This window comes from Capnocytophaga sp. CM59, assembly GCF_000293175.1.
Lineage (GTDB): Bacteria > Bacteroidota > Bacteroidia > Flavobacteriales > Flavobacteriaceae > Capnocytophaga > Capnocytophaga granulosa.
On record NZ_ALNN01000038.1, the window covers coordinates 1 to 56309 of the forward strand.

Below are 56309 nucleotides of genomic sequence, written 5' to 3' on the forward strand. Positions count from 1 at the left end.
TTTTACTTCATCATACTTTTTAAATCACCTCCCGAATTTTAAATTTTAGTCATTTTATGAAAGCAAAAAATATTCTTTTAGCTCTGAGTCTCTCCGTAGGGGTAAGTGCGCTAGCGCAAGAGGCTGACATCAAGTACATTACCCAGAAAAAGGGCGCTACCTTAGGGTATAGTACTACCTCAGGGGTGAAGATCCTCACCGTAGGGGGAAAGCAGTTCAAAGACCTAAACAAAAACGGCAAGTTGGACAAGTACGAAGACTGGCGCCTACCAGTAGATGAGCGTGCCAAAGACTTGGCTAAACAGATGAGCATAGAGGAAATTGCAGGGCTTATGCTCTACAGTAACCACCAAGCCTTGCCTGGCCCTCCTGATGGCTATCGCAAGAGTAGCTATGGAGGTAAGCCCTTTGCCGAGAGTGGTGCCAAACCTTCCGACCTCACCGACCAGCAAAAAGTCTTCTTAGACCGCGACCATGTACGCCATGTGCTCATTACTACTGTTTCCTCTCCTAAGGATGCAGCTATATGGAGCAACAACCTACAGCGTACCACCGAGAGCCTACCGCTGGGTATTCCAGTGAATATCTCTTCCGACCCACGCCATACCACCTTGGTAACGGCCGAATACAATGCAGGAGCAGGAGGAAGTATCTCTCTTTGGCCTGATGGATTGGCTATGTCCGCTACCTTTGACCCTGCTGTGGTACAGAAGTTTGGTGAAATAGCTGCCAAGGAATACCGCGCTATGGGGATCACCACTGCCCTTTCTCCTCAGATAGACTTGGGTACGGAACCTCGCTGGAATCGTATGGTCTTCACCTTTGGTGAGTCTCCTGAGCTGACTACCGATATGGCACGTGCCTATGTAGATGGTTTCCAAACCTCCACAGGTAAGGCCGAAATCAAAGATGGTTGGGGCTACGAGAGTGTCAATGCCATGAGCAAGCACTTCCCAGGAGGAGGCGCTGGCGAAGGTGGTCGTGATGCCCACTTTGCCTATGGTAAATATGCTGTATACCCAGGTAAAAACTTTGAAATGCACCAAAAACCTTTCGTAGAAGGTGCCTTTAAGCTCCATGGCAAGACCAAATCCGCCTCTGCGGTGATGCCTTACTACACTATTTCCTATAACCAAGACACTAAAAACCATGAGAATGTAGGTAATGGCTTTAGCAAATACATAGTAACCGACCTATTGCGCAACAAATACGGCTTTGACGGGGTGGTATGTACCGACTGGCTCATCATTGCCAAGGAACCAAGCACACCAGGGGGCTTTGCTGGTAAGCCTTGGGGGGTAGAAGACTTAGACTTGCCACAGCTTCACTACAAGGCTTTGGAGGCAGGAGTAGACCAATTTGGTGGTAACAACATGGTAGCCCCTGTGGTAGAAGCCTATAAGATAGGGGTGAAAGAACATGGTGAAGCCTATATGAGAGAACGTTTTGAGAAATCGGCTGTACGCCTATTGCGCAACATCTTCCGCTTGGGTCTGTTTGAAAATCCATACCTCAACCCAGAGGAAAGTGCTAAGATTGTAGGAAATCCTGAGTTCATGAAAGCAGGTTACGATGCTCAGCTCAAATCCATCATCATGCTCAAGAACAAAGGACAGGTATTGCCTATTGACAAGAAGAAAACCGTCTATATTCCTAAAGTGTATAACGAACCTCAACGCAACTGGTGGGGTGTATATACCGAAGGCAACATAGCTTACCCTGTGAATATAGAGAATGTGAAGAAGTACTTCAATGTAACCGATGATCCCAATAAGGCTGATCTTGCTATTGTTTTTGTTAAGAGCCCTACCCAAAATCACCCAGGTTACAACGACGAACTCTTCAAGGCAGGAGAGAATGGTTATATCCCTATCTCCCTACAGTACAACACCTATACTGCTGAGTATGCCCGCGAACATAGTATAGCCGCAGGGGATAAAGTGATTGCTCCACAAGTAACCGACCGTTCTTACAAAGGCAAGATGGCCAATGCTTCCAACATCACCGACCTATACAACATCTTGGAAACCAAAGAAAAGATGAAAGGCAAACCAGTGGTAGTTTCTATCACCGCCTCTCGTCCTATGGTATTCCATGAGTTTGAAAAACAGGTAGATGGTATCTTGCTTAACTTCGGTACTTCCGAACAAGCCCTTTTGGAAATTCTCTCTGGAAAGGTAGAGCCTTCTGCCTTGCTCCCCACTCAGATGCCTGCCAATATGAAGACAGTAGAGCAACAGTTTGAGGATGTACCTTTTGACATGGAGTGCCACAAGGACAGCGAAGGCAATGTATATGATTTTGGTTTTGGACTCAACTGGAAAGGGGTTATCAAGGATGCCCGTACTGCTAAGTACAAACGAAATTAGTCAATAGTTATTAGTGGTTAGACACTGAAAACTAACCACTAATAACTTAAAACTCAAAACTTAAAAGATGAAAGCAATTATAAAACAACTCATTACCCTTTCTGTGTTCTTGATAGTGGGTAGTAGTGCCGTGGCTCAAAACTACTACAGCGATGCACAGAAGGTAATCAAGCCACGTATGCGGGTAATTGTACTGAATGATTTTTCAGGCGATCCTGATGGTTATTTCCAGTTGGTACACCAGCTACTATCCCCCTCAGCAGAGGTGCGGGCAGTGATAGGTACTCACCTGAAACCCAATGACCCCTTTGACAACTCCAACGTAACGGCACAGAATGCCCAGCGCAATGCCCAAGAACTAGTAACTCTCATGGGAATGAAAGGCAAATTCCCCGTTTTGGCAGGCTCCAATGTAGGACTTACCAACACCCATACCCCCACTGAGTCAGAGGCTACTGACTTTATTATCAAGGAAGCACTACGCACCGATACCAAGCTCCCGCTATATGTAGTCAGTGGGGCAGGGCTTACCGATGTAGCTTCTGCGCTGCTCAAGCGCCCTGAGATTGCCAAGAAATTCACCTTGGTTTGGATAGGAGGCTCTGAGTACGAAGGTATCAACCTACCGCCAAATCACTCTACCCCCGAATACAATTTGGGTATCTCTGTTCCAGCGGCACAGGTCGTTTTCAACCAATCGGAAGTAATGATCTGGCAAGTACCGAGAAATGCTTATCGCCAAGTGCTTATGAGCCATGCTGAACTGACCACTCGTGTAAAGTCCCAAGGCAAATTGGGTCAGTTCTTAGCCCAAAAGATAGAAGGAGTAATGGAGCTTACCCAACGATTCGATCTGCACATAGGGGAGACCTACATACAAGGGGATAACCCACTGGTGTTACTGACTGCTCTGCAATCCTCCTTTGAAGCCGATCCCTCCTCTAGCCTTTACCGCATAGTAGCTGCCCCACAGATTACAAATGAAGGCACCTATAAGGCGAATCCTTCAGGGAGAAAGATCCGTGTATATGACCAATTGGATACCCGATTGCTTTTAGAGGATTTCTATGCGAAATTACAATTATTTAATAAGTAACCGTACAAATGTATATGAAAACGATTTTAAAACAAATTTTAGCCGTTTCTGTGCTTTCTATAACTACTATTCCTGCTATAGCTCAACACTATTTCAGCGATGCTCAGAAAGCCGAGTGGTTGAAAAAGGCACAAGAGAACACTCCTGAACTTTTCTATACAACTATCAAGCCTGAAATACAAGTAGATATTGTTGCCGATAAGCAGTCGTTCCAAGGTTACAAAGCCGTAAACCCTCGCAAGGCGGAAGGTCTCTACAGTGAGTCCTTCAAGGGTAAGAGTGGTATTGTATTGGACTTAGGCGACCACTACACGGGTTACTTTACCTTCCGTGTAGAAGAGTTTCAGTCCGATTCGGATGCACCTATACGGCTCAAATTTACCTTTGCCGAAGTACCTGCCGAGCTGCGTATTCCCTTTGACCCTTATAAGGGAACCATCTCTAGGGCATGGCTTCAGGACGAGGTAGTAACCATAGAGCAATTGCCTGCTACAATCAAGATTCCGCGCCGCCTTTCCTGTCGTTACCTCCAGATAGACATATTGGGTGACTCCCAGTATGCCCAATATCGCATCAGCAATATGAAGTTTGTCGCACAGACCTCTGCCAAGGGAGCCCCTGCTGCATTGGCCACTTCCGATAAGCTCTTGCAGGATATAGACAAGGTCTCCCAAAAAACACTCAAGGAGTGTATGCAGACCGTCTTCGAGGACGGCCCCAAGCGTGATCATCGCCTTTGGATAGGCGACCTCTACTTACAGATGCTTGCCGATAACTACACCTTCCAGAACCGAGCTTTGGCCAAGCGCTGCCTATACATCTTAGCAGGACTCTGCAAAGACGATGGCTACTTGAACCACACTATTTTCGAGACTCCAGTGCCTCACCCCCAAGTGGTACCTATCTTGCTATACGAATATGCACTGATATACAATGCTACTCTAAACGACTACCTACAAGAGACTCATGACACCCAAACTGCTTTAGACTTGTGGCCTGTAGCCAAGCGACAGATAGAGAAGATTCCTTCCCTCTTGGACAAGGACGGACTTTTTGATCCTGAAAAAGCCAACAAACAGGGCTTATGGCAATTGGTAGACTGGCAAGAGAGCCTAGATAGACAAGCCTCCGAGCAAGGTATCTATATCTTTGCTTTGGAACAAACTTATCAGCTTGCCAAGACCTTAGGCAAGGAGAAGGAAGTGGCTCATGTACCTGCCCTTATCAAGCAAATGAAGAAAGGTGCCATGAAGCTCTATGACAAGCAAAAGGGTGTATTTGTCAGTGGCAAGGACAGACAAGTCTCCTATGCCTCACAGACATGGATGGTTTTGGCCAAGACAGTAGGCAAGGAGCAAGGAAGAGAGATTCTCAGCCGTGTTTTCGCTGATGCTAAAGCTGTAAAACCAGGCAGTCCCTATCTGTACCACTACGTGATACAAGCCATGGTAGATACAGGTATGGGCAAGGAAGCCAAAGAAGCAGTCAAGAATTATTGGGGCGGTATGGTGCAGAAGGGAGCCGATACTTTCTGGGAAGTATATGACCCAGATAATGACTTTATCTCTCCCTACCAGTTTGCCCCTGTTAACAGCTATTGCCATGCATGGAGCTGTACCCCTATTTATTTTATACGCAAATATCCAGAAATCTTTCAAAAATAAATTTGACACATGAAAAAGATACTTTTTTTAGGTGCACTCACCTTATTTTCAACTCAAATAATAGCCCAAAATAAGTTCAAAGTAACTTGTGATGAGGCGCGACATGGTTCGTACACTGTTAGTCCTAAACTCCCTAAGGACGGTATGGTCAAGGCAGGGACTGTCCTTACGATCCAAACCACTCCAGAGAATGGCTATAGCTTTGATACTGGCTATTTTTCTACCCCTGGACAGTGGGGTGCCATGTATTACGAATCAGTAACACCTACTTTCACTGTGAAAGTAGATAAGGACTTAAGTGTAGGGGCTTGCTTTATTCCCAAAGCAGCTGAGGAAAACCTCCATGTAGTGCAGGATGTTGTCTATGCTAAGCCAGGAGTAAAAACCCTCAAGTACGATGTATATTCCCCCAAGGGAAAGAAAAACCTCCCTTGTATTGTGATTATCCACGGAGGCGGTTGGAGTTCTAACACCGAAGAGGTGATGCGTGGCTTTGCCCGTGAACTAGCCAATAGTGGCCGTTATGTAGTCTTCAATATAGACTACCGCTGGTATGGTACCTTGGATGGTGATAAGACGCCAACTGAATTGCACCAAATCATAGAAGATGCCTACGGAGCAGTGGTACATATTATGGAAAATGCTACCAAATATGGGGGAGACCCTACCCGTATCTGTGTAACAGGCGATAGTGCAGGCGGACATCTTTCTGCCTCAGTGGCCAACTTTGTAGAGCGTATAGGGGACAGAGGTTTTGGAAAAATAGAAGGGGTATATGAGTTTCTCCCTACCTACATGCCCAAAGGAAAGACAGTTGCTCAAGTAAGAGAAGCCCTTGCCAAGGCAATCAAAGCTGCAGCTCCTAGCTATGGGGTATTTGCAGGAGACAAACTTGTATATCGCTTTAAGGATTATCCTTACCGCAATGAAGTAGCTCCTATAGGCTATGTACCTGATGCCTCCAAGCGTGCTGTTCCCCAATACCTACTACGTGGTACTACCGACCCACTGATCAAAGATGAAGAAGTGGCTGCCTATGTAGAGGCCTTAGTCAAAGCAGGACAACGTGCAGAATATGTACAAGTAGGGGGTGCTACTCATGCTTTCCTTGACTGGAAACCTGACCAAAAAACCCAAGAGACATTTGACAAATACGGCAAATACTATACCCATCAGATGCTTGCCTTCTTTGATGATGTACTCAAATAGTGACTAACGACCAATGACTAGTGACTAGTGACTAACGACTAGTGACTAGTCTGTAAGAGTTCATTTTAGTAAAAAAATATTTTTTAACAGCAGATATTCTTAATATTTGCTGTTTTTTTTGTACCTTTGTGGGCTGAGTAAAAAACTCAAAATTCATAAAGATAAATACTACAAAAACAAATGAAGAAAATTTTATTATTAGGTGCATTATCCCTCTTTAGTATGGGATTACAAGCACAGAGGAAATTCAAAATAACCCTTGATGAGGCGCGTAATGGTTCGTATACCGTGAGTCCCAAGCTACCCAAAGATGGCATCGTAAAGCGAGGAACTACCCTGACTATAAGTGCTACTGCTAATGAGGGTTATATACCCGATGGGGGCTATTATGCTACCATACAGGATGGTTATGTGCAATACCACGAGACTATGCAATCATCCTTTAAGGTAAAAGTAGATAAGGAAATGAACATAGGTTATTCTTTTGTTCCCAAAGAAACGGAAGAGAACCTCAGGGTTATCCAAGATATTGTCTATGCCAAACCAGGTGTTAAGGCACTGAAATACGATATTTATGCTCCCAAGGGCAAGGACAGACTTCCTTGTATTATCATCATTCATGGAGGTGGCTGGAGTTCCAACAGCGAGGAGGTCATGCGTGGTTTCGCTCGTGAGTTGGCCAATAGCGGTCGTTATGTAGTTTTCAATATAGACTATCGCTGGATGGACAAGCTTGACGGAGATAAGAAGCCTACGGCACTGCACCAAATCATAGAAGATGTATATGGAGCGGTGATACATATTACCGAAAATGCCGCTATGTATGGGGGTGATAGCAATAACATCTTCCTTACAGGAGATAGTGCAGGGGGACATCTTGCTGCCTCTGTAGCTAATTTTGTAGAGCGATTGGGGGATAAGGGCTTTAACAAGATAGAGAACACTTTCCAGTTTGCCCCTACCTATATGCCTAAAGGGAAGAGTATAGAGGAGATCAAGCAGAAACTTGCCCAAAGCATCAAGGGGGTAGCACCTAGCTATGGAGTATTCAGTATGCAGATGCTTTCTCAGCGCTTTGCTGATTATCCTTTCCTAAAGGAAGTAGCTCCTATCAACTATATACCAGAGGGTAGGGCAGTACCTTATTTTCTACTTCGTGGTACAGAGGATCAGCTTATCAAAAACGAAGAAGTAGAGAGCTATGCCAAAGCCCTTACCAAGGCAGGACAAAGGGTAGAATATCTACAAGTAGGAGGTGCTAACCATGCTTTCCTTGACTGGAAACCTGATGAAGAAACCCAAGAAACTTTCAGCAAATATGGTAAATATTGTACCAAACACATGTTACTTTTCTTTGATAACATACTCGGAAAGTGAATAGTGAATAGCGAAAAGTAAAGCCAGCGAGTACTTTCATTTTTCACTAATCACTATTGGTTCTTCACTTAACTGTTCCACGTGGAACAATTAATTCTAAAGATAAAAAATTACAGCAAGTCATCTGTACTTGCTGTTTTTTTTGTACTTTTGCGGATTGGTGCTGGTAAAAAGTGAATAACGTGAGTTCGATATAACGAAAGCTCTCACTGATTTTCACGGATTTCACAGATTTTCTATGTCTGTGTAATTGTGTCGCTACGATTTGCACAGATTGTTATAAGACCAAAGGTCTTATTTATTCGTGAAAATTAAAGAGTTACGCTTAGTTGTTTTATTCTCACCGTGAAAATCCGTGTTTCATATACCCAGCTGTGAGCACTGGCTGGCTTTGTGGGAGAAAAAAGATATAATTTTGCTTACGTTGAACTCACTTAGCAACTTAAAATTTAGAACTTAAAACTCAAAACTATAATGCTGTTATGTATAGAAACTTCTGGGAAGAACTGTTCGGTAGCGCTCTTTGAAGGCCTACAATTGGTAAGCATTCGAGAGGTGCATACGGAACAATTTTCTCATTCGGAAAACCTACATGTTTTCATAGAGCAAGTACTCAAGGAAAGCAACCTCCATCCTAAGGCTATCAAGGCTATAGCCATCAGTGCAGGGCCTGGTTCCTATACGGGTTTGCGTATAGGGGTAGCCACTGCTAAGGGCTTATGTTATGGCTGGGATATACCCCTGATAGCCTTACCTACCTTGCGTATCTTGGCCGAACAGGTAACTTATGAATTTACAGATATTGAATATATTATTCCTATGATAGATGCTCGTAGGATGGAGGTTTTTACTGCCGTATATAGTCATGATTTTTCCCCTATACTAGGGGAGCGGGCAGAAATTCTTACAGAAAGTACATTTGATACTTATCTTAACAAGGGAAAAACTATTTTTTTAGGAGATGGAATCACTAAGTTTCAAGCTATTTGTAAGCATAAGAATGCTTATTTCTGGGAGAACAAATTTCCTTCTGCTAAGCAGATGGGTCGCTTAGCCTTGGAAAAATACCAAGCACAAGCCTTTGAAGATATAGCCTATTTTGAACCCTTTTACCTCAAAGAAGTTTATTTAGTGAAAAGTGAAAAATAAAGCTAATACACTTTCGTTATTCACTAATCACAATTCGTCCTTCACTTAACTGTTTCACGTGGAACAATTAAGTAGTCAACACTTTTGTAGAGATGCTATTTATTGCCTCTTAAAAGTAAAAAACAATTCTAACAAGGTAAATTTAAACGATTTTATCATCTGACGAATACTTATATCAAAATAAAAAGAAAATAGAAATTTGATATGTTTCTGAAAGAGAAAAAATAAGTAGAGAGAAGTGAAAAATGAAAAGTGAAACTAATATATACTTTCGTTATTCACTAATCACTATTCGTTATTCACTTAACTGTCTCACGTGGAACAATTAAGTAGTCAGACTTGTGTATAGATGCTTTTTATTGCCTCTTTAAAGTAAAAAACAATTTTAACAGGGTAAATTTAAACAATTTTATTATCTGACGAATACTTATATCAAAATAAAAAGAAAATAGAAATTTGATACGTTTCTGAAAGTGAAAAAATAAGCAAAAAGAAATAGAAAGTGAAAAATTGAATATATAGAAAACTAAGAACTCAAAACTATGAAAGTAATAGACCATAGTGTGAGTGGAGAGACGTTTGCACTGGAATACGATGACCATTACAAACTCTATCGCACCACACCTATTCCCGAAAACTTAGGTAGCTACTACCAAAGCGAGGCCTATATCTCCCATACCGATGGAAGCAAAGGCCTTTTTGAAAAACTATACCAATGGGTAAAACACTATACCCTACAGAGGAAAATACGCCTAGTAGAACAGTACGTACCTCAAGGCAAACTCCTAGATATAGGAGCCGGTACAGGGGATTTTGTTCGCACCGCTAAGCAACGAGGCTGGTATGCTACAGGAGTAGAGCCTGAAGCCAAGGCTCGTGATAGGGCAGGGGAGAAGGGAGTTTTCCTATACGAAAGTCAAGAGCAACTTACCGAGAAATACGATGTCATCACTCTTTGGCATGTCTTAGAACACATTCCCCAGCTGAAAGAACAGATTTTATTTCTAAAGAATCACCTAGAAAAAGAGGGCTTATTAGTCATTGCAGTACCTAATTATCTAAGCCGAGATGCCCAGCATTATGGTCCCTATTGGGCTGCTTATGATGTACCCAGACACCTATGGCACTTCTCTCAAGAGAGCATTCGGCTACTCTTCGAAGAAAAAGGTTTTGAACTTATAGGGGTAAAACCTATGCCTTTCGATGCGTTCTATGTAAGCCTACTCTCAGAAAAATACAAGTCAGGGAGAATGAATTTTCTAAAGGGCTTTTACCATGGACTGCTTTCTAATCTTTCAGCTTTAAGGACAGGAGAATACTCATCACTCATATACCTATTAAAAGTAAAAGGTAAAAGGTAAAAAAGTTGTTCCACGTGGAACAATTGAACTATCTTAGCCAGCATCTTGTAGAGATACTATAAATCGTATCTCAAAAATACCATTTCTCAATGTAATGTAAGTTCGACTTATAGTCAAACAGAAATGGTTTGCGAAAAATTAGCATCAGCAGGTGTAGGGACTAATGGCAATTAGCCCTTGAAAGAAAACGAATTAGGAATGAATCCCTTGCCTATTTATTCGTATTTTATTTGCATTCTAAATATGATTGACTATAAGCAAGCTATAGTTTTTCTTCTATATACCTAACTGTAGATATCTTATAGCCTTGTAAGTAACTCTTACTATGACAAACTCAAGATTATCACATCTTAGATAGGTCAAAAAAGTGAAAAACAATTTTAAATAGTGTTTTTTACATGATTTTACTATCCAGTGTAATCTTATATCAAAATAAAAAGAAAATAGAAATTTGATACATTTATGAAAGCAAAATTTTTAAGCGTAATAAAATAAAAATCAAAAAGCGAGGGGTAAGGAGTACAAAAGTTAAATATCCATTTTTTTCCTAACTGTTTTGTTAAATAAAAATAGAATCTTCATTAACTTTCGTACATTTGTGCCTGAATTTGAGAAATAATGTAAAAACCATATAGTTATGAATAAAGTCATCTTAGGTGTAGCATTCGTATTGAGCCTCGCTGCTTGTCAACAAAGTCAAAAAATTGCCTATGTAGATAACAGCAAGCTCTTAGATGAATATCAAGAAAAAAAGGATTTGGAAGCAATGCTCAAAGGGAAAATCAATAAGTACCAGCTCAAGCGTGATAGCATCTCACAGGCCTTCCAAGTGAAAGCACAGGCCTTCGAAGCACAAGCTAAGAGCTTAGCCCCCGCAGTAGCACAACAAAAGTATAGCGAACTGGCTCAAGAAAGCCAACTCCTACAACAACAACTCATGGTAGAAGAACAAGCTATACAAGAAGAAAGCCGTACCAAAATGGATACCCTCCTAAAGAAAGTCAAAAGCTTCATCAAAGACTATGGCAAACAACATGATTATGACTTCATCTTGGGCGCCAATGACGGAGGTAGCGTGCACTATGGAAAAGCAGACAAAGATATTACTGCCGATATAGTGAAAGCACTCAATGAAAAAAAGTAATGGTTACTTTACTCGTTGTTTAAGTTTATTATTGATTATTAAAAAAGTGTTCCACGTGGAACACTTTTTTTATGATTAATACTATTTTTTAATCGACTGAATCAGGTTTGGAAAGAAGCCGTTAATCAAAAGAAATACCCCAAAAATCACCAAAAAGACATTAATACCTTGCTTTACCTTGTGTATATTGGTAGGAGTAAGGCGATGACGTAAACGCTTAGCTATGAGAATTTTTAATACATCAGTAAGCAAATAGGTAAGCAATATAGTAGCTAAGAAGAATAGTACACGAGTAGGGGTCATACCAGGGCGAGCAGAGAAAGTAGCAATGGTAGCCAGCCAATAGAAAAACACTCCTACATTAATCACATTGAGAAAAAAACCCTTGTAAAAATAGGTAAAATAACTACCTTCCTTAATAGCTACAATCCGAGTCTGTGGAGGGTGTAGCTTGAAATCACGACGTTCCTTAATATAAGAAAATAAGCCATATAAAATAATAAGCAAGCCTCCATAGACGAACAAATTGGGGTTATTCTCTATATAAGCCGATAACTTACTGGTACCCCAATAGGCCAAAGCTATAAAAAATACATCTCCTGAAATAGCACCCAGATCAAAAGCTAAAGCCGAACGTGCCCCCTTAGTAATGCTGGTCTCTATCAAAATGAAAAATACAGGGCCTATAGTGAAAGCTAAAATAATCCCTAAGGAAATTGCTATAAAAATAGTCTCTATCATTGCTAAAAGAAAAAGCAAATATAGTGAAAAAATAGAAATTATAAAAGAAAAACAAAAACTTTATTTTCTTACTGTTATTACCTCAAAAGGTCGCTCTATGGTAGTACCATGCTTAGTGGGAATCTCTTCCGTAAAAGTCTGTAAGTCAAAAGCTGTAAAACCTACCGAAAGCAACAATTCCTTAAGGCAATCAGGGGTATAGAAAGTAAATACTTCCTTGGTAAAGGGCATACGCTCACCAAATTCTTTGCCTATAGCACCCAAAACAAAGCTACCTCCCTGCCTAAGTAGGGAATAGACCTGAGCAAAATAAGCCCTCAAGTCTGTAATAAAATAGTACGTATTGACGCAAAAACAGACCTCAAAACTCTCATAGGGTAGTGGAGGTAGTTCCTCGGTAAGAGCGTGTAAAAAAACAGCCTTTCCTTGCTCCACAAGCGCAGTATTAAGTGCAGTAGCCTCAGCTATCATAGCCTCAGAGCGTTCTATCCCTGTATAGTGCAAGTGGGGTGCCTTGGCAAAGAGGTAGGGGAGATGTGCTCCATTGCCAAAGCCTATTTCTAATAGCTGTTTTACGCCAGAAAGGGGAAGGCAATCTATACTACGCTCTATCATATTTCGGTTGGAGGCAAAGATATAAGCACCCACTTCCTTGGCGAGTGCTCCTTCAGGACAGCGCAATTGCCTGCCCAATAATAAGTTATCAGTTGTAGGAGGAAGCATAATAAGTGAAAAATTTAAAGTGAAAAGTGAAAAACAAAGATAGTGAATACTTAAAACTGAGCATTTGGGTAAATAGTATCAATCAGTTTTTAATTATTCACTATTAACTTCTCACTTAATTGTTCCACGTGGAACAAACTAAGTACTTAATAACAAGCAACAAAATTAATAAAAAATAGTAGGAAAACAAATATTTTTATTACCTTTGCCACAAATTTAAAATACTAGCAATATGAAAAAAATTGTTTTACTCCTTGTAGGAGCTTTGGTATTATCTTGCAGTAAAAATGACTGTAACTGCAAAGAAGAAAAGAGTGACACACCTAAATCAGTACTTTTAGGTACTTGGAAGATTACTAAAAAAGTAGAAAACGGTGAAATAAAAGAACTCTATAGCGATTGTGATGCCAATGAAACTTTTGTCTTCCAAGAAAAAGAAGCTATTAATGAAAGTTACCAAAAGGGAAAATTCAACCCTTACGATAATAAGTTAGAATGTAGAAGTAAAAAAGAGGTATATCCTACTTACGAATACAAAAAAGAGGAAAACAAACTCTACTTAGAAACAGAAGCAAATGGAAAACCTCTTATGATACCACAAAAAATTACTCTTGAAAATAACAATACCCAACTAACCATCTACCATAATTATGACGCTGAAAAATACTATAAAGTATATACCAAACAAAAATAAATAGCAGAAAAATAGTTTATATAAAAAACTCCAAACTTTTCTCGTTCGGAGTTTTTTGTTAGTTCACTAATTCAAAGTCTAGATAACGCTTGACTAAATCGGTATTTTTGACGCGTATCATTACCTCGTCACCCAAGGTATAGCGTTGTTTGCTTACTTCGCCTATAAGAGCATAAGCCTTTTCGTCAAATACATAATAATCGTCCTTCATATCCCGCGCACGTATCATACCTTCACACTTGTTCTCTATAATCTCTACATAGATACCAAATTCGGTAACCCCTGAAATCACTCCCAAGAACTCCTGATCCTTGTGCGCTTCCATATACTTAATCTGCATGTACTTAATAGAATCACGCTCAGCCGAAGTAGCTAAGTTCTCCATTTGAGAAGAATGCTTACACTTTTCTTCATATTCCGCCTCATTAGCCGAAGCACCTGCGTCCAAATAGAGCTGCAAAAGGCGGTGTACCATCACATCAGGATAACGACGAATAGGGGAGGTAAAGTGGGTATAATCAGCAAAAGCCAAACCATAATGGCCTATATTGTGCGTAGAATAAGCAGCCTTACTCATAGAGCGAATAGCCAAGGTATCCACTAAGTTCTGTTCTTTCTTGCCATGTACCTCCTGCAGTAGGTGATTGATAGAATGAGAAATGTTCTTCTTGTCCTTGAGATTAAGCTTGTAGCCAAAGCGAGAGATAACGCCCTGCATCTGCAGGAGCTTTTCCTCATCAGGCACATCGTGGATACGATAGACAAAGGTCTTCTGTAGCTTGGAGGCATACTCGGCTACCTTGCGATTGGCCAGCAGCATAAACTCCTCTATGAGTTTGTTGGCCTCTTTACTCTCCTTAGTATAGACACCCAAGGGATTATTGTTTTCGTCCAAGAAAAACTTGACCTCCAACTTATCAAAAGAAATAGCCCCTGCTCTCATACGCTTCTCACGGAGAATTTCTGCCATAGCATTCAGTGAAAGAATTGCCTCTACTATCTTCTTGGAAACCGTATAGCTACCCTCAGGCCGGATAGAGATTTCCTCAGGCATCACAAAATCACTTAGTACCTCCATATAGGGGGTATCAAAAGCCTCAATCACCGCCTGTGCCTCCTCATAGGCAAAGCGTGCATCGGAGCGAATTACTGTACGGCCGAGCCATACATTGCGCACTTCTGCTTGAGGAGAAAGCTCAAAGATAGCCGAGAAAGTATATTTTTCCTCTTCAGGACGCAGCGAACAAGCAAAGTTGGACAACACCTCTGGAAGCATAGGCACTACCCGATCCACTAAATATACTGAGGTAGCCCGCTGGTAAGCCTCATCGTCCAAGATAGTGCCAGGTTGCACATAGTGAGAGACATCGGCTATATGTACTCCAACCTCAAAGTTGCCATTCTCAAGCACTCGAAAAGACAACGCATCATCAAAGTCTTTGGCATCACGTGGGTCAATGGTAAAGGTAAGCACTCCGCGCATATCTCTGCGGCGAGCAATCTCTTCTTCCTTGATAGTGGTATCCAATTGCTGTGCATAGGCCTCCACTTCCTGAGGAAACTCACTGGGCAAGCCATATTCAGCCAAGATGGCATGTATCTCAGTATTATGTTCCCCAGGCTTACCAAGAATTTTCTCCACTACGCCATAGGGAGAGTTCGCACGAGAAGTCCATTGGGTAATACGCACCAATACCTTATCCCCATCTTCGGCACCATTACAATCCTCTTTGGGAACAAAGATGTCTGTATACATACGCCTATCGGTAGGTACCACAAAAGCAAAATTCTTCTGCATCTGTACCACTCCAACAAAGGTCGTACGCTTGCGCTCTATCACTTGGGTAATCTCCCCTTCGAGCTTCTCACGGCGACGTGGAAAGACATACACTTCCACTAGATCGCCATGTAAAGCCTTGTTCAGCAAGTTGTTAGGAACAAATACATCTTGGTCTAAGTCCTCACACACCACATAAGCATTACCATTGGAAGCCATATCCACTACTCCTTGGTGATAATAAGTAGCACCTTGCGCTTGGAAGTGGCCTTGGCTGGTCTCATTGATATGTGATTGCTTGACCAATTTGGCCAAGGAAGCAATAATATCATTACGCATTTCAGTAGAAGTAGCCTTAAGCTTTTCAGCTATTTGTTTCCAAGAGAAACTCTTGCCACTATTCTTCTGCAGAATAACCAAAATATCTCTACTAAAGTCCTTGTTTTTTTTCTTTTTCTGTTTGAATTTCTTCTTACTCATTTTCGTTTTAATTTACGAGTTTTCTATTGATTATTAGCTACTTTCTCAATTTTTTTGTATCTTTGCACTCACATTAGTCTCTGTTTTACTTAATCCAAGAATAAGTAGCTATCTTCGGTATAGAAAAGTAAAAAACAGCTAATAGACGAAGGTCTATGACCAGTCAGCGTGCAAAGTTACAAATTTTCAACCATCAACTCACATATAAAAAATAAATATTCTTTTTTATATAAAAAAAATGATGATGATAATATGCTGTGAATTTAGGTAGAAAAATGAGCGAAAATACTTGTATGTGACACTTAAAGAAGTTTATCAACAATTTGTAAGCATACTAATGTACTGATATATAGAGCGTAAGAAGACTTATTCACTAAAACGTTTTCTTGTTCTTAAAAGTATTTGGGTATAAAAACAAGAAAAAATAATCCTCATTTTCTCCTCGATGGCGGTTAATAAGTTGTGAGAAATAAAGTTGTTTTTCTCAATTGCCTTCGCATATAATCAACTTTTTCAAAGAAGCCTACTTTTTAATGCTTTTTTGTTGTAGAGTTATCAACAGATTTTAAAATTGAAAAGTGAATAATTGAGAGGGTTATCCACTACCCATATATTTACGCTTTGCTTTTTTATTTTAACAAAATAATAAGTGTTAAAACTTATTATATTATCAAAAAAAATGATTTACTTTGCCCCGTGAATTTACTAACAAGAAAATAGAGAAAACATGAAAAGAATTTTTTTAATAGGTCTTGGCCTTGTATGCCTGCTTAGTTGTGATAAATCTAAGATAGCCAATACAATTGAAAATAAAGACTATGCTAAGATAAGGGATAATGCTTCCAGTGATGACAATGCTCCTGAGTTGAAGCTAAGCGAATATCTTATTAATAATGGATTTGACAAGAATGGTGATAAAGTTCTCCAGGACAGAGAACTGGCACAGATAGAAAGTCTTAAAGTGGTAGGTAAGAGCATCACTGACCTTGACGTATTGGCTAAAATGACCAACCTAAAACAAGCTGATTTTTCAGGTAATAAAATTTCTGTTGCCGTTATTAGTGCACCTCTTTTAACAGAACTGAACCTAAGCAATAACAAACTCATTAAATTGGATATATCCAAATCTACAAAATTAGTAAGTAATATCAATCTTACAGGTAATCCCAAACTTACTTGTGTAAAAACTGAGCGTATACAACTTACCACTATAAAGAATAAGCCTAAAAATATAAAAGTAGATACAGACAAAGAAGGAAAGGCTAAAGTCAATTTTACAACTACTTGTAACTAATAAAAAAGTTAAATATATATTAAATAATATATAGATTGGAAATAAAGACGTACCTTTGCACTGTTTCATAATATTGGAATTTATTGGTTAAAAAAAGGAATTGCCTCGTAATTGAGGCAATTTTTTTTATACCCATATAGGAAGAAAAACTTAATCATTATTGGTATTAATCATTAATTTTCGTATTTTTGCCTTTCAAACCAATAAACCATGAACTTACGTCTATTTCTCCTCTTGAGTGGGTTATTCTCTGTAACAGCTTTTGGACAATCTCAGGACAGTCTGTTACAAGTATTACAGCGCCAGATAAGGGAACTAAAGATACAGCGTAGTCAGGATTCGCTCAAGGTCAATGTACTGAGCCAAGAGTTACAATCCTTATTGCTTTTGGATATACGCCGTGTGGATACGGAGAAAGATTCAATCTACAAAGCACAGCGACAAGAAGAGATCAAGCGTATCTATTCCAAGGCCAATGGATCTCCATTGGTCTTTGAGAATGACACCCTCTATACAGTCTATGCAAGTTTGGGGCTTTCTTCTCCCTTGGAACGAACTGAATATACCCTTAAGAAGTTACGCAAATTAGTAGAATTACCTGTTTTTAAAAAGGATTCACTTAAGATAAAATCTCAAAATGATCTCCTTATGGTGACCTACCAAGGAGAATGGATACAAGCCGTAAGTGAGGAAGATGCTATCTTAGCACATCTTTCTCAAGAGGAATTAGCTCAATCCTTACAAAAAAATATTTTGAGAGCTGTAACCCAGTATAGGGAAGAACACAGTATGCAAAAGCGTCTTATGCGTATTGGTGAATTATTTCTATTTGTTATAGCCATTATTACACTCTTCTACTTACTGAATCTTCTTTTTAGAAAGCTTGAACAGCAGCTACTAAAGCAATCTTTCTTTAAAAAAGGATTAAAACTCAAAAATTACCAAATGCTTAACAAGGAGAATATGAAGTATATCCTTGGAAAAGCACTTTTCTTGCTAAAATTAGTTATCTTTTTTATTATCATTTTTGTAAGTATTCCTTTTGCCTTAAAGCTTTTTCCTTCTACCCAAATGTGGGCAGAAAAGCTTTTAAAACTGGTTTTAGACCCACTCAGTCAGATAGGCAATGCTATATTGGATTATTTACCTAACTTGATTATCATAGGTATTATTCTTTTGATTGGGCGCATGATACTAAACCTTATGCGCTTCTTCCTATACGAAATAGAACGAGGTGCACTCAAGATCAAGGGCTTCTACAAGGAATTTGCCAAGCCTACTTATAATATCTTGAGAATTCTATTTCTCTGCTTTCTCTTTATTGTGTCTTTCCCTTACTTGCCTGGATCGGGTTCGTCCGCCTTTCAGGGAGTATCCATTTTCTTGGGGCTATTGATTTCCTTGGGTTCGTCCTCTACGATCTCCAATGGGATAGCAGGGATTTTTATCACTTATATGCGTGCTTTTCGTGAGAATGATTGGATCAAGGTAGGGGAGTATATAGGCATGGTCATTCATAGGGATAGCTTAGTTACTCGACTAAAGACGATTAATAACGAAGAGGTTACTGTACCCAATTCCATGATACTCTCCTCTTCCACTATGAATTTTTCTTCCATAGGTCGTACCACTGGTTTGGTAGTTACCACTCAAGTGAAAGTACGCTATGATGCCCGCTTGGAGGACGTAGATGCTACCCTCATTGCTGCCGCTCAGGCCACTAAGGGCGTAACAGACAAGATTACCCCCTACATATACCACATATCGCTCAACGAACTGAATGCTACCTATGAGATCAATGCCGTAACCTTTGAGCCACAGAATATGTATATTATCAAGTCCGACCTGATTAAGAATATTTATAATGCTTTTCGTGAGCGCAATATAGAGCTTACCTCTATTGAATTTATTGAAATTAAATCACGCCAGTAGTCATTAATCATTAGTCATTAGTCATTAATCATTAGTCATTATTTAAGTTGTCTTACATTCGTTTCTACAATTGTGTAACTCCCTTAGGCGTTACCATACAAGATCATATAGATGCCCTCTTGAAGGGACAAACGGGAATACAATATTTCTCCCATTTTGGTCATATACCCGATGTATATTTGGCTAAGATTTCCTCAGAACAAGTGGAGGCGTGTATTCCTTTTGTAAGTCCTAATATGGAGCTAACATGGCTGGAGAAGCTCCTCCTTTTGGCTGTGGTGCCCCTGCTGCCTATGATGCAGATAGGGGAGCGTACCGCTCTGGTACTCTCCACTACCAAGGGGAATATCTCTCAACTGCAATCGGGAGGGAGCTTGCCTTACCTTACCTTGATAGCTAAGAAGATAGCCAGGTTTTTAGGAATTACTACCGAACCTATTGTAGTGTCCAATGCCTGTGTATCGGGCGTAGTGGCTCTTTCGGTAGCCGATAGGCTACTGCGCAATGATGTCTATGACAGTGCCTTGGTCTTGGCAGGCGATGAGATTTCCGAGTTTGTTCTCTCTGGCTTTCAGTCTTTTCAGGCAATGAGTTCTCGTCCGTGCAAGCCTTATGACAAGGCACGCGATGGCATCACCCTTGGCGAGGCTACAGCGGCTGTTTTCCTTACCCAAGATGATTTCTGGGCACAAGCTGAGATCTTAGGCAGTAGCAGTATCAACGATGCCAACCATATCTCAGCCCCCTCTCGTACAGGGGAGGGATTGTACCTGAGCATCACCCAAGCCTTAGCTGAAGCAGGGCTTACCCCCTCCCAAATAGACTTTGTCAATGCCCATGGTACAGGTACCCTCTATAACGATGAGATGGAGGCTATTGCCTTTACTCGTGCGGGACTACAGCAGACGCCACTGAGTAGCTACAAAGGCTATTTTGGGCATACCTTAGGAGCTTCTGGTCTCTTGGAGACGGTCGTGAGTTTGGCACTTGCCCAAGAGGGAAAGCTCCTTAGAAGTGAAGGTTTTGACACCTCAGGTGTTTCTGAGCCACTGCATATCCTCACCCAAACCCAAGATGCCCAGGTGAAGTACTTACTCAAGACCGCTTCAGGCTTTGGCGGAAGTAATGCCGCTATGGTATTGAGGCTTATGGATTAGCACAAGCCCTCATCGGCCAAGCTCTTATACTGCTTTTCAGTGATGATCACATGGTCTAGAAGGCGTATATCCAATAGTTGTCCCGCCTCCCTTACTCGCTGGGTGAGTTGTAAGTCCTCCTTGCTGGGAGTAGGACTACCCGAAGGGTGATTGTGTATCAAGATCATAGAAACTGCCCCTTGCTCCAAGGCCATTTTAAGCAGCAAGCGAATATCCACTACGGTATGGGTGATACCCCCTACCGAGAGCCGTGCCTTGTGCATCACACGGGCAGCACTGCTTAGATACAGCACCCAGAATTCCTCATGAGGCAGTTCGCCTAAAAGGGGTTGCATAAGGGCAAAAACATCTTCGGCACTCTCTATTTTAGGTAGAGGCTCAGGAGTTTCTGCGCTACGCCTACGTCCCAGCTCGGTAGCGGCTAGAATCGTAATAGCCTTGGCCTGGCCTATACCCTTGAAGGTGAGTAGTTGCTGAAGACTTTGTTTGCCCAGTGTGGTAAGACTATTACTCACTGAGGCCAAAATACGTTGGCTTAGTGCTACCGCACTTTCAGTGGCATTACCTGAACCAATAAGAATGGCCAATAGTTCTGCATTGGTAAGTGCGGCCTTACCTTGGGCGATCATCTTCTCTCGTGGTCGATCACTATCTGCCCAGTCCTTGATAGAGAGCCGCTGGGAGGAAGGATTCTTAGTCATAAGATTTTTTGTGTTTTCTCAGTACAAATTTACGAAAAAAAAGTCATTTACAAGTTGTCTAATTGGTGTAAGTTCTATATAACGAAAGCTCCCACAAAGCCAGCGAGAGTCGGCAGCTGGTTTTGTGGGAGAAAAAATATAATTTTGCTTACGTCGAACTCACAATTAGTATTATCTTTGCAGAAAATTTGTGTTTAAATTATTCAGGAAAAACTATCATGAAACCTACCCAATTGGATACCCAGACCCCAGAGAGGAAGATATACTACCTTGAGCAGCTCCGCCAGCTCTTCCCCACTTGTATGACTGAAACCCAAAACCAACAAGGGCAATGGCAACAAGTGGTAGATTGGGACGCTCTCAAACAACTCTTAGGCGATGCCGTTGCCGATAGTACCGATGAGCGTTACCAGTTCACTTGGGCAGGCAAGCAGGCTGCACGCCTAGAGGCTAATGAGGCTACTGACCAAACCCTCCGTCCTGTCCCTGAAGACTCTATAGACTGGGATACCACCGAAAACCTCTATATAGAGGGCGACAATCTACAAGTGCTCAAGCTCTTGCAACAAGCTTATATGGGCAAGGTTAAGATGATCTATATAGACCCTCCTTATAACACCGGCAGTGACTTTGTGTACAAAGATGATTTTGCTCGCTCCCGAGCCGAAGAAGACCTTGCCACAGGCGATATAGATGAGCAAGGCAACCGCTACCGTCCTAATAACCGCAGCAATGGTCGCTTTCACTCCGATTGGTGCTCGATGATCTATCCACGCCTGCTGGTTGCTCGCTCCCTGCTGAGCGAAGATGGGGTGATTTTTATCTCTATTGACGACAACGAGGTACACAACCTAAGAAAAATAGGTGATGAGGTATTTGGGGAAGAGAATTTTGTAGGAGAACTCATACACCAAAGAGCTAAGGGAGGCGGACAAGCAAAATATATAGTCAAAGGACACGACTACATACTGGTATATGCTTACAACATAAGCTGTATTTCCTTGGTAAGAAAGAAAGTTATCCAGCAAAAAACAGTGGAAATAGACGGTGAGCTCTTCATAAAAAATGATGATATACTTAGAAAAACCTTTGGCAAATATGATAAGAGTAACGGAGATAGGCGTTGTTTCTACGAACAGATAGAGCAATACAAAGGAATAGAAAAAAAGGAAGAGATAGATAGACTCCTTGAGGAAGGTGCGCTCTTTTTAGAGCTTAACAAAGAAGGCATGCACACTATTTGCCGATATGAGAAAGTTTCAGAGGCTACCTCTAAGCTATATACTATTATCAAGGTACTTTCGGAGGAAGGAAAAAAAGAATTGGAGGCCTTGGGGATTTCTTTCTTTTCTTATCCAAAGCCTGTGGAATTACTCAAGCAGCTAGTAGAAGCAGGTTCGGATAAGAACTCTCTTATCCTCGACTTTTTCTCAGGTTCTGCCACTACCGCTCATGCCGTGATGCAGCTCAATGCAGAAGATGGCGGCAGGCGCAAGTACATCTGTGTACAGCTTGGAGAGCCTACCCCTAAGGATAGTGAAGCACACAAGGCGGGCTATGCCTCTATACCTGAGGTAGCCAAAGAACGCATACGCCGGGCGGGAAAGAAAATAAAGGAGGAAAACCCTACTTCCCAGCTTGATACAGGTTTCCGTGTGTTGCGCTTGGACAGTAGCAACTTCAGTGAGGTAGAGCGTCATCCTAGTGAGTATGACCAAGGGCTGTTAGACCTCTTTGCCACTAATATCAAGGAAGACCGCAGCGACCTTGACCTGCTCTTTGGGGCAATGCTCAGTTGGGGGATACCTCTGTCATTGCCTATCTCTACAGAGGAGATTGACGGTTGCCGTGTATACAATGTAAACGAGGGAGACCTGGTAGCCTGCTTTGCCGAACACATAAGCGAGGCAGTGGTAAAGGCTATGGCTAGCAAGGTGAGTCTTAGGGTACTCTTCCGTGATAGCTGTTTTAGTGAGGACAAACACAAAATCAATCTCTTTGAGATTTTCAAGCAACAGCTCGGCTGGGACGAAAAAGAAGCTATGGACAAAATCAGAGTCATATAAGCTATGAAGTTACAATTCAAACACCAACAATTCCAGACAGATGCCGCTCAAAAGGTAATTGATGCCTTTGCAGGACAGCCCTACTACAATAGGGCTGAGTATATTATGGATATGGGTTTACGCTCTGGTGATATTCCATTTACGCAAATAGGCTTTGGCAATAATCCCTTGGTTCTTAACTCCCACGAGATAGCCTCCAATATACGCTCACTACAAATGGTGCAGGATATAAAGCCTATTGATGCATTGGAAGGTGAGGGGGTACAGTTGACTATAGAGATGGAAACAGGGACAGGCAAGACCTATACCTATATCAAAACCATGTACGAACTCAATAGGCAGTATGGCTGGAGTAAGTTCATCATAATAGTACCGAGTATTGCCATTCGTGAAGGCGTACAGAAGAGTTTTCAGGTGATGAATGACCACTTTGCAGCCGAGTATGAGGGCAAGCGTATACAGCACTTTATCTATAACTCCAAACAGCTCTCCAAAATACAAGCCTTTGCCGATGATGATAAGCTGCATGTGATGATTATCAACACCCAAGCCTTCAACAGTTCTTTTAATGAAACAAACAAAAGAAATGAGGCAGCACGTATCATCTTTTCCAAACGCGATGATTTTGGTAGTAGGCGTCCTATTGATGTTTTGGCCAAGACAAACCCTATTGTGATTATTGATGAGCCTCAGCGTGCCTCAGGAACCGCTACGGTCAAGGCTATCAGTCAGTTCAATCCGCTGTTTGTCTTGCGCTACTCGGCTACCCACCGCCAGGTGCTCAATATGGTCTACCGCCTAGATGCTATCGATGCCTATAACCAACACTTAGTCAAGAAGATAGAAGTAAAAGGGATTCACCAGCAAGGCAGTATAGCCACCTATGGCTATGTATATCTGGAAGAGATCCTCATAAGCAAAGGTAATCCCCAAGCACGCTTGCATTTTGATATGGGTACCACCTCTGGCACCAAGCAAGTAAATCGTTTGGTAGGGGAGGGGTTTAATCTCTATGAGCAAAGTGGGCACTTGCAGGAGTATAAGAATCATTTTGTGGTAGAAAGTATAGACGGCCGCAAAGGGACGGTTCGCTTTCTCAATGGGATAGAACTCCACCAGGGCGAGGCAGTAGGTAAGGTAAGCGAGGCGGTGATGCGTCGTACCCAAATACGCGAGACGATTAAGAGCCATATAGAGCGCGAAAGACGGCTCTTTGCCAAAGGAATCAAAGTGTTGAGTTTGTTTTTTATAGACCATGTAGACAATTATCGCATTTATGAAGGAAGTAGCTCAAGCAAGGGGAGTTATGCCCAAATGTTCGAAGAGGAATACACTCATGTGATAGAAGAACTCCAGCCTACACTCTTTGATGATACAGCCTACTTGGATTACCTCAAGAAGTCCCGTGCTCAAGAGGTGCATAATGGCTATTTTTCAAGGGATAAGAAGGGAAACTTCATTGATTCGAAAGAGAAAAAAGGCGAGGGCGGCAGTGATGATCAGAGTGCTTACGACCTGATTATGAAGGATAAGGAACGACTGCTGAGCTTTGAGGAGCCTACCCGCTTTATCTTTTCGCACTCTGCCCTGCGTGAGGGCTGGGACAACCCCAATGTGTTCCAGATCTGTTTTCTCAAAGAAGGAAATAGCCAGATGAGCAAGCGCCAAGAGGTAGGCCGTGGGATGCGCCTATGTGTGGATAAGTATGGGGTACGCCAAGATGCCGAGCTATTGGGCAAGGAAGGCGTGTTCGATATCAATATTCTTACCGTGATTGCCAGTGAGAGCTACCAGCAGTTCTCCCAACAGCTGCAAAAGGAAATTGCAGACGACCTACATAGTCGCCCGATGAAGGTAACCCCAAGGCTCTTTGTAGGGCATACTTATACCAATGAGAATGGTAGCCAAGTAACTATAAGTGAAGACCATGCCCGAAAGATTTACAACCAGCTTATCAGGCGAAATTATGTAAATGATGATGGCCAGCTAACTCCTGCTTACTATACTGCCAAAGCGGAAAGCACCCTTGATTTTGGGCAGGAACTGGAGCCGATAAGGCAAGGGATTATTGATACTTTGGATAAGATACTAAGCCCCGATAGTATCAAAATTGATGATGCCCGCAGACCTAAAGAAGCTATTTTTCAGGAAGAACGTTTTAAGCGCGATGAATTTCAAAAATTGTGGAAGCAGATCAGTATCAAGACTTTCTATAAGGTAGATTTTGAGACTGACGAACTCATAGCTAAGGCAATTAAGGCTATAGATGAGAGACTGACGGTTACCAAAATACGAATGGTAGTGGAACAAGGCACCATGGATAAGATAGAGAGCAAAGAAGCCCTACAGCAAGGTGCCGCTATGAAGCTTACTAAAGTAGAAAACCTCAAAGTCAATGAGGGAATAGGAGGCAGTGTTACCTATGACCTCATAGGCAAGTTAGTAGAGGCCACAGGGCTTACAAGACGTACCATAGTAGCCATACTCAAGGGGATACGCCCCGATACTTTCCATCAGTTTAAGCTCAATCCAGAGGAGTTTATTCGCAAGGTAGGCCATATCATCAATGATGAAAAGGCTATGGCAGTAATACAGAAGATAGAGTATGAGAAGACCGATGAGACCAAAGGGAATGATTGGCAACGCTCACAACTTCGTGGAGCAGAAGAAGCTAAAATAGAATGTGCAGCACGCCATTTTAAAGCCCTTAGCCAAGGAGAGAAAGGCATTTGCTATGGAGTAGTAAAGGATTATAAGACCCTATTGGATAAAGTGATGAAGTAATAGATTCCAGTGTAATACCTAAAAAAATATGAATATGGAAAATAAAGTAAAGTCAATATATTAGCTAATTAGCAAATTATCACTATCTTTGCAGAAAATTACTACTATGAGAACCATACAATTTAACAAGAATATTACTTTTGAACAATACCAAATGGCTGTACGTGTATTGGAAGCCATAGGACTGGAAGTCAAGAAAGAAGAAGAACTCTCTGCTGAGATCATAGAAGGGATAGAGCAGGGATGGAAAGAACTCCGTGAGGGAAAGGGGATACCTAGTGAAGAAGTCCATAAGAAAGCTAGACTGTACCGATAGAATAGAGATTGTTTTCTTTTTTGATAATAGAAATGATCCTAAAAAATTATTTTTTTAAGAATAGATAAATTATTTTTATCTTTACACACATAAAACTAATATCTAATACCTGAAACCCAACACTTATGACCTATAATCACAAAGAAATAGAAGCCTATTGGCAGGCTTATTGGGCAGAGCACCAGAGCTATAAGTCAGTAAATGACTTTAGCAAACCCAAGTATTATGTACTTGATATGTTTCCTTACCCTTCTGGGGCGGGCTTACACGTAGGGCACCCGCTGGGCTATATAGCCAGTGACATTGTGGCACGCTATAAGCGCCACCAAGGGTTCAATGTATTGCACCCCCAAGGCTATGATAGTTTTGGCCTACCTGCTGAGCAGTACGCTATCCAGACAGGGCAACACCCTGCCCTGACCACGGCACAGAATATTGCTCGCTATCGGGAGCAGTTGGACAAGATAGGTTTTTCGTTTGACTGGAGCCGTGAGGTGAAAACCTCCGATCCGGCCTACTATCGCCATACTCAGTGGATATTTATTCAACTCTTCAATTCGTGGTATAACCGTGCTACCGACAAGGCAGAACCTATAGAGACCCTCGTTGCCCTCTTTGAGAAAGGCGGTAATGCAGGGGTTGATGCTCCTTGCGATGACGATACCCCAACCTTTACCGCCGAGCAGTGGAAAGCCTTTTCTGAGGCCGAGAAGCAACGTATCTTACTCAAATACCGCTTGACTTACTTAGCTGAAACCGAAGTGAATTGGTGTCCTGCTTTGGGTACTGTCTTGGCCAATGACGAGGTAGTCAATGGCGTCTCCGAACGTGGAGGGCACCCTGTGATTCGTAAGAAGATGACCCAGTGGAGCATGCGTATCACCGCCTATGCTGACCGACTTTTGCAGGGATTAGACACCATAGACTGGAGTGAGAGTATCAAGGAAAGCCAACGCAACTGGATAGGGAAGTCAGTAGGAGCGAGTATAGACTTTGTAGTCGCCGAAGGCGATCACAAAATTACCGTCTTCACCACACGTCCTGATACACTTTTTGGTGTTACTTACCTTACACTTGCCCCAGAGCATCCCTTAGTGCTGGAAATCACCACTGAGGAGCAGCGCGCAGAAGTGGAGGCTTATATAGCCAATACCGCCAAGCGTTCTGAGCGTGATCGTATGGCCGATACCAAGACCGTATCGGGTGCCTTTACGGGTGCTTATGCGGTGCACCCACTCACAGGAAAGAGGGTGCCTATCTGGATAGGAGACTATGTACTGGCCAGCTATGGTACAGGAGCTGTGATGGCCGTACCTGCGGGGGACGAACGTGATCATGCCTTTGCCAAACACTTCAAAGGAGCAAAGGGTATGCCCGATATGATCAACATCTTTGACAAGGATATTTCAGAAAACGCCTTTACTGAAAAAGAGGGCATGACTTACCAAAACTCTGATTTATTGGATGGTTGTACCAGCTTCAAGGAGGCTTTTGATAAGGTTTTGGCCGCTTTAGAAGCTAAGGGAGCAGGCAAAGCAAAAGTGAATTACCGCCTTCGTGATGCGGTCTTCTCCCGTCAGCGCTATTGGGGCGAACCTTTTCCAGTGTATTATAAAGATGGTTTGCCACAGATGATTGAGCAACAATATCTTCCTATACTTCTACCTGAAGTAGAGAAATACCTCCCTACCGAAGAGGGTAATCCCCCATTGGGCAATGCTACTACTTGGGCATGGGATACGGCCAATCATAAGATAGTGAGCAACGAACTTATTGATAACCAAACCATATTCCCATTAGAGCTTAACACCATGCCAGGCTGGGCAGGCTCTTCGTGGTATTGGTTGGAGTATATGATGGAAAAAGGCGACCGCGCCCTCTTCCCTACCAAAGCCGTAACCGACTATTGGCAGAATGTAGATCTCTATGTAGGAGGTAGCGAACACGCTACAGGACACCTCTTGTACTCACGTTTTTGGAACAAATTCCTCAAAGACCGAGGTTTTGTCCCTACGGAAGAACCGTTTAAGAAACTGATCAATCAGGGAATGATATTGGGAATGAGTGCCTTTGCATACCGAGTGTTATGGGAAGTGAAAGATGAGCAAGGTAATGAAGTGAATTTAGTTGAAGTAAAAGAGCTTTCATTTAATAACTTTCCTCCTATATTTGTTTCAAAGAAATTCAAGGATGATAAGTTGGCGATTGTTTTATTAGAGAAGATTTTCCCTAAATATCCTCAATGGGTAGAGTTTATGAAAAAACTCTCAGGAAAAATAATTAATACTATTATCCAACCTATTCATGTGGATATTTCTTTGCTAAAAGACACTTCTGATGAGTTGGATATTGAGAAATTCAAGGCGTGGCGCAAAGAATTTGCCAATGCGGAGTTTGTCTTAGAGGAAGATGGCAAATATATCACAGGGCGAGAAGTAGAAAAGATGTCCAAATCCAAATATAATGTAGTCAATCCCGATGATATTTGTGAGCAATATGGAGCAGACACTTTGCGTCTCTACGAAATGTTCTTAGGCCCCTTAGAGCAAGCCAAACCTTGGAACACAGCAGGTATTTCGGGCGTGTACAATTTCTTGCGTAAGCTATGGCGCTTGTATTTCTCAGACAGCGGCTGGCAAGTAACCGATGAGGCCCCAACGGCTGAGATGCTCAAAGCGCTACATAAGACCATTAAGAAAGTCAATGAGGATATACAGAGCTTCTCGTTCAATACCTCTGTGAGTCAGTTTATGATCTGTGTCAATGAACTATCTGCCCTCAAGTGTCACCACAAGGCTATTTTGGAACCTGTGGCCATACTGATAGCGCCTTTTGCCCCTCATATAGCAGAGGAACTTTGGAAACACTTGGGTCATAACGAGAGTATCACTTATGCACCTTATCCTACTCATGATGACCAATATTTGCAGGAAGACAGCAAGGAATACCCTGTATCGTTTAATGGCAAAGTACGCTTCAAGCGTGCCTTCCCTACCGATATGCCTGTTGCCGAGATAGAAAAGGCCATCCTCGCTGATCCTCAGACCATAGAGCAACTACAAGGCAAAGCCCCTAAAAAGGTCATCGTAGTACCCAATAGGATTATTAACGTAGTGAGTTAGTGGTTAGTTGTCAGTGATTAGAAATTGAGGGCTAACCACTTAAACAACTTGGAGTAAGTGTAGGTACTTATTATGAACTCAAATAAAGCGGGCAAAAATATCTAAAGTATAACATTTGAGGGATAAATATTTGGCAACTCGAAACTTAAAACCATTATGGTAACAGATATCAATCAGTTAGACCCTATCAATGGGATATATACTTATGCAGAATATTTGCTATGGAAGTTTGAAGAACGCGTAGAACTCCTAAAGGGAAAACTCTTTAAGATGTCTGCTCCTTCTATTGATCACCAACGAATATCAGGTAAGCTCTTTGTAAAAATATTTTCTTACCTTGATGGGAAGCCTTGTGAGCTTTTTGCAGCTCCCTTTGATGTGGTGCTTCCTTCGCCTGAGGGTAAGGAGAATACAGTACTACAGCCTGACTTATGTGTGGTATGTGACCCTAAGAAATTAGCCGATGGTAAGCGCTGTTATGGAGCACCTGATTGGGTTGTAGAGATTGTCTCACCGAACAATGTAGAGAAGGAGCTTAGTAAGAAATTAAGTATCTATGAGGAGGCAAAAGTAGGGGAGTACTGGGTTGTACGCCCTGACCATAAGGAAGTAGATATCTTTGTCTTACAAGGAGATACCTATATAGGGCTTCGGCCACGCTTTGCAGATGAAACCATCTCACCTGTGAAATTCCCAGACTTACAGATAAATCTAGCGGAGATTTTTTAATGACTTTATTGCGATGATTGTAAATTTTAGCATACAGAACTTTGGTTCCATAAAGGGTAAACAGACATTGTCGTTTGAAGCAGATGCCTCTGAGCATCTGGAAAATACTTATGTAGTGTGTGCAGCAGGCAAGCGACTCTTAAAGTTGGCACTTATCTATGGAGCCAACGCCTCAGGGAAAACAACGGTACTTAAAGCCCTTGATTTTTTGAGAGATTTGGTAGTGAATCCTAAAGAGAAAAAGACAGATATGCTGGATTTCTCACCATATCTTTTTGATGCTAATACACCTGAGCAACCTACTGAACTCTCTATAGCATTTGTACATGAGGAGGTTTATTACGAATATGAAGTAGCCTTTACACGTCAGTCAGTGATTAGGGAGGTCTTGTATGTATATGATCCTGAAAAAACACTGGTATATGAGCGCACTACTGATACAGAAGGACAACTTACTAAAATAAATTTTGGATATCCAATAACACTTGATAAAAGCGCTCAACAAGTATTGGAACTCAATACCTTGTGGAACAATACCGTACTGGGAGGATTCTTGAAAACAAATATTAGTTTTGAAGAATTAAGACAAGTAACAGATTGGTTCGGAAGTTATTTGAAGCCTATTATAGCGCCTGATACGAAGTTAGACACTTATATAACCAATAAAATAGATGAAAAGAAATTAACTAAGGGAGAAGTTCTAGAGATATTAAAGAAAGCTGATTTTAATATCTCAGATATAGTTATAAGAAAGAAAGAAGAAATTGTCCCAGAAGACTTACTAATATTTTTTAAAGGACAAGTAGAGATTAAAGGACGTATTATTATTCAACATACGATTAATGATACTCATTATAATCTACCAATGGAGCAAGAATCTGAAGGAACTAAGCGTTTTTATGGATTTGCGGGGCTGTTGGCACTTCTTATCAAAAGCCCTACAGTGTTTCCGATAGATGAGTTGGAAAGTTCTCTACATCCTGACCTTTATACCCATTTCTTGCTTTCATTCTTACAGAATGCTAAGCAGTCGCAGCTGATTGCTACCACTCACAACCGTGAGCTTTTGGCTGATAAGGATATTTTTAGAGATGATGTGATATGGTTTACTGACAAAAGCAAAGATTGTGCTACTGACCTTTATTCCTTAGCTGATTTTGATACTTCCACTATAAAGAATATACTGAATGCCTATAAGATAGGAAAATTCAGCGGGGTACCTCGTTTGTCTGATACTTTTATTGATGTAGAACCATGAGAAGAGGAAGAAACAAAATCACCAAACAAGCCTTTGCGGTAGTGGTAGATGGCCAAACAGAATATTGGTATTTGCAGATGCTCAAGCAGAATGAACCCAATATCCTTTTTGACATAACACCTAAAATTCTACAGAAAAAGAATATTGACCAACAATATGAATTGGTTATAGCCCTGTCAGAGGAGGAATATGACAAAGTTTTTTGGATTGTAGATCTTGATGTATTACTAAAAGAAGAACGAGAGAAGAAGAGTAACCCTTCATCACTCCAAAAGTTTTTAGAGTATTACAAGAATCTTTCAAAGAATCAAAAGGTAGTAGTGATAGTGAATAATCCTTGTTTGGAATATTGGTTTTTATTGCATTTTAGAAAGACTACTAAAGTATTTGCAGCCTGTGCTGATGCTGAGAAGGAAGTCAGCCAGCACCTGAAAGGCTATGAGAAAACAGAAAAGTTCTTTAAGAAAAGCAATAATGACATTTACACGCAACTAAAGCCTTATCTCAAAATAGCGGTAAGCAATGCTACAGCTTTAGGGAACTTTGATACTCAAGAATGCAAAAGAGCTATGTGTGAGATGCCTTTACTGTTAGAAGCCATACAAATTCACGATTACTGAAAAGGTACGTCCTTTGAAACTGGTTTCGTCTTTGAAAGGGAAGGAATACCCCCAATAGAGTTCTATAACTCCAAGCAGTGAGATACCTATACGGGGCGTTATGGCCTCCGTATTTACAGAGACACCAGCGCCTACAGGCAAGATAAAGAAAGCGTCAGTACCTATTTCGGGGATTAGCTGCCAGTGGTCGGGCTTTCCTATGTGGGTGCCTGCATATACTTTAGCCCCTATAGCTGCTAAACCGCTGCGATCTACCGCAATGCTATTGAGTGAAGCTCCTACAAAGCCAAAATCGCGACTGCCATTGGTATGGGTATAGGCGGTACGTATGCCCCATTTGTCGAAGGGTTCGAAGAGTTGTGCCTTGACGGATAAGGGCACTAAGGATACAAAAAAGAGTAGTAACTTCATAGGATAAAGATTAAAAAGCATGTGCTACCTCTGCACAAGAGACAATAAGGTGTAGCAAAGGTACAAAATAAAACTCAGAATTCAAAACTTAAAACTCTTATGGTAACCAACATCAATCAGTTAGACCCTATCAATGGAATATATACTTATGCAGAATATCTGCTATGGAAGTTTGAAGAACGCGTAGAACTCCTAAAGGGGAAACTCTTTAAAATGTCGGCACCTTCGCCTACCCATCAGATGGTGCAGAGCAACCTGAACATAGAATTAGGATTGTTTTTTAAGAGGAAGAAATGCCAGATATATCCTGCTCCTTTTGATGTACGTTTGCCAGTAAAAGGAGAGATAGGAGATGCCATACATACAGTGGTACAGCCTGACCTTTGTGTGGTGTGCGATCCCGATAAGATAGACAACAGAGGTTGTATAGGAGCTCCTGATCTGCTTATAGAAATTATATCACCAGGCAATTCAAAGAAAGAACTTAAGAGTAAGTTCCAGCTCTATGAAGAAGCAGGGGTGAGAGAATATTGGGTGATACACCCAGTAGAGGAATATGTAATTGTGAATGTATTGGAGGACGGTCATTACAAAACCCTAAACCCTATTGTAGATGACCAGGTGTGTTCTGTGATATTCCCTACACTAAAAATACATACAAAGGATATTTTTAGAGGCGGTTTTTAGTAGAACAATTCTCTCACTTGTAAGATGATAATACTATGGGGATAGATATTTTCTTTTTGATAAGTGCTTTCCACTATACGCTAATGGGAGTGCTGCTCTACTTTGTAGCCTTCCGCAAGAATACCTTTGAACAGCGTGTAGCCCGTTATATACCTTATCATGCGATAAGTGATGAGCGTAAGCGGTATTTGGAGAAAGTAGAGAAGTATAAGCGCTATATCTGTAATGGTCTTGCTATTTTCTTTGCCCTTATATTTATAATTCCTCTTGGTTATCTTATTGCCTTAGATATTCTGAAAGGTTGGATGCTTATACAGGTAGCTTCTTGGGCATTGTCTCCTATTATATTTCTCTTTTGGGGCTATTACTTGCTAAGCGCTGTAGTGAAGAGAAATGCTAAAGCGCAACATCTGCTTTTGGAGGAAATGAGTGATAAGGATTTTGAGTATTTGCTCAAGGTACAGAAGAACTTATCTTGGCCAAGAAAATACTTTCCCTTTTTTATACTATGCAAAGATAAGCTGTATTTTCTTACTTTTTTCACTATCAGAGAAATAGACCCGAAGCAGGTAGAGAAAATACGTCTTTGGTACTCCAGAGGTGGTAATATGACAATTATGATGAAAACACCCAGATGGTTTATCACCAGTATAACCGAGAGGGCATATCCTTATTTGGAGGCAGTGATTAAAAAATATAACCCAAAAATATGAAAATCTCTTTTAAAAATGACTATTCAGAGGGTGCTCACCCTGCTATCTTGGAAGCACTTTTACAGACTAATAGACAACAACAGCCTGGTTATGGGCTTGATGACTATAGCGAGCAAGCCAAAGCACTCATCAGGGAGCATATTGGAAATCCTCAGGCTGAAATCTTCTTTGTCAGTGGGGGAACACAAGCCAACTTGTTGGTCTTGGGACATGTATTGCGCCCTCATGAGAGTATCATCGCCTGCCAAAGCGCACATATTGCTGACCATGAGACAGGCGCTATAGAGGCGGTAGGGCACAAGATCCACTTGGCACCTTCGGACAATGGAAAACTCACCCCTGAGCAGATCAGGGACTATGCTTCGCGCTATACCAATGTGCCTCATGAGGTACAACCTCGCTTGGTGTATATCACTCAGACTACCGAAATAGGAACGCTCTATAGCTTGGCAGAGTTAAAAGCCATTTGGCAGTGCTGTCAGGAGTTGGGGCTGTTGCTCTATATGGACGGAGCGCGCCTCGCTCAAGGGCTTAGTGCTGAAGGGAATGATATTGGCTGGGAAGACCTCGCCCGTTATACTGATATTTTCTATATAGGAGCTACCAAATGTGGTGCACTCTTAGGGGAGGCGATTGTGTTCAACCAAGCAGCCTTGGCTGATTACTTTAGCTTTTATATCAAGCAGAAAGGTGCCTTGCTTGCCAAAGGAAGGCTGCTGGGGTTACAATTCCTTACTCTTTTTCAGAACAACCTCTATGAGGAATTGGGGCGGTTGGCTAATACTCAGATGAAGCGTATCAAGGAGGCCTTTGTAGCCAGAGGCATCGGCTTTCTCTCCGATACTTGTACCAATCAGTTGTTTCCTATACTTACACAGCGACAGATAGCACAACTTTCTGCTGATTTTGATTTCTATCTATGGCAAAAGGTAGATGCCGAGCATACGGCCATTAGGCTCATCACCTCGTGGGCAATGGAGGATAGCCAAGTGGAGGTACTCCTTAGGGCTATAGAGGGGCTTACTCCTTGATAATCTTGATATGCCTGTCGGTAAACTTTTGAGCAAGCCATTGTTGGAGTCGTGCTATATCTACCTCTTTATCCACTTCCTTGCCCTTGACTTGTTCCCTGATAGGGGTATAGAGCATTAGAGTAGTGGTGGAAAGGCTATCAGAAGCAAAGCTATTTAGGCGACCAAAAGAGAAATCCTTGATATTAGGAAATAGGATCTTCACTTCCTTGGCAAAATCGATATCTTCTATTTTGTACTTTTCCAACTCCTCAGTAAGCTGTTTGATTTTTATGTCTTTGTTGGAGAGGGAAGCCTTATTTTTGTTGATTTCAGAGAGTATTTCCTGACTTATATCCGATTCTTTTTGGCGGATAATAAGCTCTGTATTGGAGATATTGAATTTTCTGAGGTTGTTTTGTAGGTTTTTCTCCTCTTCGTCGCTGAATTTCTTATCTAAGAAAGCCAATTCAATTGTTTTAGGAGAGGCATTGTAGCGGATACGTTTGTAGATGATTGTATAGCCATTGTTTTCAAACTCGGCGGTGATATAGTGGGCAACATTTTCATGGAAACGCTTTTCCTGAAAGAGGGTATAAGCTAAGTAAAGGCTGGGGGTGGTAATGAGTATCACCAAGGAAGTAATCACATAGCGCAGGCGTTGGTTGAGTTTTTCATTGCCTGTATTCTTAGGTGTATATTTCAGGTATTTGATAATCAGGAAAGTAGCGATTCCAATAAAGAAACAGTTGATGCTATAGAGGTAGAAAGCGCCTAAGAAATAGCTTAAATTACCTGTTGCCAAGCCGAAGCCCGCGGTACAGAGGGGAGGCATAAGGGCAGTGGCGATGGCTACCCCTGGGATAGGGTTCCCTTTTTCCTGTCGGGTAAGGGAGATGGCTCCTACCACACCGCCGAAGAAGGCAATCAGTACATCATAGATAGTGGGGGAGGTACGTGCCAGCAGTTCTGATTGGGCGTCCTTGAACGGGCTGATGTAGAAGTAAATAAAGGATACCAATAGGCTGACAAAAGTGGCTATCAGCAGGCTACGACCTGTATTCTTGAGCAGTTCAAAGTCATAGGTTGCCAGAGCAAACCCTGCCCCTACGATAGGCCCCATAAGAGGAGAGATGAGCATAGCTCCGATAATTACTGCCGTAGAATTGACATTCAGTCCAATAGAGGCAATGAGAATGGCACAAGCCAGAATCCATAAGTTGGCTCCACGAAAGGAAATATTACTGATAATATCTTCTATTACTTTCTCTTTTTTTTCCTCTCCGTCGTGCAGATTTAAAAGATGTCTAAAGAAACTCATATCTTTATGTTTTAGAATTTAGCAACTGCAAAGATAGGAATTAATAAGCAAATAAGCAAATGAATTGATGAGCTAGTATAGGGTGTTAATTTTCGAAGTATTGTGATTTTTTTCAAAAGTTTTTTATACTTTTGTCGATACTATCTATAAAATTAGTGACGTGATGAAACTATACATTTTTACTTTATTGCTACTCAGCGTCTTACCTACCCTTGCCCAGCAGCAGGACGCAGCTCAGGACAGAGCTGCTCGGCGAGCGGAGCGTGCAGCCTACTGGGGGCGGTTCTTCTCAGTGGGCTATGAGGGCGGTACCATTGCGCCCTTTGGTATTCGAGGCGAACTGGGAGGAAGTGATAAGCGTATAGGCGCTTTTCTAAACTTCCGCTCCTCCCTTAGAAGGGCTTCCAAGTTGGAACAATATGCTCGTGAGGACTTTCCAGCCAATAAAACTGAGTTTGTAGGGGGTGCTTCCTTGAGGTTGACCCACTGGGCTTATCTTAATGTAGGCGGAGGTATAGGCTGGCACCGCTATCCTTTTGTCAATGAATATGCCCACGAGCAGACCTTGGAGCGAAAGAGCTATATCCCTGGTTATTGGGGAGCTACCTTTCGCTTGAACAAACTCATCAATGTAGTGGGAGGTATGTCCTATATTGCCTTTACTGAGCGACTATACGCCCCCGAATATACTTTTGGAATTACGATAAACCTTAAACAGTGGTCAGTGATCAGCCACTAATCACTAACCACTAACGGCTAACAACTGAACAATTATGAAAAAATATCTATTATGTCTGCTTGTCTGTGTGGCTTGCAGCAAGGAAAACTATAACTTCAAGCAGGTATTTGCTCCTGCTTTCAAAGATCAAAAAGAAACAGAGGTAACCAAGAGTTCTGCCACCCTGAGTATCACTCTTGTACAGGACTACAATAGTATGGTCAGCAAAAGAGGGTTCTACTATGCCACTTCCAAGGAGGCCTTGGCCAATGTGGGAGAGCGCCGAGTAGCCACCGATCCCTCTTTCGGAACGGGAAGCTATACAGTACAGCTCAAACACCTGATCCCCGAAACTACCTACTACTACCAAGCCTTTGCCACCAACGGACAGGGAACGGCCTTGGCAGATATACAATCATTTACCACCCTCAAGGGAACAGCTGCGACTGTCACCACACTACAACCAGAGGTGCAGGACTACCAAATCACCTTCAAGGGAGCAATACCCGATACAGGGGGTTACCCTGTAACCGAATATGGGTTCTATTATTCTACAGTCAATCAACAACCCTCGCCCGCTGATGGGGTAGTGTCCAAAACAACCCCTTCTTATAGGAATGAGACCTTTTCCCTATCTGTACAGACCTTTGTAGCCAATACGCCGTATTATGTTCGCGCCTATGTGATGACCCAAAAGGGGAGGGCAGTGGGCGAGGTGCTTAAGTTCAACACCTCAAAGGAGCAGCCTGCCTTAGGGGTAGAGATGGAGGCTCCTGCCAATGTCACCAATACCTCCGCCCTTGTCAAGGCCAAAGTAGCCCATATAGGCGGGGCAGCCACTTACCAGACAGGTTTTGTCTATAGTGATCATCAGGATATGCCTTCCTTGGAGAATGGAGCTACCAAGGTATTAGGTACCAACACCTCTGAAAGGAAATTCTTCCACGAACTTACCGACCTTGCCCCAGCCAAGCGTTATTTCTTGCGTGCTTTTGTAACCAATGCCGCAGGTACTGTCTATAGTGAGCAGTTGCTACTGCATACGCTGCCTACTCAGGTGCCTGAAGGGGTGCACTTTGTAACCTATAAGGACTTGCAACAGCATTCAGTCTCTCTCTATGCGACAGTTGGCTCAGCCTCCGATGGAGGAGTGGTTACCGAGCGTGGTTTTGTCTATGACACCTCCAGTGAACACCTCACCCAAGAGACAGCCCAAGTGGTAAGACTTCAGGGCGGAGTGGGCAATTTCTTTGCTACTGTACAGGGGCTAACCCCTCTTACACAGTACTATGTAAGAGCGTATGCCAAAAACCAATTGGGTATAGCCTATAGTGAGGAGGTAGCTACCTTTATTACCGAGGATATAGGTACACCCTCCGCTTTACAGATAATCTATGCGATTCCTTCGGTGAGTGAGATAGCCCTTACGGCCTTGGTAAGGCAGGATGGGGGCGGTAGTATCTCCCGTCGTGGCTTTGTCTATAGCAGCAGTCAGTCTCAGCCCACTTTGAACGACCATTTGCTGGAGGTAGGCAGTGGCGAAGGTAACTTCTCGGCTACCCTAAGAGGACTTTCGGTGGATACACGCTATTATGTACGAGCTTTTGCTACCAATGAACGAGGTACCTCCTATAGCGAACCTCTTACGCTCCATACCCAAAATGTCTCTTTGCCTGCGCTCTCTTCCTTTGTACAAGGTGAGACCTTCTCTACTAAGGTGAAACTCACTGGGAATATCACCTCCAATGGGGGCGGTAAAATTCTCCAGTATGGTTTTGTTTATAGCCAACACCATACCAACCCTACTTTGGAAAACAATACGGGTCAGGTATCACTCAGCGGAAATATCTTAGGCAGTTTCCCTATGGAACTGACCCAGCTGGAACGCAATACGACCTATTATGTAGCTGCCTTTGCTACCAATGAGCGTGGTACCACATACTCAGATCCTCAGTCGCTAACCACTCCTATGCTCAGTGTGGGCGATGTGTATCAGGGTGGTGTTGTGGCTTATCTCTTTACCCCTTCAGACGAAGGCTTTATACCAGGCCAGCTACATGGCTACCTGATTCCAGCAACGGCCGATCTGCCTGCGGAGGCTTATCCTTGGGGCTGTGGGCTATCGCAAGAGAGTACCAGCACTGCCTTTGGTACAGGTCGCGACAATACCGCACTGATAGCCAACGACTGTTCTGATACCTCTGCTAGCTACTATGTAAGGCATCATTTCCGTGCTACGGGCAAGGATGACTGGTTTATTCCTAGTATGATGGAGCTATCCCATATTGCACATAACCGAGAGGTATTGCAACTTCCCGCCGCCGAATACTGGAGTTCTACCCAAAAAGGGTATTATGAGGCCTATTATGTTTCTTTCACTCCCTCCGATGGCAGAGTACATGTAGGAGAGAAAAATAGTCCAAGAAAAGTATTGCCAATAAGAGTGTTTTAATTTGATAATTGACGAGCACAACTTTTGGAGATTTATGGAGATGATTATAGGGAAATTACTCTATGCCATGGTAGGCAAAAACATGTTATTATCCACTAACAAAGGACGTTGGACTACCTACTCTATTAATACAGCGTATAGGCAAGGAGTAGCGGAAAACTCAAGGAGTAGCAGAAAACTCAAGGAGTAAAACTCAAGGAGTAGAAGAGGTAAGGAGTAATAAGAAAAAAGAGACTATTGGACGTATTATAGCTTTTTGTCAAGAACCTCATACACTGCAAGAAATAGCAGAAGAATTAGGTTTTTCTGATCGTTATTGGATGAAGAAACATTATATAGATCCTTTATTGAATAACACACTACAAATGACTTCTGGAGAAAGCAAAAATGCACCTACTCAGAAGTATATAGTAATACGAAATGATAGTTAAAACACAAATTCTCTGACTTTAACGCAATAAGGTTGCAACCTCTAATACAAAAAGTAGCAACCTCAGAAAAGAAAAGTAGCAACCTCCAGTACAAAAGGTTGCAACCTCGGAAGGAGAAAGGTTGCAACCTCATAGGCTAATACTTTCATTACCCTGTTAATAACTTTTTTCAAGAAAATTTTTCTTTTTGAAGTATTTTGCATAGATAATATAAAACACTGATAATCTGATAATTACACATTTTGTAAAGATGAAAAGTCGTAAGAATCACTGCGTTAGCAAGTAAGGGTTGTTGAAAATAAATGTCTTACGTTTTGTCAGTTAGTAAAAAGTTTGTATCTTTGCCCTCGCTTAAAAAAATATTTTATAAATGCCAACAATTTCACAATTAGTACGAAAAGGAAGAGCTAAAATAGCCAAGAAGAGTAAATCGGCTGCTTTGGATTCATGTCCCCAACGTCGTGGCGTATGTACACGTGTGTACACCACTACCCCTAAGAAACCGAACTCTGCGATGCGTAAGGTAGCGCGTGTTCGCTTAACTAATGGTAATGAGGTCAATGCGTATATCCCAGGAGAAGGACACAACCTCCAAGAGCACTCGATAGTATTGGTAAGAGGCGGAAGAGTAAAAGATTTACCAGGGGTACGTTACCACATCGTACGTGGTGCACTGGATACTGCTGGGGTAAATGGAAGAACCCAAAGACGCTCTAAGTATGGAGCCAAACGCCCTAAACCAGGACAAGCTGCTGCTGCACCAGCAAAAGGAAAGAAAAAGTAAATTTTTAAAACCGTCTAAAACAACCAAATGAGAAAGAGACAAGCTAAAAAAAGACCTCTTTTACCAGATGCAAAGTACAATGACCAATTGGTTACGCGCTTTGTGAATAACCTGATGTGGGATGGTAAAAAGTCAGTGGCTTTTAAGATTTTCTATGATGCAATCGATATCGTAGAACAAAAGAAGAATAATGATGAGAAAACAGCCTTGGAAGTGTGGAAAGATGCCCTCTCCAATGTGATGCCTCATGTGGAAGTACGCTCTCGCCGTGTAGGAGGTGCTACTTTCCAAATCCCTATGCAAATCCGTCCAGACCGTAAAGTGTCTATGGCTATGAAATGGCTTATCGGATATGCGCGCAAAAGAAATGAAAAATCTATGGCGCAAAAATTGGCAGGAGAAATCCTCTCCGCAGCTAAAGAAGAAGGGGCTGCTGTTAAGAAAAAAATGGATACACATAAGATGGCAGAGGCCAACAAGGCATTCTCCCACTTTAGATTTTAATTCGTGAGGTAGTATGAGTAGAGATTTAAAATATACAAGAAATATTGGTATCGCAGCACACATTGATGCTGGTAAGACTACTACCACTGAGCGTATCCTTTTCTATACAGGTAAAACGCACAAAATAGGCGAAGTACACGATGGAGCTTCTACCATGGACTGGATGGAGCAAGAGGCAGAACGTGGGATCACTATCCAATCGGCTGCTACTACATGTAAGTGGAACTTCCCAACTGAAAATGGAAAACCTACTGCTGATGCACAGGAATACCATTTCAACATTATAGATACCCCAGGCCACGTGGATTTCACCGTGGAAGTGAACCGCTCTCTCCGTGTATTGGACGGGTTGGTGTTCCTCTTCTCTGCCGTTGATGGGGTAGAACCTCAGTCTGAAACCAACTGGCGCCTTGCCGATAACTACAAAGTGCCTCGTATGGGCTTTGTAAACAAGATGGACAGACAAGGTTCTGACTTCCTTAAAGTATGCCAACAAGTGAAGGACATGCTCAAATCCAATGCAGTGCCTATCGTATTGCCTATCGGTGAAGAAGCTGACTTCAAAGGAGTGGTTGACCTTATCAAAAACCGCGCTATCATATGGCATGACGAAACACAAGGGGCTACTTTTGACGTAGTAGATATCCCTGAAGATATGAAAGCCGATGTAGCTAAGTACCGTGCACAACTCATCGAGGAAGTAGCCGGTTACGACGAAGGCCTTTTGGAAAAATTCATGGAAGATGAGAACTCTATCTCCGAAGAAGAAATCCACAAAGCGCTCCGTGCTGCCGTAATGGACATGGCTATTATCCCAATGACCTGCGGTTCGTCTTTCAAAAACAAAGGAGTACAGTTCATGCTCGACGCAGTATGCCGCTACTTACCTTCTCCATTGGATAAGGAAGCTATCGAAGGAACTAACCCTGATACTGGGGAACCAGCACTTCGTAAGCCAGCGGTTGATGCACCTTTCGCTGCGTTGGCCTTTAAGATTGCAACAGACCCTTATGTAGGTCGCTTGGCATTCTTCCGCGTATATTCTGGACACTTGGATGCAGGTTCTTACGTGCTTAACACACGTTCCGAAAGCAAAGAACGTATCTCTCGTATCTACCAAATGCATGCTAACAAGCAGAACCCTATCGAATACATTGAAGCAGGAGATATCGGAGCTGCGGTAGGTTTCAAGGATATCAAAACAGGGGATACCCTTTGTGATGAAAAATATCCTATCGTATTAGAAAGTATGGTGTTCCCAGATCCAGTGATTGGTATCGCAGTAGAGCCTAAGACTAAGGCTGACGTAGATAAACTCGGTATGGCCTTGGCTAAACTCGCCGAAGAAGACCCTACCTTCCAAGTAAAAACAGATCAAGCCTCTGGACAGACTATCATCTCTGGTATGGGTGAGCTTCACTTGGATATCATCGTAGACCGTCTCAAACGTGAGTTCAAGGTAGAAGTAAACCAAGGAGAACCACAAGTAGAGTACAAGGAAGCCATTACAGGTAAGGCTGACCACCGTGAAGTGTACAAGAAACAAACAGGGGGTCGTGGTAAGTTCGCCGATATCGTCTTTACTATGGAACCTGCCGAAGAAGGAAAAGCTGGTTTGGAATTCATCAACGAAATCAAGGGAGGTAACATTCCAAAAGAGTATATCCCTTCTATAGAAAAAGGATTCAAAGAAGCAATGAAGAACGGGCCTTTGGCTGGATTTGAAATGGATGCGATGAAGATTACCCTTAAGGATGGTTCTTTCCACCCTGTGGATTCCGACTCCTTGTCATTTGAATTGGCTGCTAAGTTGGGTTACAAGGAAGCCGCTCGTGCTGCCAAAGCCGTACTTATGGAGCCTATCATGAAGCTAGAGGTAATCACTCCAGAAGAGAACATGGGGGACATCGTAGGAGACCTTAACCGTCGTCGTGGTCAGGTAAATGACATGGGCGACAGAAATGGCGCTAAGGTAATCAAAGCCAATGTGCCACTTTCTGAAATGTTCGGTTATGTAACAACTCTTAGAACCCTTTCTTCAGGTCGTGCAACTTCTACTATGGAGTTCTCACACTATGCAGAAACACCTTCTAACATCTCAGAAGAAGTGATTAAAAAAGCAAGAGGTAATTAATTTGTAAAAGAAATGAGTCAGAAAATCAGAATAAAATTAAAATCATACGACCATAACTTGGTAGATAAGTCTGCTGAAAAAATCGTAAAGACAGTAAAATCAACAGGAGCAGGAGTAGTAGGACCTATTCCACTACCTACTCACAAGAAGCTCTTTACTGTACTTCGTTCTCCACACGTGAACAAGAAAGCAAGAGAACAGTTTCAGCTAAGCTCTTACAAGCGTTTGTTAGACATCTACAGTTCTTCACCAAAGACTATTGATGCCCTAATGAAGCTCGAATTGCCAAGTGGAGTGGAAGTAGAAATCAAAGTATGATAAAAGCAAAGCGGAAGTTTTGCTTGACTTGTCCCAAAACAATAGCGTGAGGGAAAAACGGTAAAACTATTGATATTCAGGGTTGGAATACTTGACCCTGAATATCAAATTATAAAGTCAGGAGTACCCTGTAGGGCAGTGTTCTACAGGAGTTCCCCTTGATTTTGTTGTGATAAAAAAAGTAAATCAAATTAAATATTTTAATATGTCTGGGTTAATCGGAAAGAAAGTAGGCATGACCAGCATTTTTGACGAAAATGGGAAGAATGTCCCATGTACCATCATAGAAGCAGGGCCATGCGTAGTTACCCAAGTCAGAACCAAAGAGGTTGACGGGTATGAAGCTCTTCAACTTGGTTTCGATGACAAAAAAGAGAAGCACACTTCCAAGGCTGCGGCAGGACATTTTGCCAAAGCGGGTGTAACTCCTAAAAAGAAACTTGTCGAGTTCCAAGGATTTGAGAGCACTTACAAATTAGGCGACGTGATAGCCGCTGATTATTTTGTAGAAGGTGAATTTGTGGATGTAACAGGAACTTCCAAAGGGAAAGGTTTCCAAGGTGTAGTTCGCCGTCATGGATTTGGCGGGGTAGGACAATCCACTCACGGTCAGCATAACCGCCTTAGAGCACCAGGTTCTGTAGGAGCGTCTTCTTATCCATCACGTGTATTCAAAGGAATGCGTATGGCAGGACGTATGGGAGCTGAAAAAGTAACAGTACAAAACTTGAAAGTGTTAAAAGTAGTCGCTGAAAAGAACCTCCTTATCCTAAAAGGATGTGTTCCAGGACACAAAAATGCTTACGTAACGATTCACAAATAATGGAAGTAGCAGTATTAAACATACAAGGAAAAGAAACAGGAAGAAAGGTGACCCTTTCCGAGGCTGTTTTCGGGATTACACCTAATAACCACACTATTTATTTGGACATCAAACAATACTTGGCTAACAAACGCCAAGGTACTCACAAGTCCAAAGAACGTAACGAAGTGGCAGGAAGTACCCGCAAGATTAAGAAACAAAAAGGAACAGGTACAGCTCGTGCAGGTAGCGTGAAGTCTCCAGTATTCGTAGGTGGAGGTCGTATCTTCGGTCCTCGTCCTAAGGATTATACTCAAAAGCTGAACAAAAAAGTAAAACGTCTTGCTCGTCGCTCTATCTTGAGCCAAAAAGCACAACAAGGAGCCATTATCGTTGTAGAAGATTTCAATCTTCAGGCTCCTAAAACTAAAGACTTTACACAGATTTTGGCAGCCCTTGGTATCCAAGATAAAAAATCACTTTTTGTATTGACAGATACAAATAAAAATGTATATTTGTCCTCTCGCAATATACCTACCGTAAATACTGTAACAGCTTCTGAGCTAAACACTTACGATATTGCTAATGCAACAAGTGTAGTATTGTTAGAGGGTGCCGTGGAGGTTATTCAATCAAATTTAACAAAGTAAGATTATGAGTATATTGATAAAACCAATCCTTACAGAGAAAGCTACCAAGGATGCTGAGGACAAAAACCGCTATACTTTTTCAGTAGATAAGAAGGCGAATAAGATTCAGATCAAAAAAGCAGTAGAGGCAGCCTATGGCGTTACTGTAGAGAAGGTACACACACTCAATTATGCCCCTAAGCGTTCGGTTCGTTACACTAAGAATGGCCTACAACTCAGCCAGACCAACGCAGTGAAGAAAGCGGTAGTGAGTGTAAAAGAAGGAGAAACAATCGATTTTTATAACACAATTTAAAAGACTGTATGTCAGTAAGAAAATTAAAACCCACGACTCCAGGTCAGCGTTTTAGAGTGGTGAATAATTACGATGCGATCACCACTGATAAGCCGGAAAAGAGCTTGCTCGTTCCGTTAAAAAAGACCGGGGGTAGAAACAATCAAGGGAAGATGACCATGCGCTACATAGGTGGTGGTCATAAGAAAAAGTATCGTATTATCGATTTCAAAAGAAACAAGTTCGGTGTAGAAGCCACTGTAGTTTCTATTGAGTACGACCCAAACAGAACAGCCTTTATCGCCTTGGTAGAATATACCGATGGAGAAAAGCGATACATCATCGCACCAGCAGGCTTGAAAGTAGGTCAGGTAATCGTATCAGGAGAGACAGCCGCTCCTGAAATCGGAAATGCGATGCCACTTTCTCAAATTCCGCTTGGAACCGTAATCAATAGCATCGAGCTTCGTCCTGGACAAGGAGCCAATATCGCTCGCTCAGCAGGTACTTTTGCTCAGCTTATGGCCAAAGAAGGTAAGTACGCCACTGTGAAAATGCCTTCAGGAGAGACACGTATGATCCTGCTCACATGTCTTGCTACTATTGGAGCAGTATCTAACTCCGATCACCAGCTCGTCCTTTCAGGGAAAGCAGGTCGCTCACGCTGGCTCGGACGTCGTCCTCGTACTCGAGCCGTGGTAATGAACCCAGTAGATCACCCCATGGGTGGTGGTGAAGGACGCGCTTCAGGAGGTCATCCACGCTCACGTAAAGGTATCCCTGCCAAAGGTTACAGAACTCGTTCTAAAACCAAGGCAAGTAATAAGTATATTGTAGAACGTAGAAAGAAATAAGTAAGATATGGCTCGTTCATTAAAAAAAGGTCCTTATGTTCATTACGCCTTGGAGAAAAAGGTTCTCCAAAATAAGGAAACAGGAAAGAAAACCGTGATCAAAACATGGTCAAGAGCATCTATGATTACTCCTGACTTCGTAGGAGAAACCATCGCAGTACACAACGGAAAACAATTCGTTCCTGTATATGTAACCGAAAACATGGTAGGACACAAATTAGGAGAATTTGCCCCAACTCGTTCCTTCAGAGGACACGCAGGTGCAAAAAATAAAGGTAAAAAATAAAAGCTATGGGAGTTCGTAAAAGAGAAAAAGCAATAGAGATTAAAGAAGCGAAACGAAATGTGGCTTTTGCAAAATTGAATAACTGTCCTACATCACCCCGTAAAATGCGCCTTGTGGCTGACCTTGTACGCGGTGTAGCAGTAGAGAAAGCCTTGGCTATCTTGAAGTTCAACCAAAAGGATGCAGCTTCATCTTTGCACAAGTTATTACTTTCAGCTATTGAAAACTGGAAATCAAAGAACGAAGGTGCTGATGTAGAAGCAGCCCAAGTATTCGTTAAAGAAATCCGCGTAGATGGCGGTGCGATGCTCAAAAGACTTCGCCCAGCCCCTCAAGGAAGAGCACACAGAATTCGCAAACGTTCCAACCACGTAACCATCGTATTAGGAGCTAAAAATAACACTGAAAGCTAAGATAAAAAGTATGGGACAAAAAACAAATCCAATAGGGAATCGCCTTGGAATTATCAGAGGATGGGAATCCAACTGGTACGGAGGAAATGACTACGGAGACAAATTGGCTGAGGATGACAAAATCAGAAAATATGTGCATACTCGTTTGTCTAAAGCTAGTGTTTCTCGTGTAATTATTGAAAGAACTTTGAAACTTGTAACCGTTACTATCACTACCTCCCGACCTGGTAGCATTATCGGAAAGGGTGGCCAAGAGGTAGACAAGCTCAAAGAAGAACTTAAAAAAATTACAGGCAAAGATATTCAAATTAATATCTTTGAGATTAAAAGACCAGAACTTGATGCGCCACTTGTAGCTGCCAGCATCGCACGCCAAATCGAGAATCGTATCTCTTACCGCCGTGCTATCAAAATGGCTATCGCCGCTACTATGCGTATGAATGCAGAAGGTATCAAAATCCAAATATCTGGCCGTCTCAACGGTGCCGAAATGGCCCGCAACGAGAGCTACAAGGAAGGACGTATTCCTCTCTCTACCTTCCGTGCCGATATTGACTATGCTACCGACGAGGCTCACACCACTTACGGACGTATGGGTATCAAGGTATGGATTATGAAAGGTGAAGTATATGGTAAAAGAGAGCTTTCTCCGCTGGTAGGAATGACCAAGAAAAACCTCAGTGGTGGTTCTTCCGCTTCCAAAGAAGGAAACTCCGATGCAAAACGTGCTCGCCGAAAAAAATAATATTTTAAAATCAGTAAGCAATGTTACAACCAAAAAGAACAAAATATCGTAAGGATCAGAAAGGACGCATGAAGGGGGTATCCCAAAGAGGGCATCAGCTTTCTAATGGTACATTCGGCATCAAGTCCCTAGAATCCGCTTTTATCACTGCTCGCCAGATTGAGTCAGCCCGTGTGGCCGCTACCCGTTATATGAAACGTGAAGGACAGCTTTGGATCAAAATATTCCCAGATAAGCCTATTACCAAAAAGCCTTTGGAAGTACGTATGGGTAAGGGTAAAGGAGCTGTTGAGTACTGGGTGGCTGTGGTAAAGCCAGGACGTATCCTATTTGAAGTAGGTGGCGTACCTTTGGAAGTTGCCAAAGAAGCCCTTCGCCTTGCCGCTCAGAAGTTACCCGTAACTACTAAGTTCGTTGTAGCGAGAGATTATCAAGAGTAATTTTATTAACAATGAAACAGTCAGAAGTTAAAGATTTATCAGTCGCTGAGCTTGAGCAAAAGCTCACCGAACTTAAGAAAACCCATTCGGAATTAAAAATGGCGCATGCCATTTCTCCAATAGAAAATCCACTTACTATTCGCAGCCTCCGTCGCGATATTGCACGTGTAGCAAGTGAGTTAACCCGTAGAGAATTACAATAATCATTGTGGCTTTAATATGGAAAAGAGAAATTTAAGAAAAGAAAGAATAGGGGTTGTTACCAGCAACAAAATGGAAAAATCCATTGTGGTATCAGTCGTAAAACGTGTAAAACACCCTATGTACGGAAAATTCGTATTGCAAACTAAAAAGTTTGTAGCACACGATGAAAAAAATGACTGCAATATCGGAGATACCGTGCGCATTATGGAAACCCGCCCACTGAGCAAGACTAAGTGCTGGCGATTAGTAGAAATCATAGAAAGAGCGAAGTAATTATGGTACAACAAGAATCAAGATTAAAAGTAGCCGATAACACAGGAGCCAAAGAAGTATTGACCATCCGTGTGCTTGGAGGAACCAAACGCCGTTATGCCTCTGTAGGAGATAAAATCGTTGTGACTATCAAGGAAGCAACTCCTACCGGAAGTGTGAAAAAAGGACAGGTTTCTACCGCTGTAGTCGTGAGAACCAAAAAAGAAGTAAGACGCCAAGATGGTTCTTACATTCGTTTTGATGAAAATGCTTGCGTACTGCTTAACGCTGCTGGTGAAATGAGAGGTACCCGTGTCTTCGGTCCTGTAGCACGTGAACTCCGTGACAAGCAGTTTATGAAAATTGTGTCATTAGCACCTGAGGTGCTTTAATCCATGCAATGATGATAAAGCTAAAAATAAAAACAGGCGATACCGTACAAGTAATCGCAGGCGACCACAAAGGGGAAAAGGGAAAAGTACTCAAAGTGGATCGTGAGAAAAACAGAGCTATCGTGGAAGGTGTGAACTTAGTATCAAAACATACCAAACCCAGCGCCCAAAACCCTCAAGGGGGCATCATCAAAAAAGAAGCTCCTATACACATCTCCAACCTTTCCCTCTTAGACCCTAAGAGCGGAGAGCCTACCCGTGTAGAGTATCAGGTGAAAGATGGCAAAAAAGTAAGAATTTCTAAAAAATCAAAACAAGTAGTGTAATTATGACATATATACCTCGACTCAAACAGGAATATAAGGAGCGCATAATTGCAGCTCTTAAAGAAGAATTTGGTTACAAGAATGTAATGCAAGTTCCTAAACTTGAAAAAATCGTTGTAAGCCGTGGAGTAGGTTCTGCCGTTGCTGACAAAAAGCAAATAGAATACGCCGTAGATGAGCTTACCAAAATCACAGGTCAGAAAGCCGTAGCTACTACCTCCAAAAAGGACGTGGCTTCCTTTAAGCTCCGCCGTGGTATGTCCATCGGGGCTAAAGTAACCCTTCGCGGTGAGCGTATGTATGAGTTCCTCGATAGGCTCATCACTATTGCACTACCTCGTGTGAGAGATTTCCAAGGAATCAAAGCAACAGGATTTGACGGACGTGGCAACTATAACCTAGGGGTTACCGAACAGATTATCTTCCCTGAGATTGATATTGACAAAATCAACAAAATCGCAGGTTTTGATATTACTTTCGTTACCTCTGCTGCAACCGATAAGGAAGCAAAATCATTATTAACCGAATTAGGATTACCATTTAAAAAGAACTGATATGGCTAAAGAATCAATGAAAGCTCGTGAAGTGAAAAGAGCGAAGCTGGTAGCTAAGTATGCTGAAAAAAGAAAAGCGCTCAAAGAGGCTGGAGATTACGAAGCCCTACAGAAGCTGCCTAAAAATGCCTCTCCTGTACGCTTGCACAACCGTTGCAAACTCACAGGACGTCCTAAAGGATACATGCGTACATTTGGTATCTCACGTGTCCTTTTCCGTGAAATGGCTAACAAAGGACTTATCCCAGGGGTAAAAAAAGCAAGTTGGTAATTTAAAAAAAGAAATTTATGTACACAGACCCAATCGCTGACTACTTAACACGCATTCGTAATGCAAGCAACGCAGGGCACAGAGTAGTAGAAATTCCAGCTTCAAACCTTAAAAAAGAGATTACCAAAATCCTTTTTGACCAAGGCTATATTCTTAGCTACAAGTTTGAAGATAATGATGTGCAAGGAACCATCAAAATAGCCCTCAAATACGATAAAGAAACCAAAGAACCTGTTATACGTAAAATCGTACGCGTAAGTACCCCAGGTCTTCGTAAGTATGTAGGTGCTGCTAAGCTCCCTCGTATCCTCAACGGACTCGGTATCACTATCGTTTCTACCTCCAAAGGAGTAATGACTGGTAAGCAAGCCCGCGCTCTTAATATAGGGGGAGAAGTAATTTGTAATGTTTACTAATAATTAACGACTTAAAAGAATGTCAAGAATAGGTAAAGCACCCATCAGTATTCCTCAAGGAGTAACGATTACTATCAAAGATAATATCATTACTGTAAAAGGAAAACTCGGCGAATTAACCCAAGTGGTTAAAGACGTTGCTGTAAAGCAAGAAGATGGAAAACTCATAGTGGAGAGCCTAAGTAATACAAAGCAAGGTAATGCCTTCCACGGGCTTTATCGCGCCCTACTACACAACATGGTAGTAGGTGTATCCGAAGGCTTTACCAAAGAGTTGGAACTTGTAGGGGTTGGTTATCGTGCCACTAACCAAGGTCAAAAACTTGATCTAGCGCTCGGTTTCTCTCACAACATCCTTATGGAACTCCCTCAAGAAATTAAATTAGAGACTATCAATGAGAAAGGTAAGAACCCTATCATCAAACTTACCTCTCACGATAGACAATTACTCGGACAAGTAGCAGCTAAGATTCGTTCTTTCCGTAAGCCTGAACCTTACAAAGGAAAAGGTGTGAAATTCGTAGGAGAAGAACTCAGAAGAAAAGCAGGTAAATCAGCTTAAAACGTAACATAATGGCATTATCAAAAATAGAAAGAAGACAACGTATCAAGTACAGAATCAAAAAGACCGTTTCTGGAACTGCTCAAAGACCCCGCTTGGTGGTCTTCAGAAGCAATAGCGAGATCTATGCACAGATTATAGATGATACCAAAGGTGTTACCCTAGTGGCTGCCTCTTCTCGCGATAAAGATCTAAAGGTTTCAGGTACCAAAACCGAAAGAGCTAAACAAGTAGGAGAAGCTATCGCTAAAAAAGCCTTAGCCGCAGGTATTGAAACTGTTTCTTTTGACAGAGGTGGTTATTTGTATCATGGACGTGTAAAATCTTTAGCCGAAGGTGCAAGAGAAGGCGGACTTAAATTCTAAGAAACTATGTATCAGAACTATAAAAATGTAGAATATGTAAAACCAAGCGGCTTAGAGCTAAAAGACCGCTTGGTAGGCGTACAACGTGTAACCAAGGTTACCAAAGGAGGACGCGCGTTCGGCTTCTCGGCTATCGTAGTGGTAGGCGACGAAAATGGCGTGGTAGGACAAGGACTCGGAAAATCTAAAGAAGTCTCCGAAGCTATCGCCAAAGCAGTGGAAGATGCTAAGAAAAACTTAGTACGTATCCCTCTGAATGGAACTACCCTCCCTCACGAACAAAAAGGAAAATTCGGTGGTGCCCGTGTATATCTTCAACCAGCTGCCGAAGGTACTGGAGTGATCGCAGGGGGTGCTGTACGTGCCGTATTGGAAGCCGTAGGGGTACATAACGTACTTTCTAAATCTCAAGGTTCTTCCAACCCGCACAACGTGGTAAAAGCAACTTTTGACGCCCTACTAAAGCTCAGAAGCGCTAAAACTATTGCCGAGCAACGTGGCATTTCCTTGGAAAAAATGTTTAAAGGTTAATATCAATCACTCATGGCAAAGAAAATTATCGTAACACAGACACGTAGTAGCATAAAACGTGCGAAAACCCAAAAACTTACCCTAGTCTCTTTAGGCTTGGGTTCTATTGGGAAAGTAGCTATACACGAGGCTACCCCAAGCATCTTGGGAATGATTAATAAAGTAGAACACTTAGTTTCTGTACAAGAAGCTCAATAAACAAGGAGTATTTAATTATGAATTTAAGTAATTTGAAACCTGCACAAGGTTCAGTACACAAAGATGGGAAGCGCGTAGGTAGAGGACAAGGTTCTGGTAAAGGTGGAACCTCCACTCGTGGACACAAAGGAGCTAAATCTCGCTCTGGTTTCTCTACTAAAATCGGTTTCGAAGGAGGACAAATGCCTCTTCAACGTCGCGTACCAAAATTTGGTTTCAAAAACTTCAACCGTAAGGAATATACAGGTATTAACCTCGGAAAACTACAAGAACTTGTAGATAAGGGCGTGGTTACCGACACTGTTAATTTGGATATCCTCGTGGAAAACCGCTTGGCCAAAAAAACCGACTTGGTGAAAATCCTTGGAGGAGGTGAGTTGAAAACAAAACTTAAAATCTCTGTTCATAAATTCACAGCAAGCGCTAAAGAAGCTGTTGAAAAATTAGGAGGAGAGGCTATAACGCTCTAAGAATTAATATTTTATGAAGAAGTTTATAGAGACCTTAACGAATGTTTGGAAGATAGAGGAGTTGCGCAATCGCATCATTCTCACCTTGGGGATTTTGTTGGTGTACCGCTTTGGTGCCCACATAATCCTCCCAGGGATTGATGCTGAACAACTGAGCAAACTCACTCAGAGAACTTCGGAAGGAGGCTTGTTGGACATCCTTAATGCCTTTACAGGTGGTGCCTTTGCTAAGGCCTCTGTATTCGCCTTAGGGATTATGCCCTATATCTCCGCCTCTATCGTAGTGCAGCTTATGGGAATTGCGATTCCTTATCTGCAAAAACTACAACAGGAGGGCGAAAGCGGCCGTAGGCGTATCAACCAAATTACCCGTTGGCTTACCATAGCCATCTGTATCGTACAAGCTCCTGCTTACCTTTACTCTATCAGCGCCTTAGGGGTGCCTGATGAGGCGTTTATCCAAGGAAAAGGCTTAGGCTTTATCATTCCTTCGGTAATCATCTTGGTAACAGGGACTGTTTTTGCGATGTGGCTAGGTGAGAAAATCACCGATAAGGGTGTAGGTAATGGTATTTCCTTGCTCATCATGGTGGGGATTATCGCTCGTATGCCTCATGCTTTCTTTGGTGAGATGAACAGGGTACACAGCCCTATGTTGGTAATTGTGGAAATCCTCTTGTGGCTTTTGGTGATCTTAGGGTGTATCTTCCTCACTTTAGCGGTAAGACAAATCCCTGTACAGTATGCCCGACGTACCACAGGCGGACAGGTGGAAAAGAACATCTTCGGAGCAAGACAGTATATTCCCCTAAAACTCAACTCAGCTGGGGTTATGCCTATCATCTTTGCCCAAGCTATCATGTTCGTTCCTGCTGCCTTGGCGGGACTCTCTAAGTCCGAATGGGCACTAAGCATCCAGAATGCGTTCCGTTCGCCTTTTGAGTTTTGGTACAATGTGCTCTTTGGATTGCTCATCATCATCTTCACTTACTTCTATACTGCCATTACAGTACCAAGTAACAAGATGGCCGATGACCTTAAGCGCAACGGCGGATTCATACCAGGGGTAAAACCAGGACAAGAGACCAGTGAGTACTTGGACAAAATCATGTCGCTCATTACCTTCCCAGGCTCTCTATTTCTAGTGGCTATTGCCGTACTTCCTGCCATAGTCAATAAGATACCTTTGTTGGAGATTGACCAACAATGGGCTTTGTTCTACGGAGGTACGTCCTTGCTCATCTTGGTAGGGGTAGCCATTGACACTATGCAACAGGTCAATTCATACCTACTCAATCGCCACTACGATGGCCTAATGAAAACAGGTAAAAAGAGAAGATAATGGCAAAGCAAGCAGCGATAGAACAAGATGGAACAATCATAGAGTCCCTCTCTAATGCAATGTTCCGCGTGGAATTGGATAACGGTCATGTGGTTACCGCTCATATCTCAGGGAAAATGCGTATGCACTACATAAAGCTACTCCCAGGCGATAGAGTAAAGCTCGAAATGACACCCTATGACCTTACCAAAGCACGCATCACTTACCGATATTAATAATAAAATTCGTTTTTAAAACAGACAACAGATGAAAGTAAGAGCATCTATTAAGAAAAGAAGCCCCGAGTGCAAGATTGTGCGTCGTAAAGGGGTATTGTACGTAATTAATAAAAAGAATCCGAGATTCAAACAAAGACAAGGATAAATTATGGCACGAATAGCAGGTATTGACTTACCAAAACACAAAAGAGGCGTCATAGGACTTACCTACATTTTTGGAATTGGTAGAAGTAGAGCTAAAGAAATTTTGAAAAAAGCTCAAGTAGATGAAGACATCAAAGTAAGCGATTGGAACGATGAGCAAATCACTCGTATCCGTGAGGCAGTTTCTTCTTACAAAATAGAAGGAGAACTACGCTCCGAAGTACAGCTTAACATTAAGCGACTTATGGATATTGGTTGCTACCGCGGTATCCGTCACCGTTCAGGGTTACCTTTGCGTGGTCAAAAAACGAAGAACAACTCTCGTACAAGAAAAGGAAAACGAAAAACTGTTGCTAACAAGAAGAAAGCAACTAAATAATAAGTAGCGATATGGCAAAAACAAATACAAAAGTTACCAAAAAACGTAAAGTAGTTATAGAATCATCTGGAGAGGCTCATATCTCAGCTACTTTCAATAACATCATCATTTCCTTGACCAACAAAAAAGGAGACGTGATTTCTTGGTCTTCTGCAGGAAAGATGAAGTTCAGAGGTTCTAAAAAGAATACGCCTTATGCCGCTCAAGTAGCCGCTGAGGACGCTGCTAAAACAGCTTTTGACGCAGGTCTTAAGAAAGTGCGCGTATTCGTAAAAGGCCCTGGAGTAGGACGCGAGTCTGCCATCCGTAGCATTCACAATGCAGGAATTGAAGTTACTGAAATCATCGATGTAACTCCACTTCCACACAATGGTTGTCGCCCTCCAAAACGTCGTAAAGTATAACACTTAACCCCCAGAGAGAGGCACAGATTATCGAAGGATAAGCCTTAATTCATAATCCTCTCTCCTTTTAATCAAAATAGTATAAAATGGCAAGATATACAGGCCCAAAAAGCAAAATCGCTCGTAAGTTTGGTGAAGCGATTTTCGGTGAAGATAAGTCTTTTGCTAAAAAGAACTATCCACCAGGACAGCATGGAATCAACCGTAAAAGAGCAAAACGCTCTGAGTATGCAATCCAGCTACAAGAAAAACAAAAAGCAAAATATACCTATGGTATCTTGGAACGTCAATTCCAAAATATGTACGAAAAAGCACGTCGTAGCAAAGGGGTAACAGGTGAGGTATTACTCCAACTCTGTGAAGCTCGCTTGGACAATGTCGTATATCGTATGGGTATCGCACCTTCTCGTCGTGCCGCACGACAACTCGTTTCTCACCGTCATATTACTGTCAATGGCGAAGTGGTAAATATTCCTTCTTATTCCCTAAAACCAGGTGATGTAGTAGGGGTACGACACAAATCACAATCTCTTACTGTGATCGAAAACGCCCTCGCAAGTAATAGCTCCGTGTACGAATGGATCACTTGGAACCCTGAAAAATTGGAAGGTACCTTCGTAGCACTCCCTCAGCGTATCCAAATACCTGAAAACATTAAAGAACAATTAATCGTAGAGTTGTACTCTAAATAATACTAGTCAGCAGTCAGATTATGGCATTATTCAATTTTCAAAAACCAGATAAGGTTATCATGATTGAATCCTCAGAGTTCGAGGGCAAATTCGAGTTTCGCCCCTTAGAACCTGGTTACGGACTCACCATTGGTAACGCATTACGACGAGTGATGCACTCCTCCCTAGAGGGCTTCGCAATCACTTCGGTTAAAATAGACACGGTAGAACACGAATTCTCTACCATCGCAGGAGTAGTAGAAGACGTTACCGAGATTATTTTGAACTTGAAGCAAGTGCGTTTCAAACTGCAAACAGAAGGTACCGATCACGAAAAGGTCTCTATCTCTGTTACCGGTAAGAAACAATTGACTGCGGGTGATTTTCAAAAATTTATAACAGGTTTTCAAGTACTCAATCCCGATTTAGTAATCTGTAATATGGAACCTACAGTGAATATCAAAATGGATATCACTATAGATAAGGGTATGGGTTACCTCTCTGCCGAGGAAAACGCTAAGCCTAATATGCCTATAGGTACCATTCCTACCGACGCCATCTTTACCCCTATCAAAAACGTAAAGTATACCATCGAGAACTACCGTGTAGAGCAAAAAACCGATTACGAAAAGCTGATTTTTGAAATCAAAACAGATGGCTCCATACATCCTAAAGATGCCCTTATGGAAGCGGCCAAAACATTGATTCACCACTTCATGCTCTTCTCCGATGAGCGTATCACCATAGAGCCTGAAGAGGTCGTTCAGCCTGAAAGCTACGACGAGGAATCACTCCACATGCGCCAGCTCCTTAAGACCAAGCTCATAGATATGGATCTCTCTGTACGCGCACTAAACTGCCTCAAAGCAGCCGAAGTAGATACCTTAGGCGATTTGGTTT

At 42.1% G+C, this 56309-nt stretch carries 63 protein-coding genes (1 of these 63 running past the window's edge); 57 read left to right on the forward strand and 6 right to left on the reverse strand.

From position 1 onward, the window contains the following. The first annotated feature begins 56 nt into the window (after nt 1–56). The 8 genes from HMPREF1154_RS09030 to HMPREF1154_RS09065 all read left to right on the forward strand — a co-directional run bounded on the left by HMPREF1154_RS09030 (nt 57) and on the right by HMPREF1154_RS09065 (nt 11369). Complete coding sequence (locus tag HMPREF1154_RS09030; RefSeq protein ID WP_009642372.1) at nt 57–2369, forward strand: glycoside hydrolase family 3 protein; 2313 nt, start codon at nt 57–59, stop codon at nt 2367–2369. 67 nt (nt 2370–2436) lie between these two features. Next, complete coding sequence (locus HMPREF1154_RS09035) at nt 2437–3465, forward strand: nucleoside hydrolase (RefSeq protein WP_009642352.1); 1029 nt, start codon at nt 2437–2439, stop codon at nt 3463–3465. 14 nt (nt 3466–3479) lie between these two features. Next, entirely contained in the window at nt 3480–5129 is a 1650-nt protein-coding gene (locus HMPREF1154_RS09040) for an alpha-L-rhamnosidase-related protein (protein WP_034567252.1), read from the forward strand. A gap of 9 nt (nt 5130–5138) precedes the next feature. Beyond that, the gene (locus tag HMPREF1154_RS09045; protein WP_009642290.1) at nt 5139–6338 is read left to right on the forward strand and encodes an alpha/beta hydrolase; all 1200 of its coding nucleotides are present in this window, start codon (nt 5139–5141) and stop codon (nt 6336–6338) included. Nucleotides 6339–6518: 180 nt separating this feature from the next. Further along, entirely contained in the window at nt 6519–7715 is a 1197-nt protein-coding gene (locus tag HMPREF1154_RS09050; protein ID WP_009642371.1) for an alpha/beta hydrolase, read from the forward strand. Nucleotides 7716–8189: 474 nt separating this feature from the next. Beyond that, nucleotides 8190–8864 (forward strand): tRNA (adenosine(37)-N6)-threonylcarbamoyltransferase complex dimerization subunit type 1 TsaB, encoded by a 675-nt coding sequence (tsaB, locus tag HMPREF1154_RS09055; RefSeq protein ID WP_009642354.1) that lies wholly within the window; start codon nt 8190–8192, stop codon nt 8862–8864. A gap of 542 nt (nt 8865–9406) precedes the next feature. Next, entirely contained in the window at nt 9407–10225 is an 819-nt protein-coding gene (locus HMPREF1154_RS09060; RefSeq protein ID WP_009642364.1) for a class I SAM-dependent methyltransferase, read from the forward strand. Nucleotides 10226–10862: 637 nt separating this feature from the next. Next, nucleotides 10863–11369, forward strand: coding sequence for an OmpH family outer membrane protein (locus tag HMPREF1154_RS09065; RefSeq protein WP_009642368.1), 507 nt, complete (start codon nt 10863–10865; stop codon nt 11367–11369). Between the two features lie 81 nt (nt 11370–11450). Here HMPREF1154_RS09065 and HMPREF1154_RS09070 read toward each other — a convergent pair whose 3' ends face one another. After that, nucleotides 11451–12110, reverse strand: a complete 660-nt coding sequence (locus HMPREF1154_RS09070) for a LysE family translocator (RefSeq protein ID WP_009642340.1) — start codon at nt 12108–12110, stop codon at nt 11451–11453. 60 nt (nt 12111–12170) lie between these two features. Next, entirely contained in the window at nt 12171–12833 is a 663-nt protein-coding gene (locus tag HMPREF1154_RS09075) for a class I SAM-dependent methyltransferase (protein WP_009642322.1), read from the reverse strand. 232 nt (nt 12834–13065) lie between these two features. Here HMPREF1154_RS09075 and HMPREF1154_RS09080 point away from each other — a divergent pair, with 232 nt between their 5' ends. Continuing rightward, the gene (locus HMPREF1154_RS09080; protein ID WP_009642319.1) at nt 13066–13527 is read left to right on the forward strand and encodes a lipocalin family protein; all 462 of its coding nucleotides are present in this window, start codon (nt 13066–13068) and stop codon (nt 13525–13527) included. 58 nt (nt 13528–13585) lie between these two features. Here the strand turns inward: HMPREF1154_RS09080 and rnr are convergent, their stop codons facing one another. Beyond that, nucleotides 13586–15784: a ribonuclease R gene (gene rnr / locus HMPREF1154_RS09085; RefSeq protein WP_009642335.1), complete on the reverse strand. Its 2199-nt coding sequence runs from the start codon at nt 15782–15784 to the stop codon at nt 13586–13588. Between the two features lie 727 nt (nt 15785–16511). On the opposite strand from rnr, the gene HMPREF1154_RS09090 reads away from it, so the two are divergent. The 3 genes from HMPREF1154_RS09090 to HMPREF1154_RS09100 all read left to right on the forward strand — a co-directional run bounded on the left by HMPREF1154_RS09090 (nt 16512) and on the right by HMPREF1154_RS09100 (nt 20167). Further along, complete coding sequence (locus HMPREF1154_RS09090; protein WP_009642316.1) at nt 16512–17078, forward strand: hypothetical protein; 567 nt, start codon at nt 16512–16514, stop codon at nt 17076–17078. A 210-nt stretch (nt 17079–17288) separates the two neighbouring features. Further along, nucleotides 17289–19010 carry a mechanosensitive ion channel family protein gene (locus HMPREF1154_RS09095; protein ID WP_009642305.1) on the forward strand — a complete coding sequence of 574 codons (1722 nt, stop codon included), beginning with the start codon at nt 17289–17291 and terminating at the stop codon, nt 19008–19010. A gap of 47 nt (nt 19011–19057) precedes the next feature. Further along, a complete protein-coding gene (locus HMPREF1154_RS09100) occupies nt 19058–20167 on the forward strand; it encodes a beta-ketoacyl synthase N-terminal-like domain-containing protein (protein WP_009642336.1) in 1110 nt (369 codons plus the stop codon). Here HMPREF1154_RS09100 and radC read toward each other — a convergent pair. Next, on the reverse strand, nt 20164–20868 hold the full coding sequence (gene radC / locus HMPREF1154_RS09105) for a RadC family protein (protein ID WP_009642345.1): 705 nt from the start codon (nt 20866–20868) through the stop codon (nt 20164–20166). The genes HMPREF1154_RS09100 and radC overlap by 4 nt on opposite strands. 218 nt (nt 20869–21086) lie before the next feature. Between radC and HMPREF1154_RS09110 the strand changes: the two genes are divergently transcribed. The 7 genes from HMPREF1154_RS09110 (at nt 21087) to HMPREF1154_RS09140 (ending at nt 31763) form a co-directional block, all read left to right on the forward strand. Continuing rightward, nucleotides 21087–22934, forward strand: a complete 1848-nt coding sequence (locus tag HMPREF1154_RS09110; RefSeq protein WP_009642346.1) for a site-specific DNA-methyltransferase — start codon at nt 21087–21089, stop codon at nt 22932–22934. A 3-nt stretch (nt 22935–22937) separates the two neighbouring features. Then, the gene (locus HMPREF1154_RS09115) at nt 22938–25718 is read left to right on the forward strand and encodes a DEAD/DEAH box helicase family protein (RefSeq protein WP_009642358.1); all 2781 of its coding nucleotides are present in this window, start codon (nt 22938–22940) and stop codon (nt 25716–25718) included. A 106-nt stretch (nt 25719–25824) separates the two neighbouring features. Continuing rightward, nucleotides 25825–26034 (forward strand): hypothetical protein, encoded by a 210-nt coding sequence (locus HMPREF1154_RS09120; protein WP_009642342.1) that lies wholly within the window; start codon nt 25825–25827, stop codon nt 26032–26034. Nucleotides 26035–26159: 125 nt separating this feature from the next. Continuing rightward, entirely contained in the window at nt 26160–29156 is a 2997-nt protein-coding gene (locus HMPREF1154_RS09125; protein WP_009642326.1) for a leucine--tRNA ligase, read from the forward strand. A 156-nt stretch (nt 29157–29312) separates the two neighbouring features. Further along, nucleotides 29313–29885 carry a Uma2 family endonuclease gene (locus HMPREF1154_RS09130; RefSeq protein ID WP_009642310.1) on the forward strand — a complete coding sequence of 191 codons (573 nt, stop codon included), beginning with the start codon at nt 29313–29315 and terminating at the stop codon, nt 29883–29885. A gap of 13 nt (nt 29886–29898) precedes the next feature. Then, nucleotides 29899–31143, forward strand: coding sequence for an AAA family ATPase (locus HMPREF1154_RS09135; protein ID WP_009642343.1), 1245 nt, complete (start codon nt 29899–29901; stop codon nt 31141–31143). Further along, a complete protein-coding gene (locus HMPREF1154_RS09140) occupies nt 31140–31763 on the forward strand; it encodes an RloB family protein (RefSeq protein WP_009642359.1) in 624 nt (207 codons plus the stop codon). The genes HMPREF1154_RS09135 and HMPREF1154_RS09140 overlap by 4 nt, the downstream gene beginning before the upstream one ends. On the opposite strand, the gene HMPREF1154_RS09145 is transcribed toward HMPREF1154_RS09140, so the two are convergent. Beyond that, nucleotides 31734–32174 carry a hypothetical protein gene (locus HMPREF1154_RS09145; protein ID WP_034567255.1) on the reverse strand — a complete coding sequence of 147 codons (441 nt, stop codon included), beginning with the start codon at nt 32172–32174 and terminating at the stop codon, nt 31734–31736. The genes HMPREF1154_RS09140 and HMPREF1154_RS09145 overlap by 30 nt on opposite strands. A gap of 99 nt (nt 32175–32273) precedes the next feature. On the opposite strand from HMPREF1154_RS09145, the gene HMPREF1154_RS09150 reads away from it, so the two are divergent. The 3 genes from HMPREF1154_RS09150 to HMPREF1154_RS09160 are packed head-to-tail and all read left to right on the forward strand — an operon-like array spanning nt 32274 to nt 34605. After that, a complete protein-coding gene (locus HMPREF1154_RS09150; RefSeq protein ID WP_009642315.1) occupies nt 32274–32861 on the forward strand; it encodes a Uma2 family endonuclease in 588 nt (195 codons plus the stop codon). A gap of 35 nt (nt 32862–32896) precedes the next feature. After that, nucleotides 32897–33574, forward strand: a complete 678-nt coding sequence (locus tag HMPREF1154_RS09155) for a hypothetical protein (RefSeq protein WP_009642370.1) — start codon at nt 32897–32899, stop codon at nt 33572–33574. After that, nucleotides 33571–34605 carry a threonine aldolase family protein gene (locus HMPREF1154_RS09160; RefSeq protein WP_009642320.1) on the forward strand — a complete coding sequence of 345 codons (1035 nt, stop codon included), beginning with the start codon at nt 33571–33573 and terminating at the stop codon, nt 34603–34605. The genes HMPREF1154_RS09155 and HMPREF1154_RS09160 overlap by 4 nt, the downstream gene beginning before the upstream one ends. Here the strand turns inward: HMPREF1154_RS09160 and HMPREF1154_RS09165 are convergent. Next, nucleotides 34595–35905, reverse strand: coding sequence for a DUF389 domain-containing protein (locus tag HMPREF1154_RS09165; protein ID WP_009642367.1), 1311 nt, complete (start codon nt 35903–35905; stop codon nt 34595–34597). The genes HMPREF1154_RS09160 and HMPREF1154_RS09165 overlap by 11 nt on opposite strands. A 163-nt stretch (nt 35906–36068) precedes the next feature. Between HMPREF1154_RS09165 and HMPREF1154_RS09170 the strand changes: the two genes are divergently transcribed. The 35 genes from HMPREF1154_RS09170 to HMPREF1154_RS09325 form a co-directional block, all read left to right on the forward strand. Beyond that, the gene (locus tag HMPREF1154_RS09170) at nt 36069–36644 is read left to right on the forward strand and encodes a hypothetical protein (RefSeq protein ID WP_009642369.1); all 576 of its coding nucleotides are present in this window, start codon (nt 36069–36071) and stop codon (nt 36642–36644) included. Between the two features lie 34 nt (nt 36645–36678). Next, entirely contained in the window at nt 36679–39075 is a 2397-nt protein-coding gene (locus HMPREF1154_RS09175) for a DUF1566 domain-containing protein (protein WP_009642317.1), read from the forward strand. 34 nt (nt 39076–39109) lie between these two features. Beyond that, nucleotides 39110–39265 (forward strand): hypothetical protein, encoded by a 156-nt coding sequence (locus HMPREF1154_RS13365; protein WP_009642307.1) that lies wholly within the window; start codon nt 39110–39112, stop codon nt 39263–39265. A gap of 94 nt (nt 39266–39359) precedes the next feature. Further along, nucleotides 39360–39506 (forward strand): hypothetical protein, encoded by a 147-nt coding sequence (locus tag HMPREF1154_RS13885; RefSeq protein WP_369731383.1) that lies wholly within the window; start codon nt 39360–39362, stop codon nt 39504–39506. 370 nt (nt 39507–39876) lie between these two features. Further along, nucleotides 39877–40290, forward strand: a complete 414-nt coding sequence (gene rpsL, locus HMPREF1154_RS09180) for a 30S ribosomal protein S12 (protein ID WP_002666477.1) — start codon at nt 39877–39879, stop codon at nt 40288–40290. 27 nt (nt 40291–40317) lie between these two features. After that, complete coding sequence (gene rpsG / locus HMPREF1154_RS09185) at nt 40318–40794, forward strand: 30S ribosomal protein S7 (RefSeq protein ID WP_009642347.1); 477 nt, start codon at nt 40318–40320, stop codon at nt 40792–40794. Nucleotides 40795–40807: 13 nt separating this feature from the next. Next, nucleotides 40808–42928 carry an elongation factor G gene (gene fusA / locus HMPREF1154_RS09190; protein WP_009642351.1) on the forward strand — a complete coding sequence of 707 codons (2121 nt, stop codon included), beginning with the start codon at nt 40808–40810 and terminating at the stop codon, nt 42926–42928. 12 nt (nt 42929–42940) lie between these two features. Then, nucleotides 42941–43246, forward strand: coding sequence for a 30S ribosomal protein S10 (gene rpsJ, locus HMPREF1154_RS09195; RefSeq protein WP_002666495.1), 306 nt, complete (start codon nt 42941–42943; stop codon nt 43244–43246). 205 nt (nt 43247–43451) lie between these two features. Next, nucleotides 43452–44069, forward strand: coding sequence for a 50S ribosomal protein L3 (gene rplC / locus HMPREF1154_RS09200; RefSeq protein WP_009642338.1), 618 nt, complete (start codon nt 43452–43454; stop codon nt 44067–44069). Next, nucleotides 44069–44698: a 50S ribosomal protein L4 gene (rplD, locus tag HMPREF1154_RS09205; RefSeq protein ID WP_009642365.1), complete on the forward strand. Its 630-nt coding sequence runs from the start codon at nt 44069–44071 to the stop codon at nt 44696–44698. Before rplC ends, rplD begins: the two co-directional genes overlap by 1 nt. Before the next feature lie 4 nt (nt 44699–44702). Further along, nucleotides 44703–44993, forward strand: a complete 291-nt coding sequence (gene rplW, locus HMPREF1154_RS09210; RefSeq protein ID WP_016420930.1) for a 50S ribosomal protein L23 — start codon at nt 44703–44705, stop codon at nt 44991–44993. Nucleotides 44994–45001: 8 nt separating this feature from the next. After that, nucleotides 45002–45826, forward strand: a complete 825-nt coding sequence (rplB, locus tag HMPREF1154_RS09215) for a 50S ribosomal protein L2 (RefSeq protein WP_016420931.1) — start codon at nt 45002–45004, stop codon at nt 45824–45826. A gap of 7 nt (nt 45827–45833) precedes the next feature. After that, on the forward strand, nt 45834–46112 hold the full coding sequence (gene rpsS, locus HMPREF1154_RS09220; protein ID WP_009642339.1) for a 30S ribosomal protein S19: 279 nt from the start codon (nt 45834–45836) through the stop codon (nt 46110–46112). 5 nt (nt 46113–46117) lie between these two features. Beyond that, nucleotides 46118–46525: a 50S ribosomal protein L22 gene (gene rplV / locus HMPREF1154_RS09225; RefSeq protein ID WP_009642329.1), complete on the forward strand. Its 408-nt coding sequence runs from the start codon at nt 46118–46120 to the stop codon at nt 46523–46525. 10 nt (nt 46526–46535) lie between these two features. Next, nucleotides 46536–47270 (forward strand): 30S ribosomal protein S3, encoded by a 735-nt coding sequence (gene rpsC, locus HMPREF1154_RS09230; protein WP_016420933.1) that lies wholly within the window; start codon nt 46536–46538, stop codon nt 47268–47270. Between the two features lie 20 nt (nt 47271–47290). Continuing rightward, the gene (rplP, locus tag HMPREF1154_RS09235; RefSeq protein ID WP_009642299.1) at nt 47291–47710 is read left to right on the forward strand and encodes a 50S ribosomal protein L16; all 420 of its coding nucleotides are present in this window, start codon (nt 47291–47293) and stop codon (nt 47708–47710) included. 11 nt (nt 47711–47721) lie between these two features. Then, nucleotides 47722–47913 carry a 50S ribosomal protein L29 gene (rpmC, locus tag HMPREF1154_RS09240; protein WP_009642293.1) on the forward strand — a complete coding sequence of 64 codons (192 nt, stop codon included), beginning with the start codon at nt 47722–47724 and terminating at the stop codon, nt 47911–47913. A gap of 16 nt (nt 47914–47929) precedes the next feature. Then, nucleotides 47930–48187, forward strand: a complete 258-nt coding sequence (rpsQ, locus tag HMPREF1154_RS09245; protein ID WP_009642304.1) for a 30S ribosomal protein S17 — start codon at nt 47930–47932, stop codon at nt 48185–48187. A 2-nt stretch (nt 48188–48189) separates the two neighbouring features. Beyond that, a complete protein-coding gene (gene rplN / locus HMPREF1154_RS09250) occupies nt 48190–48558 on the forward strand; it encodes a 50S ribosomal protein L14 (protein ID WP_009642349.1) in 369 nt (122 codons plus the stop codon). An 11-nt stretch (nt 48559–48569) separates the two neighbouring features. Further along, a complete protein-coding gene (gene rplX, locus HMPREF1154_RS09255) occupies nt 48570–48884 on the forward strand; it encodes a 50S ribosomal protein L24 (protein WP_016420934.1) in 315 nt (104 codons plus the stop codon). Between the two features lie 2 nt (nt 48885–48886). Further along, complete coding sequence (gene rplE, locus HMPREF1154_RS09260; protein WP_009642331.1) at nt 48887–49438, forward strand: 50S ribosomal protein L5; 552 nt, start codon at nt 48887–48889, stop codon at nt 49436–49438. Between the two features lies 1 nt (nt 49439). After that, nucleotides 49440–49709, forward strand: a complete 270-nt coding sequence (rpsN, locus tag HMPREF1154_RS09265; protein ID WP_002666758.1) for a 30S ribosomal protein S14 — start codon at nt 49440–49442, stop codon at nt 49707–49709. Between the two features lie 17 nt (nt 49710–49726). Further along, nucleotides 49727–50125 carry a 30S ribosomal protein S8 gene (gene rpsH / locus HMPREF1154_RS09270; protein WP_009642373.1) on the forward strand — a complete coding sequence of 133 codons (399 nt, stop codon included), beginning with the start codon at nt 49727–49729 and terminating at the stop codon, nt 50123–50125. Nucleotides 50126–50144: 19 nt separating this feature from the next. Then, nucleotides 50145–50687 carry a 50S ribosomal protein L6 gene (gene rplF / locus HMPREF1154_RS09275; protein WP_009642292.1) on the forward strand — a complete coding sequence of 181 codons (543 nt, stop codon included), beginning with the start codon at nt 50145–50147 and terminating at the stop codon, nt 50685–50687. A gap of 11 nt (nt 50688–50698) precedes the next feature. Beyond that, on the forward strand, nt 50699–51052 hold the full coding sequence (rplR, locus tag HMPREF1154_RS09280; protein ID WP_009642295.1) for a 50S ribosomal protein L18: 354 nt from the start codon (nt 50699–50701) through the stop codon (nt 51050–51052). Between the two features lie 6 nt (nt 51053–51058). After that, entirely contained in the window at nt 51059–51583 is a 525-nt protein-coding gene (rpsE, locus tag HMPREF1154_RS09285) for a 30S ribosomal protein S5 (protein WP_009642374.1), read from the forward strand. Between the two features lie 12 nt (nt 51584–51595). Next, entirely contained in the window at nt 51596–51781 is a 186-nt protein-coding gene (gene rpmD, locus HMPREF1154_RS09290) for a 50S ribosomal protein L30 (protein WP_009642301.1), read from the forward strand. Nucleotides 51782–51798: 17 nt separating this feature from the next. After that, nucleotides 51799–52251 carry a 50S ribosomal protein L15 gene (gene rplO, locus HMPREF1154_RS09295; RefSeq protein WP_009642325.1) on the forward strand — a complete coding sequence of 151 codons (453 nt, stop codon included), beginning with the start codon at nt 51799–51801 and terminating at the stop codon, nt 52249–52251. Between the two features lie 13 nt (nt 52252–52264). Continuing rightward, nucleotides 52265–53593, forward strand: coding sequence for a preprotein translocase subunit SecY (gene secY, locus HMPREF1154_RS09300; RefSeq protein ID WP_009642291.1), 1329 nt, complete (start codon nt 52265–52267; stop codon nt 53591–53593). Further along, the gene (gene infA, locus HMPREF1154_RS09305) at nt 53593–53808 is read left to right on the forward strand and encodes a translation initiation factor IF-1 (RefSeq protein ID WP_002666434.1); all 216 of its coding nucleotides are present in this window, start codon (nt 53593–53595) and stop codon (nt 53806–53808) included. The genes secY and infA overlap by 1 nt, the downstream gene beginning before the upstream one ends. A 31-nt stretch (nt 53809–53839) precedes the next feature. After that, nucleotides 53840–53956, forward strand: coding sequence for a type B 50S ribosomal protein L36 (gene ykgO / locus HMPREF1154_RS13190; protein WP_002666762.1), 117 nt, complete (start codon nt 53840–53842; stop codon nt 53954–53956). 3 nt (nt 53957–53959) lie between these two features. Next, a complete protein-coding gene (rpsM, locus tag HMPREF1154_RS09310) occupies nt 53960–54334 on the forward strand; it encodes a 30S ribosomal protein S13 (RefSeq protein ID WP_009642357.1) in 375 nt (124 codons plus the stop codon). Between the two features lie 11 nt (nt 54335–54345). Beyond that, nucleotides 54346–54738, forward strand: a complete 393-nt coding sequence (rpsK, locus tag HMPREF1154_RS09315) for a 30S ribosomal protein S11 (protein WP_002666650.1) — start codon at nt 54346–54348, stop codon at nt 54736–54738. An 86-nt stretch (nt 54739–54824) separates the two neighbouring features. Further along, nucleotides 54825–55430, forward strand: a complete 606-nt coding sequence (gene rpsD / locus HMPREF1154_RS09320) for a 30S ribosomal protein S4 (RefSeq protein WP_009642375.1) — start codon at nt 54825–54827, stop codon at nt 55428–55430. 20 nt (nt 55431–55450) lie between these two features. Next, nucleotides 55451–56309, forward strand: the 5' portion of a protein-coding gene (locus HMPREF1154_RS09325) for a DNA-directed RNA polymerase subunit alpha (protein ID WP_034567245.1). Its footprint extends 134 nt past the window's final position; the window shows 859 of its 993 coding nt (coding positions 1–859); it begins with the start codon at nt 55451–55453; the stop codon falls past the right edge of the window.

Coding starts and splice junctions, on each gene's coding strand:
- HMPREF1154_RS09030 (WP_009642372.1), top strand. CDS start 57: ATGAAAGCAAAAAATATTCTTTTAGCTCTGAGTCTCTCCGTAGGGGTA.
- HMPREF1154_RS09035 (WP_009642352.1), top strand. CDS start 2,437: ATGAAAGCAATTATAAAACAACTCATTACCCTTTCTGTGTTCTTGATA.
- HMPREF1154_RS09040 (WP_034567252.1), top strand. CDS start 3,480: ATGAAAACGATTTTAAAACAAATTTTAGCCGTTTCTGTGCTTTCTATA.
- HMPREF1154_RS09045 (WP_009642290.1), top strand. CDS start 5,139: ATGAAAAAGATACTTTTTTTAGGTGCACTCACCTTATTTTCAACTCAA.
- HMPREF1154_RS09050 (WP_009642371.1), top strand. CDS start 6,519: ATGAAGAAAATTTTATTATTAGGTGCATTATCCCTCTTTAGTATGGGA.
- tsaB (WP_009642354.1), top strand. CDS start 8,190: ATGCTGTTATGTATAGAAACTTCTGGGAAGAACTGTTCGGTAGCGCTC.
- HMPREF1154_RS09060 (WP_009642364.1), top strand. CDS start 9,407: ATGAAAGTAATAGACCATAGTGTGAGTGGAGAGACGTTTGCACTGGAA.
- HMPREF1154_RS09065 (WP_009642368.1), top strand. CDS start 10,863: ATGAATAAAGTCATCTTAGGTGTAGCATTCGTATTGAGCCTCGCTGCT.
- HMPREF1154_RS09070 (WP_009642340.1), bottom strand. CDS start 12,110: ATGATAGAGACTATTTTTATAGCAATTTCCTTAGGGATTATTTTAGCT.
- HMPREF1154_RS09075 (WP_009642322.1), bottom strand. CDS start 12,833: ATGCTTCCTCCTACAACTGATAACTTATTATTGGGCAGGCAATTGCGC.
- HMPREF1154_RS09080 (WP_009642319.1), top strand. CDS start 13,066: ATGAAAAAAATTGTTTTACTCCTTGTAGGAGCTTTGGTATTATCTTGC.
- rnr (WP_009642335.1), bottom strand. CDS start 15,784: ATGAGTAAGAAGAAATTCAAACAGAAAAAGAAAAAAAACAAGGACTTT.
- HMPREF1154_RS09090 (WP_009642316.1), top strand. CDS start 16,512: ATGAAAAGAATTTTTTTAATAGGTCTTGGCCTTGTATGCCTGCTTAGT.
- HMPREF1154_RS09095 (WP_009642305.1), top strand. CDS start 17,289: ATGAACTTACGTCTATTTCTCCTCTTGAGTGGGTTATTCTCTGTAACA.
- radC (WP_009642345.1), bottom strand. CDS start 20,868: ATGACTAAGAATCCTTCCTCCCAGCGGCTCTCTATCAAGGACTGGGCA.
- HMPREF1154_RS09110 (WP_009642346.1), top strand. CDS start 21,087: ATGAAACCTACCCAATTGGATACCCAGACCCCAGAGAGGAAGATATAC.
- HMPREF1154_RS09115 (WP_009642358.1), top strand. CDS start 22,938: ATGAAGTTACAATTCAAACACCAACAATTCCAGACAGATGCCGCTCAA.
- HMPREF1154_RS09120 (WP_009642342.1), top strand. CDS start 25,825: ATGAGAACCATACAATTTAACAAGAATATTACTTTTGAACAATACCAA.
- HMPREF1154_RS09125 (WP_009642326.1), top strand. CDS start 26,160: ATGACCTATAATCACAAAGAAATAGAAGCCTATTGGCAGGCTTATTGG.
- HMPREF1154_RS09130 (WP_009642310.1), top strand. CDS start 29,313: ATGGTAACAGATATCAATCAGTTAGACCCTATCAATGGGATATATACT.
- HMPREF1154_RS09135 (WP_009642343.1), top strand. CDS start 29,899: ATGATTGTAAATTTTAGCATACAGAACTTTGGTTCCATAAAGGGTAAA.
- HMPREF1154_RS09140 (WP_009642359.1), top strand. CDS start 31,140: ATGAGAAGAGGAAGAAACAAAATCACCAAACAAGCCTTTGCGGTAGTG.
- HMPREF1154_RS09145 (WP_034567255.1), bottom strand. CDS start 32,174: ATGAAGTTACTACTCTTTTTTGTATCCTTAGTGCCCTTATCCGTCAAG.
- HMPREF1154_RS09150 (WP_009642315.1), top strand. CDS start 32,274: ATGGTAACCAACATCAATCAGTTAGACCCTATCAATGGAATATATACT.
- HMPREF1154_RS09155 (WP_009642370.1), top strand. CDS start 32,897: ATGGGGATAGATATTTTCTTTTTGATAAGTGCTTTCCACTATACGCTA.
- HMPREF1154_RS09160 (WP_009642320.1), top strand. CDS start 33,571: ATGAAAATCTCTTTTAAAAATGACTATTCAGAGGGTGCTCACCCTGCT.
- HMPREF1154_RS09165 (WP_009642367.1), bottom strand. CDS start 35,905: ATGAGTTTCTTTAGACATCTTTTAAATCTGCACGACGGAGAGGAAAAA.
- HMPREF1154_RS09170 (WP_009642369.1), top strand. CDS start 36,069: ATGAAACTATACATTTTTACTTTATTGCTACTCAGCGTCTTACCTACC.
- HMPREF1154_RS09175 (WP_009642317.1), top strand. CDS start 36,679: ATGAAAAAATATCTATTATGTCTGCTTGTCTGTGTGGCTTGCAGCAAG.
- HMPREF1154_RS13365 (WP_009642307.1), top strand. CDS start 39,110: ATGGAGATGATTATAGGGAAATTACTCTATGCCATGGTAGGCAAAAAC.
- rpsL (WP_002666477.1), top strand. CDS start 39,877: ATGCCAACAATTTCACAATTAGTACGAAAAGGAAGAGCTAAAATAGCC.
- rpsG (WP_009642347.1), top strand. CDS start 40,318: ATGAGAAAGAGACAAGCTAAAAAAAGACCTCTTTTACCAGATGCAAAG.
- fusA (WP_009642351.1), top strand. CDS start 40,808: ATGAGTAGAGATTTAAAATATACAAGAAATATTGGTATCGCAGCACAC.
- rpsJ (WP_002666495.1), top strand. CDS start 42,941: ATGAGTCAGAAAATCAGAATAAAATTAAAATCATACGACCATAACTTG.
- rplC (WP_009642338.1), top strand. CDS start 43,452: ATGTCTGGGTTAATCGGAAAGAAAGTAGGCATGACCAGCATTTTTGAC.
- rplD (WP_009642365.1), top strand. CDS start 44,069: ATGGAAGTAGCAGTATTAAACATACAAGGAAAAGAAACAGGAAGAAAG.
- rplW (WP_016420930.1), top strand. CDS start 44,703: ATGAGTATATTGATAAAACCAATCCTTACAGAGAAAGCTACCAAGGAT.
- rplB (WP_016420931.1), top strand. CDS start 45,002: ATGTCAGTAAGAAAATTAAAACCCACGACTCCAGGTCAGCGTTTTAGA.
- rpsS (WP_009642339.1), top strand. CDS start 45,834: ATGGCTCGTTCATTAAAAAAAGGTCCTTATGTTCATTACGCCTTGGAG.
- rplV (WP_009642329.1), top strand. CDS start 46,118: ATGGGAGTTCGTAAAAGAGAAAAAGCAATAGAGATTAAAGAAGCGAAA.
- rpsC (WP_016420933.1), top strand. CDS start 46,536: ATGGGACAAAAAACAAATCCAATAGGGAATCGCCTTGGAATTATCAGA.
- rplP (WP_009642299.1), top strand. CDS start 47,291: ATGTTACAACCAAAAAGAACAAAATATCGTAAGGATCAGAAAGGACGC.
- rpmC (WP_009642293.1), top strand. CDS start 47,722: ATGAAACAGTCAGAAGTTAAAGATTTATCAGTCGCTGAGCTTGAGCAA.
- rpsQ (WP_009642304.1), top strand. CDS start 47,930: ATGGAAAAGAGAAATTTAAGAAAAGAAAGAATAGGGGTTGTTACCAGC.
- rplN (WP_009642349.1), top strand. CDS start 48,190: ATGGTACAACAAGAATCAAGATTAAAAGTAGCCGATAACACAGGAGCC.
- rplX (WP_016420934.1), top strand. CDS start 48,570: ATGATAAAGCTAAAAATAAAAACAGGCGATACCGTACAAGTAATCGCA.
- rplE (WP_009642331.1), top strand. CDS start 48,887: ATGACATATATACCTCGACTCAAACAGGAATATAAGGAGCGCATAATT.
- rpsN (WP_002666758.1), top strand. CDS start 49,440: ATGGCTAAAGAATCAATGAAAGCTCGTGAAGTGAAAAGAGCGAAGCTG.
- rpsH (WP_009642373.1), top strand. CDS start 49,727: ATGTACACAGACCCAATCGCTGACTACTTAACACGCATTCGTAATGCA.
- rplF (WP_009642292.1), top strand. CDS start 50,145: ATGTCAAGAATAGGTAAAGCACCCATCAGTATTCCTCAAGGAGTAACG.
- rplR (WP_009642295.1), top strand. CDS start 50,699: ATGGCATTATCAAAAATAGAAAGAAGACAACGTATCAAGTACAGAATC.
- rpsE (WP_009642374.1), top strand. CDS start 51,059: ATGTATCAGAACTATAAAAATGTAGAATATGTAAAACCAAGCGGCTTA.
- rpmD (WP_009642301.1), top strand. CDS start 51,596: ATGGCAAAGAAAATTATCGTAACACAGACACGTAGTAGCATAAAACGT.
- rplO (WP_009642325.1), top strand. CDS start 51,799: ATGAATTTAAGTAATTTGAAACCTGCACAAGGTTCAGTACACAAAGAT.
- secY (WP_009642291.1), top strand. CDS start 52,265: ATGAAGAAGTTTATAGAGACCTTAACGAATGTTTGGAAGATAGAGGAG.
- infA (WP_002666434.1), top strand. CDS start 53,593: ATGGCAAAGCAAGCAGCGATAGAACAAGATGGAACAATCATAGAGTCC.
- ykgO (WP_002666762.1), top strand. CDS start 53,840: ATGAAAGTAAGAGCATCTATTAAGAAAAGAAGCCCCGAGTGCAAGATT.
- rpsM (WP_009642357.1), top strand. CDS start 53,960: ATGGCACGAATAGCAGGTATTGACTTACCAAAACACAAAAGAGGCGTC.
- rpsK (WP_002666650.1), top strand. CDS start 54,346: ATGGCAAAAACAAATACAAAAGTTACCAAAAAACGTAAAGTAGTTATA.
- rpsD (WP_009642375.1), top strand. CDS start 54,825: ATGGCAAGATATACAGGCCCAAAAAGCAAAATCGCTCGTAAGTTTGGT.